General features: G+C 69.8%; 69 protein-coding genes and 1 pseudogene (1 of these 70 running past the window's edge). 52 read left to right on the forward strand and 18 right to left on the reverse strand.

Annotated elements, in window-relative coordinates; genetic code table 11:
• The 32 genes and pseudogenes from tuf to L1280_RS00160 form a co-directional block, all read left to right on the forward strand.
• Positions 1 to 243: pseudogene (tuf, locus tag L1280_RS00005) on the forward strand (elongation factor Tu); the annotation flags it as partial.
• Between the two features lie 5 nt (positions 244 to 248).
• Positions 249 to 572 carry a 30S ribosomal protein S10 gene (gene rpsJ, locus L1280_RS00010; RefSeq protein ID WP_027460653.1) on the forward strand — a complete coding sequence of 108 codons (324 nt, stop codon included), beginning with the start codon at positions 249 to 251 and terminating at the stop codon, positions 570 to 572.
• On the forward strand, positions 569 to 1,189 hold the full coding sequence (gene rplC / locus L1280_RS00015; protein WP_253579942.1) for a 50S ribosomal protein L3: 621 nt from the start codon (positions 569 to 571) through the stop codon (positions 1,187 to 1,189). Before rpsJ ends, rplC begins: the two co-directional genes overlap by 4 nt.
• 3 nt (positions 1,190 to 1,192) lie before the next feature.
• A complete protein-coding gene (gene rplD, locus L1280_RS00020; RefSeq protein WP_253579944.1) occupies positions 1,193 to 1,816 on the forward strand; it encodes a 50S ribosomal protein L4 in 624 nt (207 codons plus the stop codon).
• Positions 1,813 to 2,100, forward strand: a complete 288-nt coding sequence (locus L1280_RS00025) for a 50S ribosomal protein L23 (protein ID WP_253579945.1) — start codon at positions 1,813 to 1,815, stop codon at positions 2,098 to 2,100. Before rplD ends, L1280_RS00025 begins: the two co-directional genes overlap by 4 nt.
• 13 nt (positions 2,101 to 2,113) lie before the next feature.
• Positions 2,114 to 2,947: a 50S ribosomal protein L2 gene (gene rplB, locus L1280_RS00030; protein WP_253579947.1), complete on the forward strand. Its 834-nt coding sequence runs from the start codon at positions 2,114 to 2,116 to the stop codon at positions 2,945 to 2,947.
• A gap of 11 nt (positions 2,948 to 2,958) precedes the next feature.
• Positions 2,959 to 3,246, forward strand: coding sequence for a 30S ribosomal protein S19 (rpsS, locus tag L1280_RS00035; RefSeq protein WP_027460648.1), 288 nt, complete (start codon positions 2,959 to 2,961; stop codon positions 3,244 to 3,246).
• Entirely contained in the window at positions 3,243 to 3,671 is a 429-nt protein-coding gene (rplV, locus tag L1280_RS00040; RefSeq protein ID WP_253579949.1) for a 50S ribosomal protein L22, read from the forward strand. The genes rpsS and rplV overlap by 4 nt, the downstream gene beginning before the upstream one ends.
• Entirely contained in the window at positions 3,671 to 4,417 is a 747-nt protein-coding gene (gene rpsC, locus L1280_RS00045) for a 30S ribosomal protein S3 (protein WP_253579951.1), read from the forward strand. The genes rplV and rpsC overlap by 1 nt, the downstream gene beginning before the upstream one ends.
• Positions 4,417 to 4,842 (forward strand): 50S ribosomal protein L16, encoded by a 426-nt coding sequence (gene rplP / locus L1280_RS00050; RefSeq protein WP_104991199.1) that lies wholly within the window; start codon positions 4,417 to 4,419, stop codon positions 4,840 to 4,842. Before rpsC ends, rplP begins: the two co-directional genes overlap by 1 nt.
• Positions 4,829 to 5,062 carry a 50S ribosomal protein L29 gene (gene rpmC / locus L1280_RS00055; RefSeq protein ID WP_253579952.1) on the forward strand — a complete coding sequence of 78 codons (234 nt, stop codon included), beginning with the start codon at positions 4,829 to 4,831 and terminating at the stop codon, positions 5,060 to 5,062. The genes rplP and rpmC overlap by 14 nt, the downstream gene beginning before the upstream one ends.
• The gene (rpsQ, locus tag L1280_RS00060) at positions 5,059 to 5,343 is read left to right on the forward strand and encodes a 30S ribosomal protein S17 (RefSeq protein ID WP_104991197.1); all 285 of its coding nucleotides are present in this window, start codon (positions 5,059 to 5,061) and stop codon (positions 5,341 to 5,343) included. Before rpmC ends, rpsQ begins: the two co-directional genes overlap by 4 nt.
• On the forward strand, positions 5,340 to 5,744 hold the full coding sequence (gene rplN / locus L1280_RS00065; protein WP_104991196.1) for a 50S ribosomal protein L14: 405 nt from the start codon (positions 5,340 to 5,342) through the stop codon (positions 5,742 to 5,744). Before rpsQ ends, rplN begins: the two co-directional genes overlap by 4 nt.
• Positions 5,744 to 6,091 carry a 50S ribosomal protein L24 gene (rplX, locus tag L1280_RS00070; protein WP_104991195.1) on the forward strand — a complete coding sequence of 116 codons (348 nt, stop codon included), beginning with the start codon at positions 5,744 to 5,746 and terminating at the stop codon, positions 6,089 to 6,091. Before rplN ends, rplX begins: the two co-directional genes overlap by 1 nt.
• A gap of 64 nt (positions 6,092 to 6,155) precedes the next feature.
• Entirely contained in the window at positions 6,156 to 6,695 is a 540-nt protein-coding gene (rplE, locus tag L1280_RS00075; RefSeq protein ID WP_253579954.1) for a 50S ribosomal protein L5, read from the forward strand.
• Between the two features lie 8 nt (positions 6,696 to 6,703).
• The gene (locus L1280_RS00080; protein ID WP_027460639.1) at positions 6,704 to 6,889 is read left to right on the forward strand and encodes a type Z 30S ribosomal protein S14; all 186 of its coding nucleotides are present in this window, start codon (positions 6,704 to 6,706) and stop codon (positions 6,887 to 6,889) included.
• 210 nt (positions 6,890 to 7,099) lie between these two features.
• Entirely contained in the window at positions 7,100 to 7,501 is a 402-nt protein-coding gene (gene rpsH / locus L1280_RS00085) for a 30S ribosomal protein S8 (RefSeq protein WP_253579956.1), read from the forward strand.
• Positions 7,502 to 7,588: 87 nt separating this feature from the next.
• The gene (rplF, locus tag L1280_RS00090; protein ID WP_253579958.1) at positions 7,589 to 8,146 is read left to right on the forward strand and encodes a 50S ribosomal protein L6; all 558 of its coding nucleotides are present in this window, start codon (positions 7,589 to 7,591) and stop codon (positions 8,144 to 8,146) included.
• The gene (rplR, locus tag L1280_RS00095) at positions 8,146 to 8,484 is read left to right on the forward strand and encodes a 50S ribosomal protein L18 (RefSeq protein ID WP_104991191.1); all 339 of its coding nucleotides are present in this window, start codon (positions 8,146 to 8,148) and stop codon (positions 8,482 to 8,484) included. Before rplF ends, rplR begins: the two co-directional genes overlap by 1 nt.
• Positions 8,474 to 9,049, forward strand: a complete 576-nt coding sequence (gene rpsE, locus L1280_RS00100) for a 30S ribosomal protein S5 (protein WP_253579959.1) — start codon at positions 8,474 to 8,476, stop codon at positions 9,047 to 9,049. Before rplR ends, rpsE begins: the two co-directional genes overlap by 11 nt.
• Positions 9,046 to 9,228, forward strand: coding sequence for a 50S ribosomal protein L30 (gene rpmD, locus L1280_RS00105; protein WP_253579962.1), 183 nt, complete (start codon positions 9,046 to 9,048; stop codon positions 9,226 to 9,228). Before rpsE ends, rpmD begins: the two co-directional genes overlap by 4 nt.
• Positions 9,225 to 9,689 carry a 50S ribosomal protein L15 gene (rplO, locus tag L1280_RS00110; RefSeq protein ID WP_253579964.1) on the forward strand — a complete coding sequence of 155 codons (465 nt, stop codon included), beginning with the start codon at positions 9,225 to 9,227 and terminating at the stop codon, positions 9,687 to 9,689. The genes rpmD and rplO overlap by 4 nt, the downstream gene beginning before the upstream one ends.
• A gap of 1 nt (position 9,690) precedes the next feature.
• The gene (secY, locus tag L1280_RS00115) at positions 9,691 to 11,013 is read left to right on the forward strand and encodes a preprotein translocase subunit SecY (protein WP_253579967.1); all 1,323 of its coding nucleotides are present in this window, start codon (positions 9,691 to 9,693) and stop codon (positions 11,011 to 11,013) included.
• A gap of 129 nt (positions 11,014 to 11,142) precedes the next feature.
• Positions 11,143 to 11,736, forward strand: coding sequence for an adenylate kinase (locus tag L1280_RS00120; protein ID WP_253579969.1), 594 nt, complete (start codon positions 11,143 to 11,145; stop codon positions 11,734 to 11,736).
• A 124-nt stretch (positions 11,737 to 11,860) separates the two neighbouring features.
• The gene (gene infA, locus L1280_RS00125) at positions 11,861 to 12,103 is read left to right on the forward strand and encodes a translation initiation factor IF-1 (protein WP_019588656.1); all 243 of its coding nucleotides are present in this window, start codon (positions 11,861 to 11,863) and stop codon (positions 12,101 to 12,103) included.
• 135 nt (positions 12,104 to 12,238) lie between these two features.
• Positions 12,239 to 12,352: a 50S ribosomal protein L36 gene (gene rpmJ / locus L1280_RS00130; protein ID WP_012693977.1), complete on the forward strand. Its 114-nt coding sequence runs from the start codon at positions 12,239 to 12,241 to the stop codon at positions 12,350 to 12,352.
• A 2-nt stretch (positions 12,353 to 12,354) separates the two neighbouring features.
• A complete protein-coding gene (gene rpsM / locus L1280_RS00135; RefSeq protein ID WP_253579971.1) occupies positions 12,355 to 12,735 on the forward strand; it encodes a 30S ribosomal protein S13 in 381 nt (126 codons plus the stop codon).
• A 3-nt stretch (positions 12,736 to 12,738) separates the two neighbouring features.
• Positions 12,739 to 13,134: a 30S ribosomal protein S11 gene (rpsK, locus tag L1280_RS00140; RefSeq protein WP_027460629.1), complete on the forward strand. Its 396-nt coding sequence runs from the start codon at positions 12,739 to 12,741 to the stop codon at positions 13,132 to 13,134.
• 151 nt (positions 13,135 to 13,285) lie between these two features.
• Complete coding sequence (gene rpsD, locus L1280_RS00145; protein WP_253579973.1) at positions 13,286 to 13,906, forward strand: 30S ribosomal protein S4; 621 nt, start codon at positions 13,286 to 13,288, stop codon at positions 13,904 to 13,906.
• A gap of 13 nt (positions 13,907 to 13,919) precedes the next feature.
• Positions 13,920 to 14,912: a DNA-directed RNA polymerase subunit alpha gene (locus L1280_RS00150; RefSeq protein ID WP_253579976.1), complete on the forward strand. Its 993-nt coding sequence runs from the start codon at positions 13,920 to 13,922 to the stop codon at positions 14,910 to 14,912.
• A gap of 54 nt (positions 14,913 to 14,966) precedes the next feature.
• On the forward strand, positions 14,967 to 15,317 hold the full coding sequence (gene rplQ, locus L1280_RS00155; protein WP_253579977.1) for a 50S ribosomal protein L17: 351 nt from the start codon (positions 14,967 to 14,969) through the stop codon (positions 15,315 to 15,317).
• A 73-nt stretch (positions 15,318 to 15,390) separates the two neighbouring features.
• Positions 15,391 to 15,954: an alpha/beta hydrolase gene (locus L1280_RS00160; RefSeq protein ID WP_253579978.1), complete on the forward strand. Its 564-nt coding sequence runs from the start codon at positions 15,391 to 15,393 to the stop codon at positions 15,952 to 15,954.
• Positions 15,955 to 16,005: 51 nt separating this feature from the next.
• Here L1280_RS00160 and trxA read toward each other — a convergent pair whose 3' ends face one another.
• Positions 16,006 to 16,338 (reverse strand): thioredoxin, encoded by a 333-nt coding sequence (gene trxA, locus L1280_RS00165; protein ID WP_253579979.1) that lies wholly within the window; start codon positions 16,336 to 16,338, stop codon positions 16,006 to 16,008.
• 114 nt (positions 16,339 to 16,452) lie between these two features.
• Between trxA and L1280_RS00170 the strand changes: the two genes are divergently transcribed.
• From L1280_RS00170 to L1280_RS00185, 4 genes are read left to right on the forward strand one after another with little or no spacing between them, the layout of a single operon-like run.
• The gene (locus tag L1280_RS00170; protein ID WP_253579980.1) at positions 16,453 to 16,797 is read left to right on the forward strand and encodes a DUF309 domain-containing protein; all 345 of its coding nucleotides are present in this window, start codon (positions 16,453 to 16,455) and stop codon (positions 16,795 to 16,797) included.
• Positions 16,798 to 16,836: 39 nt separating this feature from the next.
• Positions 16,837 to 17,424 (forward strand): NYN domain-containing protein, encoded by a 588-nt coding sequence (locus L1280_RS00175; RefSeq protein WP_253579981.1) that lies wholly within the window; start codon positions 16,837 to 16,839, stop codon positions 17,422 to 17,424.
• The gene (gene plsX / locus L1280_RS00180; RefSeq protein WP_253579982.1) at positions 17,414 to 18,442 is read left to right on the forward strand and encodes a phosphate acyltransferase PlsX; all 1,029 of its coding nucleotides are present in this window, start codon (positions 17,414 to 17,416) and stop codon (positions 18,440 to 18,442) included. Before L1280_RS00175 ends, plsX begins: the two co-directional genes overlap by 11 nt.
• Positions 18,443 to 18,497: 55 nt before the next feature.
• Positions 18,498 to 19,679: a mechanosensitive ion channel family protein gene (locus tag L1280_RS00185; RefSeq protein ID WP_253581045.1), complete on the forward strand. Its 1,182-nt coding sequence runs from the start codon at positions 18,498 to 18,500 to the stop codon at positions 19,677 to 19,679.
• A gap of 59 nt (positions 19,680 to 19,738) precedes the next feature.
• Here L1280_RS00185 and ftsH read toward each other — a convergent pair whose 3' ends face one another.
• Complete coding sequence (gene ftsH / locus L1280_RS00190; protein WP_253579983.1) at positions 19,739 to 21,649, reverse strand: ATP-dependent zinc metalloprotease FtsH; 1,911 nt, start codon at positions 21,647 to 21,649, stop codon at positions 19,739 to 19,741.
• 102 nt (positions 21,650 to 21,751) lie between these two features.
• Here ftsH and L1280_RS00195 point away from each other — a divergent pair, with 102 nt between their 5' ends.
• From L1280_RS00195 to L1280_RS00210, 4 genes are read left to right on the forward strand one after another with little or no spacing between them, the layout of a single operon-like run.
• Positions 21,752 to 22,243: a DUF4384 domain-containing protein gene (locus L1280_RS00195; RefSeq protein WP_253579984.1), complete on the forward strand. Its 492-nt coding sequence runs from the start codon at positions 21,752 to 21,754 to the stop codon at positions 22,241 to 22,243.
• Between the two features lie 60 nt (positions 22,244 to 22,303).
• Positions 22,304 to 22,663: a nucleotide pyrophosphohydrolase gene (locus L1280_RS00200; RefSeq protein WP_253579985.1), complete on the forward strand. Its 360-nt coding sequence runs from the start codon at positions 22,304 to 22,306 to the stop codon at positions 22,661 to 22,663.
• The gene (locus L1280_RS00205) at positions 22,660 to 23,172 is read left to right on the forward strand and encodes a YfiT family bacillithiol transferase (protein WP_253579986.1); all 513 of its coding nucleotides are present in this window, start codon (positions 22,660 to 22,662) and stop codon (positions 23,170 to 23,172) included. The genes L1280_RS00200 and L1280_RS00205 overlap by 4 nt, the downstream gene beginning before the upstream one ends.
• Positions 23,172 to 23,666 (forward strand): Nudix hydrolase, encoded by a 495-nt coding sequence (locus tag L1280_RS00210; protein ID WP_253579987.1) that lies wholly within the window; start codon positions 23,172 to 23,174, stop codon positions 23,664 to 23,666. Before L1280_RS00205 ends, L1280_RS00210 begins: the two co-directional genes overlap by 1 nt.
• Before the next feature lie 42 nt (positions 23,667 to 23,708).
• Here the strand turns inward: L1280_RS00210 and era are convergent, their stop codons facing one another.
• Positions 23,709 to 24,653, reverse strand: coding sequence for a GTPase Era (era, locus tag L1280_RS00215; RefSeq protein WP_253579988.1), 945 nt, complete (start codon positions 24,651 to 24,653; stop codon positions 23,709 to 23,711).
• 130 nt (positions 24,654 to 24,783) lie between these two features.
• Between era and L1280_RS00220 the strand changes: the two genes are divergently transcribed.
• The 3 genes from L1280_RS00220 to L1280_RS00230 all read left to right on the forward strand — a co-directional run bounded on the left by L1280_RS00220 (position 24,784) and on the right by L1280_RS00230 (position 26,999).
• A complete protein-coding gene (locus L1280_RS00220; RefSeq protein ID WP_253579989.1) occupies positions 24,784 to 25,368 on the forward strand; it encodes a YIP1 family protein in 585 nt (194 codons plus the stop codon).
• A gap of 33 nt (positions 25,369 to 25,401) precedes the next feature.
• Positions 25,402 to 25,731, forward strand: a complete 330-nt coding sequence (locus L1280_RS00225) for a hypothetical protein (protein WP_253579990.1) — start codon at positions 25,402 to 25,404, stop codon at positions 25,729 to 25,731.
• Positions 25,732 to 26,000: 269 nt separating this feature from the next.
• The gene (locus tag L1280_RS00230) at positions 26,001 to 26,999 is read left to right on the forward strand and encodes a TerC family protein (RefSeq protein ID WP_253579991.1); all 999 of its coding nucleotides are present in this window, start codon (positions 26,001 to 26,003) and stop codon (positions 26,997 to 26,999) included.
• Between the two features lie 7 nt (positions 27,000 to 27,006).
• On the opposite strand, the gene mnhG is transcribed toward L1280_RS00230, so the two are convergent.
• The 7 genes from mnhG to mbhE are packed head-to-tail and all read right to left on the reverse strand — an operon-like array spanning position 27,007 to position 33,082.
• A complete protein-coding gene (gene mnhG, locus L1280_RS00235) occupies positions 27,007 to 27,423 on the reverse strand; it encodes a monovalent cation/H(+) antiporter subunit G (RefSeq protein ID WP_104991168.1) in 417 nt (138 codons plus the stop codon).
• A gap of 39 nt (positions 27,424 to 27,462) precedes the next feature.
• On the reverse strand, positions 27,463 to 27,723 hold the full coding sequence (locus tag L1280_RS00240) for a monovalent cation/H+ antiporter complex subunit F (RefSeq protein ID WP_027459842.1): 261 nt from the start codon (positions 27,721 to 27,723) through the stop codon (positions 27,463 to 27,465).
• Positions 27,720 to 28,253: a Na+/H+ antiporter subunit E gene (locus L1280_RS00245; RefSeq protein WP_253579992.1), complete on the reverse strand. Its 534-nt coding sequence runs from the start codon at positions 28,251 to 28,253 to the stop codon at positions 27,720 to 27,722. Before L1280_RS00245 ends, L1280_RS00240 begins: the two co-directional genes overlap by 4 nt.
• Complete coding sequence (locus tag L1280_RS00250; protein WP_253579993.1) at positions 28,250 to 29,791, reverse strand: proton-conducting transporter membrane subunit; 1,542 nt, start codon at positions 29,789 to 29,791, stop codon at positions 28,250 to 28,252. The genes L1280_RS00245 and L1280_RS00250 overlap by 4 nt, the downstream gene beginning before the upstream one ends.
• A complete protein-coding gene (locus tag L1280_RS00255; protein WP_253579994.1) occupies positions 29,788 to 30,231 on the reverse strand; it encodes a sodium:proton antiporter in 444 nt (147 codons plus the stop codon). Before L1280_RS00255 ends, L1280_RS00250 begins: the two co-directional genes overlap by 4 nt.
• A gap of 53 nt (positions 30,232 to 30,284) precedes the next feature.
• The gene (locus tag L1280_RS00260; protein WP_253579995.1) at positions 30,285 to 30,773 is read right to left on the reverse strand and encodes a Na(+)/H(+) antiporter subunit B; all 489 of its coding nucleotides are present in this window, start codon (positions 30,771 to 30,773) and stop codon (positions 30,285 to 30,287) included.
• Positions 30,770 to 33,082: a hydrogen gas-evolving membrane-bound hydrogenase subunit E gene (mbhE, locus tag L1280_RS00265; RefSeq protein ID WP_253579996.1), complete on the reverse strand. Its 2,313-nt coding sequence runs from the start codon at positions 33,080 to 33,082 to the stop codon at positions 30,770 to 30,772. The genes L1280_RS00260 and mbhE overlap by 4 nt, the downstream gene beginning before the upstream one ends.
• A gap of 442 nt (positions 33,083 to 33,524) precedes the next feature.
• On the opposite strand from mbhE, the gene L1280_RS00270 reads away from it, so the two are divergent.
• Positions 33,525 to 34,598, forward strand: a complete 1,074-nt coding sequence (locus tag L1280_RS00270) for a 3-deoxy-7-phosphoheptulonate synthase (protein ID WP_253579997.1) — start codon at positions 33,525 to 33,527, stop codon at positions 34,596 to 34,598.
• Here L1280_RS00270 and L1280_RS00275 read toward each other — a convergent pair.
• Both L1280_RS00275 and L1280_RS00280 read right to left on the reverse strand, forming a co-directional pair.
• Positions 34,595 to 35,698, reverse strand: a complete 1,104-nt coding sequence (locus L1280_RS00275) for a permease prefix domain 1-containing protein (protein WP_253579998.1) — start codon at positions 35,696 to 35,698, stop codon at positions 34,595 to 34,597. The genes L1280_RS00270 and L1280_RS00275 overlap by 4 nt on opposite strands.
• Complete coding sequence (locus L1280_RS00280; protein WP_253579999.1) at positions 35,695 to 36,030, reverse strand: PadR family transcriptional regulator; 336 nt, start codon at positions 36,028 to 36,030, stop codon at positions 35,695 to 35,697. Before L1280_RS00280 ends, L1280_RS00275 begins: the two co-directional genes overlap by 4 nt.
• 130 nt (positions 36,031 to 36,160) lie before the next feature.
• On the opposite strand from L1280_RS00280, the gene L1280_RS00285 reads away from it, so the two are divergent.
• The 4 genes from L1280_RS00285 to L1280_RS00300 are packed head-to-tail and all read left to right on the forward strand — an operon-like array spanning position 36,161 to position 38,325.
• Entirely contained in the window at positions 36,161 to 36,655 is a 495-nt protein-coding gene (locus L1280_RS00285; protein WP_253580000.1) for a gluconokinase, read from the forward strand.
• On the forward strand, positions 36,648 to 36,824 hold the full coding sequence (locus tag L1280_RS15770) for a DUF2256 domain-containing protein (RefSeq protein ID WP_253580001.1): 177 nt from the start codon (positions 36,648 to 36,650) through the stop codon (positions 36,822 to 36,824). Before L1280_RS00285 ends, L1280_RS15770 begins: the two co-directional genes overlap by 8 nt.
• Positions 36,821 to 37,747 (forward strand): UV DNA damage repair endonuclease UvsE, encoded by a 927-nt coding sequence (gene uvsE / locus L1280_RS00295; protein ID WP_371922853.1) that lies wholly within the window; start codon positions 36,821 to 36,823, stop codon positions 37,745 to 37,747. The genes L1280_RS15770 and uvsE overlap by 4 nt, the downstream gene beginning before the upstream one ends.
• Before the next feature lie 35 nt (positions 37,748 to 37,782).
• Positions 37,783 to 38,325 (forward strand): exonuclease domain-containing protein, encoded by a 543-nt coding sequence (locus L1280_RS00300; RefSeq protein ID WP_253580002.1) that lies wholly within the window; start codon positions 37,783 to 37,785, stop codon positions 38,323 to 38,325.
• Positions 38,326 to 38,332: 7 nt separating this feature from the next.
• On the opposite strand, the gene L1280_RS00305 is transcribed toward L1280_RS00300, so the two are convergent.
• The 3 genes from L1280_RS00305 to L1280_RS00315 all read right to left on the reverse strand — a co-directional run bounded on the left by L1280_RS00305 (position 38,333) and on the right by L1280_RS00315 (position 45,212).
• On the reverse strand, positions 38,333 to 40,132 hold the full coding sequence (locus L1280_RS00305; protein WP_253580003.1) for a phosphodiester glycosidase family protein: 1,800 nt from the start codon (positions 40,130 to 40,132) through the stop codon (positions 38,333 to 38,335).
• An 87-nt stretch (positions 40,133 to 40,219) separates the two neighbouring features.
• A complete protein-coding gene (locus L1280_RS00310) occupies positions 40,220 to 41,962 on the reverse strand; it encodes a fasciclin domain-containing protein (protein WP_253580004.1) in 1,743 nt (580 codons plus the stop codon).
• 163 nt (positions 41,963 to 42,125) lie between these two features.
• Positions 42,126 to 45,212 carry a DNA translocase FtsK gene (locus L1280_RS00315; protein WP_253580005.1) on the reverse strand — a complete coding sequence of 1,029 codons (3,087 nt, stop codon included), beginning with the start codon at positions 45,210 to 45,212 and terminating at the stop codon, positions 42,126 to 42,128.
• Positions 45,213 to 45,332: 120 nt separating this feature from the next.
• On the opposite strand from L1280_RS00315, the gene L1280_RS00320 reads away from it, so the two are divergent.
• Together L1280_RS00320 and L1280_RS00325 are read left to right on the forward strand one after the other, a co-directional pair.
• Positions 45,333 to 45,758, forward strand: coding sequence for a Mov34/MPN/PAD-1 family protein (locus L1280_RS00320; protein ID WP_253580006.1), 426 nt, complete (start codon positions 45,333 to 45,335; stop codon positions 45,756 to 45,758).
• The gene (locus L1280_RS00325; RefSeq protein ID WP_253580007.1) at positions 45,751 to 46,230 is read left to right on the forward strand and encodes an AAA family ATPase; all 480 of its coding nucleotides are present in this window, start codon (positions 45,751 to 45,753) and stop codon (positions 46,228 to 46,230) included. The genes L1280_RS00320 and L1280_RS00325 overlap by 8 nt, the downstream gene beginning before the upstream one ends.
• Positions 46,231 to 46,441: 211 nt before the next feature.
• Here L1280_RS00325 and L1280_RS00330 read toward each other — a convergent pair whose 3' ends face one another.
• Both L1280_RS00330 and pulA read right to left on the reverse strand, forming a co-directional pair.
• Positions 46,442 to 47,380, reverse strand: coding sequence for a nucleoside hydrolase (locus L1280_RS00330; RefSeq protein ID WP_253580008.1), 939 nt, complete (start codon positions 47,378 to 47,380; stop codon positions 46,442 to 46,444).
• A gap of 69 nt (positions 47,381 to 47,449) precedes the next feature.
• On the reverse strand, positions 47,450 to 50,803 hold the full coding sequence (gene pulA / locus L1280_RS00335; RefSeq protein ID WP_253580009.1) for a pullulanase-type alpha-1,6-glucosidase: 3,354 nt from the start codon (positions 50,801 to 50,803) through the stop codon (positions 47,450 to 47,452).
• Between the two features lie 81 nt (positions 50,804 to 50,884).
• On the opposite strand from pulA, the gene L1280_RS00340 reads away from it, so the two are divergent.
• The gene (locus L1280_RS00340) at positions 50,885 to 51,115 is read left to right on the forward strand and encodes a hypothetical protein (RefSeq protein ID WP_253580010.1); all 231 of its coding nucleotides are present in this window, start codon (positions 50,885 to 50,887) and stop codon (positions 51,113 to 51,115) included.
• A 58-nt stretch (positions 51,116 to 51,173) separates the two neighbouring features.
• On the opposite strand, the gene L1280_RS00345 is transcribed toward L1280_RS00340, so the two are convergent.
• Positions 51,174 to 51,506 carry an FKBP-type peptidyl-prolyl cis-trans isomerase gene (locus L1280_RS00345; protein ID WP_253580011.1) on the reverse strand — a complete coding sequence of 111 codons (333 nt, stop codon included), beginning with the start codon at positions 51,504 to 51,506 and terminating at the stop codon, positions 51,174 to 51,176.
• 88 nt (positions 51,507 to 51,594) lie between these two features.
• On the opposite strand from L1280_RS00345, the gene lepB reads away from it, so the two are divergent.
• Positions 51,595 to 51,758 carry the 5' portion of a signal peptidase I gene (gene lepB / locus L1280_RS00350; protein ID WP_253580012.1) on the forward strand. 466 nt of this gene lie beyond the right edge of the window, so only the first 164 of its 630 coding nucleotides appear in the window; its start codon is at positions 51,595 to 51,597; its stop codon lies off the right edge, out of view.

Below are 51,758 nucleotides of genomic sequence, written 5' to 3' on the forward strand. Positions count from 1 at the left end.
GACGAGGGCGGGCGTCACAGCGCGTTCTTCGGGGGCTACCGCCCGCAGTTCTACTTCCGCACGACGGACGTGACGGGCGTGGTGGAACTGGCCGAAGGCGTGGAGATGGTGATGCCTGGGGACAACGTGACCTTCACGGTGGACCTGATCAAGCCCATCGCCATGGAAGAAGGCCTGCGCTTCGCCATCCGCGAGGGTGGACGCACCGTCGGCGCCGGCGTCGTCACCAAGGTCCTGGAGTAAAGACAATGGTTGCCCCGAAGATCCGTATCAAACTGCGTGGCTTTGACCACAAGGCGCTGGACCAGTCCGCCTCCAAGATCGTGGACACGGTCCGGCGCACCGGGGCGGACGTGAGTGGCCCCGTGCCGCTCCCCACCCGCATCCGCCGCTTCACCGTGCTGCGCGGGCCGTTCAAGCACAAGGACAGCCGCGAGCACTTCGAGATCCGCACCCACAACCGTCTGGTGGACATCATGAATCCCACCAAGAAGACGATCGACAGCCTGATGACCCTCGACCTGCCCACCGGCGTGGACATCGAGATCAAGACCGTCGGGGGCCGCGCATGAAGGGCATCCTCGGCACCAAGATCGGCATGACCCAGATCTGGAAGGGCGACCGCGCCATTCCCGTGACGGTCGTGCTGGCCGGTCCGTGCCCCGTCGTGCAGCGCAAGACCGCGCAGACCGACGGCTACGAGGCCGTGCAGATCGGCTTCTCGCCCAAGAGCGAGAAGCGCGTGAACAAGCCCGCGCTGGGCCACTTCCGCAAGGCGGGCGTGTCCCCCGTGCGCTTCCTGCGTGAGTTCCGCGGCTTCACCCCCGAGGGGGACACCGTGAACGTCGACATTTTCGCCGAGGGCGAGAAGATCGACGCGACCGGCACCTCTAAGGGGAAAGGCACCCAGGGCGTCATGAAGCGCTGGAACTTCGCGGGTGGTCCCGCCAGCCACGGTTCCAAGAAGTGGCACCGCCGCCCCGGCTCGATCGGCCAACGCAAGACGCCGGGCCGCGTGTACAAGGGCAAGCGCATGGCCGGGCACATGGGCATGGAGCGCGTCACCGTGCAGAACCTCGAAGTGGTCGAGGTGCGGGCCGATGAGAACCTCATCCTGGTCAAGGGTGCGGTTCCCGGCGCGAACGGTGGCCTCGTGGTGCTGCGCCAGGCCGCCAAGGGAGGCAAGTAAGACATGGCGCAGATCAACGTCATCGGGAGCCGGGGTGGCCGCAGCATCGACCTCGAGTTGCCCGAAGTGAACCCGCACGTGCTGCATGAGGTCGTGACTTGGCAGCTCGCCGGTCGCCGCCGCGGCACCGCGAGCACCAAGACGCGGGCCGAGGTCAGCAAGACGGGCAAGAAGATGTACTCCCAGAAGGGAACCGGCAACGCGCGTCACGGCGACCGCTCCGTGCCCACCTTCGTGGGCGGCGGCGTGGCCTTTGGCCCCAAGCCCCGCAACTACGCCTACACCCTGCCCCGCAAGGTGCGGCAGCTCGGCCTGGCGATGGCGCTGGCCGACCGCCAGAACACCGGCAAGCTGGTGGCGGTGGACGGCTTCGACCTCGACGGCAAGACCAAGAGCTTTGTCGCCTGGGCCGCGCAGAACGGTCTGGACGGCTCCGAGCGCGTGCTGATCGTGACCGACGACGAGATGACCCGCCGCGCCGCGCGCAACGTCGCGTGGGCCACCGTGCTGCCCGTCGCGGGCCTGAACGTCTACGACATCCTGCGCCACGAGCGCCTCGTGATCGACGCGGTCGCGCTGGAGCCCGCTCAGGATGAGGGCACCGGGGAAGAGGGGGCCGCGCAGTGAGCTACTACGACATCATCAAGCAGCCCGTGATCTCCGAAAAGGCGTACGCGGGCATGGAGCGCGGCGTGTACTCGTTCTGGGTGGATCCCAAGGCCACCAAGACCGAGATCAAGGCCGCCGTGCAGCAGGCATTCGGCGTGACTGTGGTCGGCATCAGCACCATGAACGTCGCGGGCAAGCGCAAGCGCGTGGGCCGCTTTATCGGGCAGCGGGCCGACCGCAAGAAGGCGATCGTGCGGCTCGCGGACGGTCAGAAGATCGAGGCCCTCGAGGCCCTGGCCTAAGGAGTATTGAGACATGGCCGTCAAGAAGTACCGTCCGTATACCCCCAGCCGCCGTCAGATGACGACCGCGGACTTCTCGGGGCTGACCAAGAAGCGTCCCGAAAAGGCCCTCACCGAGGCGCTGCCTAAGACCGGCGGACGCAACAACCGGGGCCGCATCACCAGCCGCTTTATCGGCGGCGGGCACAAGCGCCTCTACCGCATCATCGACTTCAAGCGCCGTGACAAGGCGGGCGTGTCTGCCCGCGTCGCCGCCATCGAGTACGATCCCAACCGCAGTGCCCGCATCGCCCTGCTGCACTACGTGGACGGCGAGAAGCGCTACGTGCTGGCGCCCGAGGGCCTGACCGTCGGCGCCACCGTGAACGCGGGTCCTGAGGCCGATCCCAAGCTCGGCAACGCGCTGCCCCTGCGCTTCGTGCCGGTGGGCGCCGTGGTGCACGCTGTCGAACTGGTGCCCGGAAAGGGTGCTCAGCTTGCCCGCTCGGCCGGAACCTCGATCCAAGTGCAGGGCAAGGAAAACGACTACGTCCTGCTGCGCTTGCCCAGCGGTGAGATCCGCCGCGTGCACTCCGAGTGCTACGCGACCATCGGCACCGTCGGCAACGCCGAGCACAAGAACATCGTCCTGGGCAAGGCGGGCCGCAGCCGCTGGCTGGGCCAGAAGCCCCACCAGCGCGGCAGCGCCATGAACCCGGTCGACCACCCCCACGGCGGTGGTGAAGGCCGCACCGGTGCGGGCCGTCAGCCGGTCAGCCCCTGGGGTCAGCCTGCCAAGGGCCTGAAGACCCGCAAGAAGCGCAAGATCTCGGACCGCTTCATCGTCACCCGCCGCGGCGGGAAGTAAGGAGGGGAGACATGCCCCGTAGCCTCAAAAAAGGGCCGTTCGTGGACGACCACCTCCTGAAGAAGGTGGACGCCCAGAACGAGCGCAAGGACAAGCGCGTCATCAAGACCTGGTCGCGCCGCAGCACCATCGTTCCCGAGATGATCGGTCACACCATCGCGGTGCATAACGGCAAGCAGCATGTGCCGGTGTTCGTGAATGAGCAGATGATCGGCCACAAGCTCGGCGAGTTCTCGCCCACCCGCACCTACCGCGGGCACGGCGCCGACAAGAACGCCAAGGGGAGCAAGAAGAAATGACCGCTCCTGACACCACCCCCACCCAGGGCTTCCGCAACAAGAAGCAGCGCAAGCAGCAGGTCAAGCTGCGCCGTCCCGGCTACGCCGTAGCGAAGTACGTGCGCATGAGCCCCCGCAAGGTGCGCCTCGTCGTGGACGTGATTCGCGGCAAGAGCGTGGCCGAGGCCGAGGACCTGCTGCGCTTTATTCCCAAGAGCGCGTCGGAACCCGTCGCCAAGGTGCTCAAGAGCGCCAAGAGCAACGCGGTCCACAACGACGACATGCTCGAAGACCGCCTCGTCGTGACGGCGGCCTACGTGGACGCCGGGCCGACCCTCAAGCGGCTGATTCCCCGCGCCCGTGGCAGCGCCAACATCATCAAGAAGCGCACCAGCCACATCACCATCATCGTGGGCGAGCGCGAGACGCGCCGGGGGAACAAGTAATGGGCAACAAGATCAACCCGAACGGCTTCCGCCTGGGCATCACCCGTGGCTGGAACAGCCGCTGGTACGCGGGCAAGAAGCAGTACGCTGGTCTCCTCAAGGAAGACGAGCGCATCCGCAAGATGGTGGGCAAGAAGCTCGCCGCCGCCGGGATCGCCCGCATTGAGATCGAGCGTGCGGGCCAACAGGTCAACGTGATCATCTCGGCTGCCAAGCCCGGCATCGTGATCGGCAAGGGTGGGGAGAGCATCAAGCAGCTCCGGGGCGACATCGAGCGCCTCGTGAGCGCCGGGACCGTTGCTGTGAACGTCGCCGAGATCCCCAACCCCAACATCAGCGCCCCGCTGGTCGCCCTGCGCATCGCGGAACAGATCGAGCGCCGCTTCGCCTTCCGCCGCGCGATGAAGCAGGCCGCGCAGCGCGTGATGGAGTCGGGTGCGCGTGGCGTGCGCATCGTGCTGTCGGGTCGCCTCGGCGGCGCCGAGCAGGCCCGCACCGAGAGCGTCCGCGAGGGCCGCGTGCCGCTGCACACCCTGCGTGCCGATATCGACTATGGCACCGCCCGCGCCGAGACCACCTACGGCTCGCTGGGCATCAAGGTGATGGTGTTCAACGGCGAAGTCATCGGTGGCAAGACCGAGACGCTGGCCCGCCCCCAGCGCCGCAACGACGAGCGCCGTCCCGATGGCGGCGACCGTCCCAACCGCCGTCGCCCCACCGCGCGGCGCCGTCCCGGAGGTGAGTGATGCTTCTTCCGAAGCGCACCAAGTACCGCAAGCAGTTCCGTGGCCGCATGACCGGCGACACCAAGGGCGGCGACTACGTCGCGTTCGGTGACTACGGCCTGATCGCCCTGGAACCCGCCTGGATCCGCTCCAACCAGATCGAGGCGTGCCGCATCGTGATGAGCCGCCACTTCCGCCGCGGCGGCAAGATCTACATCCGCATCTTCCCCGACAAGCCCGTCACCAAGAAGCCCGCCGAAACCCGAATGGGGAAGGGCAAGGGTGCGGTGGAGTACTGGGTCAGCGTGGTCAAGCCCGGCCGCGTGATGTTCGAGGTGTCTGGCGTGACCGAAGAGCAGGCCAAGGAAGCCTTCCGCCTGGCCGGTCACAAGCTGCCCATCCAGACCAAGATGGTCAAGCGCGAGGTCTACGATGAAGCCCAGTGAGATGCGTACCCTCTCGGACGCCGATTTCGCCCGCGAGATCGACGCCCGCAAGAAGGAACTGATGGAGCTGCGTTTCCAGGCGGCGATGGGCCAACTGGCCCAGCCGCACCGCGTGCGCCAGCTCCGGCGCGAAGTGGCGCAGCTCAACACCGTGCGCGGTGAGCAGAGCCGCGCCGAGCGCGTGGCCCAGGCCCAGAGCGCCGCAGGAGACAGCCAATGAAAAAGACCTTTACGGGCGTCGTGGTGAGCGACAAGGCCGACAAGACGGTGAGCGTCAAGGTCGAGCGCCGCTTCATGCACCCGCTGTACGGCAAGATCGTGACGCGCTCCAAGAAGTACGCCGCGCACGACGAGACCAACGAGTACCGGATCGGGGACCGCGTCGAGATTCTCGCCGTGCGCCCCATCAGCAAGACCAAGACCTGGAAGGTCACCCGCCTGATCGAGCGCCCGCGCGGCATCGAGACCACGGCGGTCGAGACGGAAGGCGGTAACGCATGATCATGCCCCAGTCCCGCCTCGACGTGGCGGACAACAGCGGCGCGCGCGAACTGATGTGCATTCGCGTGCTGAACAGCGGCATCGGCGGCAAGGGCCTGACCACGGGCGGCGGCGGCAACAAGCGCTACGCCCACGTCGGCGACATCATCGTGGCGTCGGTCAAGGACGCGGCCCCGCGCGGCACCGTCAAGTCCGGTGACGTGGTGAAGGCTGTGGTCGTGCGCACCAGCCACGCGATCAAGCGTGCCGACGGCAGCACCATCCGCTTTGACAAGAACGCGGCCGTCATCATCAACAACCAGGGCGAGCCCCGCGGTACCCGCGTCTTCGGGCCGGTTGCCCGCGAACTGCGCGACCGCCGCTTCATGAAGATCGTGTCCCTGGCCCCGGAGGTGCTGTGATGCCCCGCCCCAGCGCCGGAAGCCACCACAGCGACAAGCTGCACGTGAAGAAGGGCGACACCGTCGTCGTGCTCAGCGGCAAGCACCGCGGCGCGACCGGCAAGGTGCTGCTCGCCCTGCCCCGCGAGGCCAAGGTCGTCGTCGAGGGCGTCAACCTCGTGACCAAGCACGTCAAGCCCTCGGCCACCAACCCCACGGGCGGCATCGAGCAGCGTGAAGGTGCCCTGCATGCCAGCAAGGTCGCGCTGGTTGACCCCGAGACCGGCAAGGCCACCCGCATCCGCAAGCAGATCGTGGACGGCAAGAAGGTCCGGGTCGCGGTCGCGAGCGGCAAGGTCATCGACTGACACTCAGGGCCACGCCCAGGCGCGTGAACCCGGGCGACCCAGCCCGCCCGAAGAGAGGCAAGACATGCAGACCCTGAAGACCAAGTACAACGAGCAGGTGCGCCCCGCGTTGATGGGCCAGTTCGGCTACTCCAGCGTGATGGCCGTGCCGCGCATCGAGAAGATCGTGATCAACGAGGGCCTGGGGTCCTCCAAGGAAGACTCCAAGGCCATCGACAAGGCGGCCCGCGAGCTCGCCCTGATCACGCTGCAAAAGCCCATCGTCACCAAGGCGAAGAAGAGCATCTCCAACTTCAAGCTTCGCCAGGGCATGCCGGTCGGGATCAAGGTCACGCTGCGCGGCGAGCGCATGTACGTGTTTCTGGAAAAGCTGATCAACATCGGCCTGCCCCGCATCCGCGACTTCCGTGGAATCAACCCCAACGCCTTTGACGGCCGTGGCAACTACAACCTCGGCATCAAGGAGCAACTGATCTTCCCGGAGATCACCTATGATATGGTCGACAAGGTGCGCGGCATGGACATCACGATCGTGACCACCGCGAAGACCGACGAGGAAGCTCGGGCGCTCCTGCAGGCCATGGGCCTCCCCTTCCGGAAATAAGGATTGACATGGCGAACACCTCTAAAGTCGTGAAGGCGCAGCGTGGCAGCAAGTTTGCCGTGCAGAACTACAACCGGTGCAGCCGCTGTGGCCGCGCCCGTGGCTACTACCGGTTCTTCGGAATGTGCCGCATCTGCATCCGCGAACTGGCGCACCGTGGGGAACTCCCCGGCGTCAAAAAGGCGAGCTGGTAACACCGCCCGCCGCCCACCCCCTTGCCGGATACGAACTGGCCCCCCTTGGGCAGTGATCGTCCGGTTCAGGGCTCAGGACCCAACAGAAGAAGCGCCTGCCTGCTCAGGACCACATTCTTTGGGAAGACTCCGGAAGCTGCGCCCGCCCGGCGGGTCAGCTTCCCCCCAGCCGGGGCTCCTGCATTCAGGCCCAGCCCCCGGAGGAGAACCATGCTGAGTGATCCCATCGCCGACATGCTCACGCGCATCCGCAACGCGACGCGCACCCACAAGGAGAGCGTCGACATCCCGGCTTCCAAGTTCAAGGAAGAGCTTGCCCGACTGCTGATGCGCGAAGGCTACGTGGCCAACGTGGAGCGCGTGCGCCCCGAAGGCCAGAAGTTCGACGTGCTGCGCCTGACCCTGAAGTACGGCGCCAAGCGCGAGCAGGTCATCAAGCACATCGAGCGCGTCAGCCGTCCCGGTCGCCGCGCCTACGTGAGCGCCGAGAACCTGCCCCGCGTGCAGCGCGGTCTGGGCCTCGCCGTCGTCTCGACGAGCAAGGGCCTGCTGCCCGACCGCGAAGCGCGTCAGCAGGGCGTGGGCGGCGAAGTCGTCTGCGTTCTCTGGTAAGCCCGCAGCCCTGACCTCGGGCACGCGCTCCCACGGTCAATTGCCCGGTGCGCCTGCTCAGAACTTAAGGACTCAAGGAGGACAGCCATGTCCCGTATTGGTAAACAACCCATCGCCGTGCCCAGCGGCGTGACCGTGAGCGCCGAGGGCGGCCTGTTCCGGGCCAAAGGCCCCAAGGGCGAACTCACCGTGCCCTACAACCCCGCCCTGACCATCGCGACCGAGGGCGACCAACTTCTCGTGACGCGCCCCAGCGACCGCCAGGAGCACCGCGCCCTGCACGGCCTGACCCGCACGCTGGTCGCCAACGCCGTCAAGGGCGTGTCGGACGGCTTCACCATCAACCTTGAACTGCGTGGCGTCGGTTACCGCGCCAAGCTGACGGGCAAGAACCTCGAGATGACCATCGGCTACAGCCACCCGGTCGTGATCGAGCCGCCCGCGGGCGTGACCTTCACGGTGCCCGAGCCCACCCGCATCGACGTGAGCGGGATCGACAAGCAGCTCGTGGGGCAGGTCGCGGCCAACGTGCGCAAGGTGCGCAAGCCTGACGCCTACCACGGCAAGGGTGTGCGCTTCGTGGGCGAGCAGATCGCCCTCAAGGCGGGCAAGGCCGGTGCCACCGGCGGGAAAGGGAAGAAGTAATGGCGAACCAGACAGCCATTCGGCGCAAGCTGCGCACCCGCCGCAAGGTGCGTGTCGCGGCGGCGGAGCGTCCGCGCCTCAGCGTGTTCCGCTCCAGCAAGCACATCTACGCCCAGATTATCGACGACACCACCGGCACCACGCTGGCGGCGGCGAGCAGCAGCGCCGTCAAGACCGGGACCAAGACCGACACCGCTGCGGCAGTGGGCCGGGCGCTGGCCGAGGCCGCCGTGGCCAAGGGTGTCAAGCAGGTCGTGTTCGACCGCGCCGGGTACAAGTACCACGGCCGGGTCAAAGCGCTCGCAGACGCGGCGCGGGAGGGTGGCCTTGACTTTTAATCGTCGCAATGACCGCGAGCGGGAGACCAGCGAGTTCGAAGAGAAGATGCTCTTCGTCAACCGCACCTCCAAGACCTACCAGGGGGGGCGCCGCTTCCGCTTCGCCGCGCTCGTAATCTTGGGTGACCGCAACGGCCGTGTCGGCATGGGCATCGGCAAGGCCAAGGAAGTGCCCGTCGCTATCGAGAAGGCCAAGGCGATCGCCCGTAAGAACATGATCTCCGTGCCGGTGGAAAACGGGACCATTCCCCACGACATCGTCGGCGAGAACTCCACCAGCCGCGTGCTGCTCAAGCCTGCAGGCCCCGGTACCGGCGTGATCGCGGGCACCGTGCCCCGTTCGATTGCGGAACTGGCGGGCATCACCAACATGCTCTCCAAGGAACTCGGCAGCCGCAACAAGGTCAACGTGGCCTACGCGGTGTTCGACGGCCTGAAGAACCTGCGCACCGCCAAGCAGGTGCGTGCGGCCCGTGGCCTGGACACTCAGCCCCGCGTGGCGGGTGCCGCTGCGGTTTCGGCGACTACCGAGGCCGGTGCGGCCCAGGCGGGAGGTGCCCTGTGACCTCCTCGACCGTCAAGGTGACCCTGCGCCGCAGCGTGATCGGCCGTCCCGAGAGCCAGGTGCAGACCGTGAAGGCACTGGGGCTGCGCAAGATCGGCGACACCCGTGAACTGGTGGACACCCCCGCCGTGCGCGGCATGATCAAGACCGTTCAACATCTGGTGGAGGTGGAAGCGTGAAGCTCCACGAACTGACCCCGGCGCCCGGTAGCCGCAAGAACCGCAAGCGCGTGGGCCGTGGCCCCGGCGGCACCGACAAGACCGCCGGTCGCGGGCACAAGGGCCAGAAGGCCCGCAGCGGCGCGGGCAAGGGCTCCTTCTTCGAGGGTGGCCGCAGCACGCTGATCTCCCGTCTGCCCAAGCGCGGCTTCAACAACGTTGGCACGACCTACGAGGTCGTCAACCTCGGCCAGCTCGCCGGGCTGGAAGGCGAGACCTTCGACCGCGCCGCGCTGGAAGGGGCCGGACTGGTGCGCCGCAAGAACCGCCCGGTCAAGCTGCTGGGCCGCGGTGAACTGACCCGCGCCGTGACCGTGCATGTGGACGCGGCGAGCGAGTCGGCGGTCCGGGCCGTGGAAGCGGCCGGGGGCCGGGTCGTGATCGTCAGCGCGAGCAGCGAGAACGCCGAGCAGGCGGGCTAACATGCTGCGCGCCTTCCGCGACGCGTTCCGGATTCCGGACCTGCGGCGGAAGATTGTCTTCACCCTGCTGCTGCTCGCCGTCTACCGCCTCGGAAGCACCATTCCGACGCCGGGCGTGAATGCCGCAGCCCTCGCGGAGGCCACCTCGGGTGGCCTTTTCGGGTTGATCAGCCTGATCTCGGGCGGCAATCTTTCGCAGTTCTCGATCTTCGCGCTGGGGGTGTTGCCGTACATCACGGCCAGCATCGTGATCCAGCTTCTGACCACCACCGTCCCCGCGCTGGAGAAACTCAGCAAGGAGGGCGAGGAGGGCCGCAAGAAGATCAACCAGTACACCCGCTACGCGGCGGTCGCGCTGGGGACCTTTCAGGCCCTGTTCTTCTCGCTGTACATCACCAGCAACCCGCAGTTCATCGCGGTGGGCTGGGACCCTGGCCTCTTTACCGTCTTGGTGATGGTGCTGACCCAGGTGGCGGGCATTGCCTTTACCCTCTGGATCGGCGAGCGCATCACCGAGGTGGGCGTCGGCAACGGCATCAGCCTGATCATCACGGCGGGGATCATCGCCAACTACCCGCGCGAGATCGCCGCGACGGGCGAACTCTTCCGCAACGATCAGGTGTCGCTGCTCCAGACTCTGGCCTTCGTGGCGGTGATTCTGGTGACCATTGCGGGCATCGTGTACGTCTATCAGGGCGAGCGACGGGTGCCCGTCACCTACGCCCGCGCCCGTGGAGGAGCGCCCGGCGGGGCCGCCCGCAACCTGGGGGGACAGGCCACCTGGCTGCCGATCAAGGTCAACCAGGCAGGCGTGATCCCGGTGATTTTCGCCTCGGCCATGCTGATCATTCCCAACCTGATCGGCAGCGCCACGGCCGAGCGGGCGCCCGAGGTCAACGCGTTTATCCAGACGTACCTGACCTTCGGAAGTCCCTGGTACATCGCGCTGGAAGCGGCGCTGATCTTCGGGTTCACGTACCTGTACAACAGCGTGCAGTTCGACCCCAAGCGCATCAGCGAGCAATTGCGCGAGGCGGGCGGCTTCATTCCCGGCGTGCGGCCGGGCACGGCGACCGCCGAGTACCTGGGCGGCATCAGCAGCCGCCTGAGCCTGTGGGGCGCGATCTTCCTGGTCGTGCTGACGGTCTTTCCCCAGATCGTGCAGCGGGCGACGGGCATCACCACCTTCCAGTTCAGCGGCACCGGCCTGCTGATCATCGTGGGGGTGGCGCTCGAGACCCTCAAGCAGCTCGAAGCGCAGCTCACGGTGCGCCGCTACGACGGCTTTATCAGCAAGGGCCGCATCCGTGGCCGACTGAACTGAAGTTGCTTCTGCCTCGACCGCTCACCTCCGGGTGGGCGGTTTTCTTTGGCCCCGGCCGCCCGTCACGTCGGGGGAGACAGGCCCGCGCCCTCGCCCGGCCTCTATGCTGTACTTCCTGAAGGAGGAACGATGACACAATCCGGAAACAAGGTCGTGATTTTTCTCGGCCCCCCCGGTGCAGGCAAGGGCACCCAGGCCGAGCGCCTGGCACAGGAAGAAGGCCTGACCAAGATCAGCACCGGAGACATCCTGCGCGATCACGTCTCGCGCGGCACGGAGCTGGGGCAGCGGGTCAAGCCCATTCTCGACGCGGGGGCGCTTGTCCCCGACGACATCCTGATCGCGCTGATCCGTGACCGCCTCGCGGGGATGGACGCGGTGCGGGTCATCTTCGACGGGTTTCCGCGCACCGGGGCGCAGGCGGAGGCGCTCGACCTGCTGCTGGAGGAACTCGGGGCTCCAGTGACCGCCGTCCCGCTGTTGGAGGTCCCCGACGGGCTCCTGATCGAACGCATCGTGGAGCGGGGGCGGCAGGCCGCCGCGCGGGGCGAACCCGTGCGCAGCGACGACACCGAGGAGGTGGCCCGGAGGCGGCAGGAGGTCTACCGCGAACAGACCCAGCCGCTGATCGACTACTACGGGGCACGCGGGCATCTGCGCCCGGTCGATGGCGTGGGCACGATGGACGAGGTGTACGGGCGCATCGTGCAGGCGCTGGGGTAGGCCCGCACTGCCAGAGCGCGGACAGGGGGAGGGGAGCGCGGCGCCGCTTGCCCCTGCCCCCCCGGGCGTGCTAACTTCCCCTTTGGCTTGTACCAAGCCTGGAGGTTGCGTGGCAAGACGAAAGATGCCGGAACAGCGGGAAAAGCGCAAGAAGGAAGAGTCCGATACCGTGCGGGCCGAGGGCGTGGTGGAAGAGGCGCTGCCCAACACCACCTTCCGGGTAAAGCTCGATACCGGGCATGACATTCTGGCCTACATCAGCGGCAAGATGCGGATCCACTACATCCGGATTCTGCCCGGTGACCGCGTGGTCCTGGAAATCAGTCCCTACGACACGTCGCGGGGACGGATCGTCTACCGCAAGTAAGGGCCTCTGGGCGCCGGTACCCACCAGATTCCCCGAATGTGGTCCGAGGGCCAGGGGGGTCGAGCGCTGCTGAGCGCGTCGCCGCAGGTTGAACAGGCCGTGGGCGACGACGTGAGGCGGCTGCGAGGAGGACGCATGAAAGTTCGCAGCAGTGTCAAGAAGATGTGCGACAACTGCAAGGTGATCCGCCGCCACGGGCGCGTGCTGGTCATCTGCTCCAATGTCAAGCACAAGCAGAGGCAGGGCTAAGCATGGCGCGTATTGCCGGTGTGGACCTTCCGCGTGAAAAGCGCGTCGAGATCGCCCTGACCTACATCTACGGAATCGGCCTGACCCGCTCCAAGGAAGTGCTGGCGCAGACCGGGATCAGCCCCGACACCCGCGTCAAGAACCTCAGTGAGGCGGACCAGAGCACCCTGCGTGACGCCATCGAGCGCACCTACAAGGTGGAAGGCGACCTCCGTTCGGAAGTCGGCCAGAACATCAAGCGCCTGATGGACATCGGCGCGTACCGTGGCCTGCGCCACCGCCGCGGCCTGCCCGTGCGCGGCCAGCGCACGAAGACGAACGCCCGCACCCGCAAGGGACCGCGCAAGACCGTCGCGGGCAAGAAGAAGGCGACGAGGAAGTAAGCCATGGCGAAGACCACCAAGGGCAAGACCCCCCGCCGCGCCCGGCGCAACATCAGCGCGGGCCGCGCGTACGTGCACGCGAGCTACAACAACACCATCGTGACCATCACCGACCTCGACGGCAACTCCGTCGCGTGGTCGAGTGGCGGCACCATCGGCTACAAGGGCAGCAAGAAGGGCACCCCCTACGCGGCCCAGCTCGCCGCTGCTGACGCCGTGAAAAAGGCCCAGCAGACCTTCGGCATGAACGTCGTGGACGTGATCGTGCGCGGCACCGGCTCGGGCCGCGAGCAGGCGATCCGCGCCATTCAGGCCTCCGGCATCGAAGTGAAGTCCATCATGGACGACAGCCCCGTGCCCCACAACGGCTGCCGCCCCAAGAAGAAGTTCCGCGCCTAATCGCGCCGCGCGTGCCCACCTGTCCCGCTTCCGCCTGACTCCGGCCCGTTTCCGGGGGAAGAGAGCCGCACCACCGGCGAGGAAGCGGGCGCCAGAGGGCCGCAGACCCGGTGGGCAGGTTTGAAACCTGCCACCGCAAGGAGATCAAGACATGGGTCGTTTCCGTGGTTCCATCACCAAGCTCAGCCGCCGCGAGGGCATCAACCTCGCGGAGACCGAGAAAGTCCAGAAGTACCTCGACCGGCGCCCCTACGCGCCCGGTCAGCACGGGCAGCGCCGGGGCCGTGGCCGCCCCAGCGACTACAGCGTGCGCCTGCGTGAAAAGCAGAAGCTCGCCCGGCTGTACGGCGTCAACGAGAAGCAGTTCCGCAACCTCTTCGAGGAAGCCGCGAACGTGCCCGGCGTGACCGGCACGGTGTTCCTGCAACTGCTCGAGCGCCGCCTCGACAACGTCGTGTTCCGCATGGGCTTTGCCAGCACCCGCCGCCAGGCCCGGCAGTTTGTCGGCCACGGGCACGTGCTCGTCAACGGCAAGCGGGTGGATATTCCCAGCTACCGGGTCAAGATCGGCGACGAGATCACCGTCTCCGAGAAGAGCCGCTCCATGGGCTTTATTCAGGAAAACATGGAGGCGCAAAAGCGCCGCCGCGTCTCGCCCTGGATCGAACTGAACCCCGAGACCTTCAGCGGCACCTTCGTGCGCCTGCCCGCCCGCGAAGACCTCGCCCTGCCCATCAACGAGAACTTCATCATCGAGTACTACTCGCGCTAATCGGGAGGCCCCAGTGGATCAAAAGCGCCCTCAACTCAAAGCCCGCGTCGACGGCGATTACGGCGAGTTCGTGCTCGAACCGCTCGCGCGCGGCTACGGCGTCACCATCGGGAATCCCATCCGGCGCATCCTGATGTCCTCGATCCCCGGCACCGCCGTGACGAGCGTGTACATCGAGGATGTCCTCCACGAGTTTTCGACCATCCCCGGCGTCAAGGAAGACGTCATCCGCATCATCCTGAACCTCAAGGAACTCGTCGTGAAGTTCCACGCCCCCGGCCCCAAGACCCTGACCCTGCGGGCGCAGGGCGAGGGCGTGGTGCGGGCGAGCGCCTTCGAGGTGCCCAGTGACGCCGAGATCGTCAACCCCGACCTCCCCATCGCCACGCTCGCCGAAGACGGCAAATTGGTGATGGAGGTGCGCGTCGAGGAGGGCGAGGGCTACGTTCCTGCCGACAAGCACTCCACCAAGGACCGCATCAACTCGATCCCGGTGGACGCCGTGTTCTCGCCGGTGCGCCGGGTGGCCTACCACGTGGAGAACACCCGCGTGGGCCAGCAGACCGACCTCGACCGCCTGATTCTGCGGGTCTGGACCGACGGCAGCGTCGGCCCCCAGGAGACGCTGGACAAGGCCGTCGAGATCCTGCGCGACGAGCTGACCGTGTTCGGCAACGTGGAAACGCTGCCCGCCGTTCCGGAGCTGACCCCGGCGTACACGCCAGCGGCCCCGGTCGCGGCAGCGGCCCCCGAGGCTCCCCGGATGCCCGACCTCGACCCCGGTTCGTACCCGGCGGGCGACCTCGACACGCCCCGCGTGACCCTCGAAGGCCTGGGGCTGACCACCCGCGTGCTGCACTCCCTCAAGGAGGAAGGCATCGACAGCGTGGACGCCCTGTGCGCCCTGTCCGACCGTGACCTGAAGAAGGTCCCCGGCATCGGCGAGCGCAGCCTCGACGAGATCAAGCAGCAGCTCGCGCAGTTCGGGCTGGCCCTCAGAGACTGATTTCCAGTGCGCGGGGCCTTTTCCTCCCGCGCCTGACCCCCAAGGAGACTTCCCATGCGTCACGGTAAATCCGGTCGCAAGCTCAACCGCAACAGCAGCGCCCGCACCGCCCTGGCCCGCGCCCAGGCGACGGCGCTGCTGCGCGAGGGCCGCATCCAGACGACCCTCACCAAGGCCAAGGAGCTGCGCCCCTACGTCGAGAAGCTGATCACCACCGCCAAGGGTGGGGACCTGCACGCCCGCCGCCTCGTCGCCCGCGACATCCACGACAAGGACGTCGTTCGCAAGGTGATGGATGAGGTGGCCCCCAAGTATGCTGACCGTCCCGGTGGCTACACCCGCATCCTGCGCGTGGGCACCCGCCGCGGCGACGGCGTCACGATGGCCCTGATCGAACTCGTCTGAACCCAGACGTGTTCAGAGCCCCGCTTCGGCGGGGTTTTTCTTTGCTGACCGCTGGAGGCTGATAGGCTCGGTCATGACCCCGACCCTCGTGATCGTGCCCGGCCTGGGCGGCAGCGGGCCGGGGCACTGGCAGACCCTCTGGGAGCAGAAGTTCGGGGCGGCGCGGGTGCGGCAGCCAGACCCGGAGCAGGCCAGCCCTCCGAATCTGGCTGCCCGGCTCGACCGAGTGGTTCAGGAGACACCCGGCGAACTGGTCCTCATTGCCCACAGCCTCGGCGTGCTGGCTGTGGCCCACTGGGCAGCTTGCTCCACAGTGCCTGAGCGGGTGCGCGGAGCCCTGCTGGTTGCGCCCCCTGACCCTGCAAGTCCAGAGGTTCACGACGCCGTGCGCCGCTTCGCGCCACTTCCACCCGGCCCGCTCCCCTTTCCGGCGCTGGTCGTGGCGAGCGAGAACGACCCCTATGCGGCTTTCGAGTGGGCGGAGGCCCTGGCGGAGACCTGGGGCGCCGAGTTCATCACAGCGGGGGAAGCCGGACATCTCAACGCGGCGAGCGGGCATGGGGAGTGGGAGGACGGCGAGGTGCTGCTCTCCGAGTGCCTACACGCCTGGACCCCGCCGCCGATCACCCGCTTCTGACCATGTGAAGGGCCGCCCCGGAAAGAGGCGGCCCATGCGGCGGTGAAGAGGTCAGTTCGTGACGTTGGCCGCCGCGTACTTGTCGAGCAGGGCCTCGAAGGCCCGCTTGGGCTGCGCACCGACCATGCCCTCGACGGGTTGGCCGTCCTTGAAGAGGATCATGGTGGGGATGCTCATCACCCGGTACTGGCCGGAGACGCTGGGGTTGTCGTCCACGTTGAGCTTGGCGACCTTGACCCGGCCCTCATACTGCCCGGCGAGTTCCTCGATGACGGGGGCGATGATGCGGCAGGGACCGCACCAGGGTGCCCAGAAGTCCACCAGGGTCAGGCCCTCGGCCGTCTCGCTCTGGAAGGTGCTGTCCGTGAGTTCCACAGGCTTCATGAACCGAGTATACCCCCCGGGGGCATGGGCGGATATGCGGCAGATGCACGCAGCCTAACCGTGGGTTCATCGGCGGGGGGAACGGCGCGGGGCCGGGTACGTTAGCCTGCGCCCATGACCGGAGGGGGGAAAGACCACCTGCGCGAGGGCGCCCGCCTGTTTGACGCGGGCGAGTGGTGGGAGGCGCACGAGGCCTGGGAAACGCCGTGGCGGACAGCGGCGGGCACGGAGCGGGATTTCTTGCAAGCGCTGATCCTGCTCGCCGCCGCCCTGCACAAGCGCTGGCACCACGGCAGCCTCACCCACCGCAATTTCTACAAAGCGGAGGTGTACCTCGCGCGGCTGCCGGGCAGCTACGGCGGGGTGGACCTGCGGCGGCTGCGCTCGGAGGTGTGGGCAGCGCTGCACGACCCGGCCCGGCGGCCACAGCTCGGGTTGGGGCAGGGTCCCGTATGCTGAGCGGTGACGGGGCCGCGACGTGCCCCGGCAGGAGCCCCTATGACCGAACGCATTGCCCTCTTTATTGACGGGGCCAACGTCTACGCGGCGGCCCGCCGCCTGGGTTGGAACTTCGACCACCGCAAGATTCTGGAGCACTTCCGCGCGGGCGGCACCCTCCACAACGCCTTCTATTACACCGCCGTGCCCGCCCACCCCGACGACAAGCAAAAGCGCTTCGTGGACGCCCTGACCTACATGGGCTATACGGTCCGCACCCGCCCGCTGCGCGAGGTCACCGACGAGCACGGCGAGACGCAGCGCCGGGCCAGCCTCGACATCTTCCTGGTGACCGACCTGCTGACGACCGCCGACCGTTTTGATACGGCCATCCTGCTGACCGGGGACGGCGACTTCGAGCGTCCGGTGGAGGTGCTGCGGGCGCGGGGTAAGCGGGTGGTGGTGGCGAGCATTCCCGAGATGACGAGCTACGAGTTGCGAAATGCCGCCGACGAGTACGTGGACCTCTCGGCCCTGCGCCCCGAGGTGGAGCGCCCCGGCTACCGTCTGCCCAGCGAGGGCCGCGCCGAAGCCGGAAGCCGCCCCTTTTACGTCACGGCGGCGCTGACGGAGCCCGATGAGCGCTGAGCCGGGCACGCCGAAGACCACCCTGCCCATCGCCCTGGACGCGGTGGGTGGGGACCACGGGGCCGCGCCGAACGTGGCAGGGGCAGTGCAGGCTGCCCGCGCGGGCGTGCCGGTGCTGCTCGTCGGGCCGCGCGTGGCGCTGCATGCCGAACTCGGCAAGCACCCCGGCAGCGCCAGCCTGCCGCTGGACGTGGTAGACGCCCCCGACGTGATCGGGATGGACGAGCACGCCTCGGACGTGCGCAGCCGCACGGGGGCAAGCATCAACGTCTGCACCCGGCTGGTGAAGGAGGGCCGGGCCGCCGCCGCCGTCAGCATGGGCCACAGCGGCGCGACGATGGCCTCGGCGCTGCTGACCCTGGGACGCGTGAAGGGCGTGGACCGCCCGGCCATCCTGGCGCACCTCCCCAGCAAGAAGGGCTTCGTGACCCTGCTCGACGTGGGCGCGAACGCGGACGTGAAGGCGGCATACCTCGCGCAGTGGGCGCGGCTGGCGACCGTGTACCTGCGGGTGGTGGAGGACCGCGAGAACCCCACGGTGGGCCTGCTCTCCATCGGGGAGGAAGCCCACAAGGGCAGCCAGCTCGTGCTGGAGGCGCACGGCCTGCTGCGCGAGCTGCACGGTCAGGGCATCACCTTCCACGGCAATGTGGAGGGCCGCGACCTCTTTCAGGGGACCACCGACATCGTGGTGACCGACGGCTTTACCGGGAACGTGGTCCTCAAGCTCGCCGAGGGCGAGGCCAAGGTGCTCTTCGGGTGGGTGCGCGACGCGCTGGGGGCCAGCCTGAAGTCCAAGGTGGGGGGGCTCCTCGTGCGCCCGGCGCTGCGGGGCCTGGCCGAGCGGATGGACCCCAGCACCTACGGGGCGAGCATATTGATCGGGGTGCGAGGGCTGGCCTTTATCGGCCATGGCAGCGCCGACGCCCGCGCGGTCAAGAACGCCCTGCTGCGGGCCGCCCGCGCCCATGAGGCCGACCTGATCGCCCGGCTGGAGGCGGCGCTGGCCCCAGCCTGAGCCTGCGTTGCCCCGGCTCACGTCCTCATGCGAGGCTGAGGCGATGCCCGCCGACCTGCTGAACGAACTCGCCTTTCAATTTCGGAAGCCCCAGGTCTGGCTCGGTCTGGGGCTGACCCTGGTGGTGGCCTACGCGCTCTACCGCTTCGGGCGCACCGTACTGCGGGCGCTGGAGGGCCACGCGCCCCCCCGGCTGGTGTCGGGGTTGGGCTGGCTGTGGACCGCCGTGGTGGTGCTGGGCTGGCTGGCGGTCGCCACGCGGGTGGCCTACCTCCCCAGCGTGCCCGTGCTGTTCGACCTCGGCGGGGACATCGTAGACGGCTTGCGGCACAGCGCCGGGCAAGTCTTGGTGATCGTGGCGCTGTCCCTGATCGGCTGGACCCTGATCGGCACCCTGACCTCGCGCATCGTGGCCGAGGAGGAGTTCAGCCGCCGCACTGTGCGGGTGCAGACGCTGCGGGGGGTGGTGGACAGCACCCTGAAGGTCGCGCTGGTGATTCTCGCCCTGATCGCCGGACTACAGGCGCTGGGGGTCAACGCGACCAGCCTGCTGGCCGGGGTGTCGGTGCTGGGTCTCGCGGTGGGCTTCGGCGCCCAGAGCCTGATCAAGGACGTGTTCACCGGCTTCTTCATCCTGCTCGAAGACCAGTACGGGGTGGGCGACGTGATCACCGTCAACACCGGGCAGCTCAGCGGCAACGTGGAGCGCCTCAACCTGCGCGTGACGGCCCTGCGGGGACTCGACGGCACCGTGCACATCATTCCCAACGGGCAGATTCAGACGGTCAGCGTGAGCAGCAAGGACTGGTCGCGGGTGGTCGCCACGGTGGACGTGACCTACGGCGCGGACATCGACGAGGCGCTGCGGGTGCTGGAGCGCGTGAGCCGCGAACTGTACGCGGACCCGGCGTGGGCAGCCTCCTTTCTGGAGGAACCCGAGATTCAGGGCGTGACCCGCCTCGCCCCCGACGGCGTCACCCTGCGGGCGCTGTACAAGGTGCAGCCCAAGGGCCAGTATGCCCTGGGCCGCGAGTTCAACCGCCGCATCAAGATCGCCATGGACGAGGCGGGCATCGAGATTCCGGCTCCGCAGCGCAGCCTGAGCTTCGGCTCGACCCCGCTGGAGATCAAGGTGTCGGGCAATGCCCCGGCCCCCGACCCCCGCCGTGACCAGAACCGCACCCAGCCCCCGGTCCCGCCCTCCCAGATGCGCGACCCGGAGGACGAGGAGATCTGATCGCTGGGCACCAAGAAGCCGCCGACCCAGGCAGGTCGGCGGCTTGCTCCAGCGGCCCTTCAGGCGGGCAGCGGCGCGGGCGGGAGGGGCGCCGGGGGCGGCAGGGGCAACTCGTCCAGGGTGCCGCCCGCGAGCAGGGTGGAGAACTCCTCCCCGCTGAGCGTCTCGCGGCGCATCAGCACCTCGACAACCTCGTGGACGCGGACCAGGTGCGTCTGCACGAGGGCGACGGCGCGGGCGTAGGCCGCCTCGATGATGCCCCGGACCTCCTCGTCCACCGTGTGCGCGGTCGCCTCGCTCATGGGCACAAGCTGCGGGCCGCCCCCCAGGAAGCTTCCCTCGCCCTCGGCCAGCGCCACCTTGCCGATGCGCGGCGACATGCCCCACTCGGTGACCATTCGCCGGGCGAGGCCGGTCGCCTGCTGGAAGTCGTTCTGGGCACCTGTCGTGATCTCTCCGAACACGACCTCCTCGGCGGCGCGGCCCGCGAGCGCCACGGCGACCATGTCTTCCAGCGCGGGGCGGGTGACGTGCAGGCGGTCGTCGGCGTCGGGCATCATGTAGCCCGCCGCCCGGCCACGCGGCACCACGGTGAGCTTGGCGACCCGCTGGGCGTGGGGCAGCAGTTGAGCGGCGAGGGCGTGACCGACCTCGTGGTAGGCCGTCACCCGCCGGTCCGCTTCCCGCACCACCAGCGAGCGGCGCTCCGGTCCCATCAGCACCCGGTCCCGCGCTTCTTCCACATCCCGCATCACGATCTTCGACCGCCCCGCCCGCGCCGCCCCCAGCGCCGCCTCGTTCAGCAGGTTCTCCAGATCCGCCCCCACCATCCCCGCCGTCCGGCGGGCAATCACCCCCAGATCGACGCTGGGATCCAGGGGCTTCTTGCGGGCATGAATGCGCAGGATCATCTCCCGCCCCCGCACGTCGGGGGCGTCCACGACCACCTGACGGTCGAAGCGTCCTGGACGCAGCAGCGCGGCGTCCAGGACATCGGGGCGGTTGGTGGCGGCCAGGATGATGACTTCCTGCCCGGAGGCGAAGCCGTCCATTTCCACCAGCAACTGATTCAACGTCTGTTCGCGTTCGTCGTTGCCGCCCTGGAGGTTGACGCCGCGCTTTCGGCCCACGGCGTCGATCTCGTCGATAAAGACGATGCAGGGGGCGGACTTGCGGGCCTGCTCGAAGAGGTCACGGACGCGGGCGGCGCCGACGCCGACGAACATCTCGACGAAGTCGGAGCCGGAGATGGAGAAGTAGGGGACGCGGGCTTCGCCCGCGACCGCTTTGGCCAGGAGGGTCTTGCCGGAACCGGGGGGGCCGACCAGCAACACCCCGTGGGGAATGCGGGCACCGAGCTGGTGGTAACGCTCGGGGTGGCGCAGGAAGTCGACGACTTCCTGCAAGTCCTGCTTGGCCTCGTCACAGCCCGCGACATCGGCAAAGGTCAGTTTGATCTGGCCCTCGCTGATCACCGCCGCTTTCGACTTCCCGAAGTTCCCCGCCGCGTTTCCTCCGCCCGCCCCGCCGCGCAGCGAGCGCCACAGCACCAGCAGGATCAGCCCGGTCAGGATCAGCGGGAGCACCGACCCCACCCATGCGAAGGGCGAACCGCCCGTCACGACCCGCAGGGGCACGTCGGCCTGCCGCAGCCGGGTCAGGGTGGAGGCCTGGGTCGCCGCGTCGGTGGGGACCACCAGGGAGACGGGCCGCGTCTGATCTTCCAGATACACCGAGGCGTCCCCGGTGCCCGCCAGCGTCAGCAGCCGGATTCGCCCGGCCTCAGCGTCCTCGAACAGGCGGTTGAGCGTGTAGCGGGCCGGGGGGAGGGCCGGGCCGGGCCGCGTCTCCTGGGAGCCGGGGGCCGGGGCCGCCGCGCGGCTGGCCTGGGCGTGGGTCGCCAGGGACGCGAGCAGCAGCAGTGGCAGCAGCAGCCGGGGCACGGCGGGGTGCAGGCGGGAGCGGCGCATACCTCATGCTACGGCCCACCACGTTCCCACATGCTGGGCTTTCTGACCTTCCGGGCGCTCAGTTCTCAGGAGCGCGTCAGCTTGGGCAACTACGCTGCTTCCATGCACAAACTCGCCTTGTTCGGCGCCCTGGCCCTGGGCCTCAGCTCCTGCACCGTGACCGTCGGCAGCACCCTCGGCCTCGCGGGAAGCCGCAGCAACCTGATCGCGGACCTGCGCCCCGACCGGGGGGAGGGGGCCACCTACCTCGTGGGCGAGGCCGTGCGCTTCCAGCTCACCACCCGCACGCCGGGCTACGTCACGCTGGTCGCCCTGCAACCCGGCGGGGTCGCCAGCACGCTGGTGCAGGGCGTCTCCGTGCAGGCGGGCACCACCGTCTTTCCCCGCCCGCAGGACGGCGTGACCTACAACGTGGCCCCGCCGCGCGGCCTCCAGCGTGTCCGGGCGATCTTCACCCGCGTGCGGCCCACGACCGAACTCGTCTTCAGTGGGGTCTACAACGACGGCCAGTGGAATGCGGTCACGACCCAGTACGTGCAGCCCTACGCCTCCGCCGACCGCGACGTGCAGGAAACCTACCTCTACATTCGCTGAGCTGCCCCTTCATCGCCCCAGCCGCCTCCACGCGGCTGGTTTTTGTTTACCCTGCCGGACATGAGCCAGACCCCCACGAGCCTCCCCCGCCCAAGCCTGACCTTCGAGGACGCCCGGCGCCGCGTGGACGCCTATATCTCGCAGTTCGAGGAGGGGTACTTCCCGCCCCTGCTGATGCTGGCCCGCCTCACCGAGGAAACCGGCGAGATCGCCCGCGTGATCGCCCACGGCAATGGCAAAAGGCCCAAGCCCGGCGAGGAGGCGGGCGACCTGGAGATGGAACTTGCCGACCTCCTCTTCGTGATGGTCTGTATGGCAAACGAGCGGGGCCTGAGTCTGGAGCGCGGGTTTGAGCGGATGATGGCGAAGGTCGAGACGCGCGACGCCGACCGCTGGACGAGAAAGGAGGCGGGCGAGTGACCGACCCGCGTTTTCCCCTCGGGCCGATGCCGCAGCCCCTCACCCTGACGCCGGAGGAGCGGGCGGAGGCGGTGGGGGCCATCCGTGACTTTCCCGACCAGCTTCGCGCCGCCGTCGCCAATCAGCCGGACGCCGTGCTGGACACGCCCTACCGGGACGGTGGCTGGACGGTGCGGCAGGTCGTCCACCACCTCGCCGACAGCCATATGAACGCGGTGGTACGCCTCAAGCTTGCGCTAACCGAGGACCGCCCGACGATCAGGCCCTACGAGGAGGGCGAGTGGGCGAAATTGCCCGACATGCGGCTCCCCGTTGCCCCCAGCCTCGCACTGCTGGGTGGGCTGCACGTTCGCTGGGCCGCCCTCCTCGAAAGCCTGAGCCCGGAGGAATGGCCGCGCGAGTGGACCCACCCCGCGCTGGGGCAGGCCTATACCGTGGACACGCTGGCCGCGATGTACGCCTGGCACGGTCTGCACCACCTGGCCCACATCCGCCGGGTGGTGGGCTGATGCAGCACGACGAGCGCACACACGTTCCCGTCTCGCTGCACGCGGGAGGCGTGGTCATCCTGAATGAGCGCGGCGACATCCTGCTGGTGTGCGAACTCGGCGTGCCGGGGCAGATGGAGAAGGCCGGGCTGTGGCACATCCCCTCGGGCAGCGTGGAGGACGGCGAGAACCCGCAGGACACCGCCGTGCGCGAGGCCTACGAGGAAACCGGGCTGCGCGTGCGGCTGGTGAAGTACCTCAACACCTACCTGGGCCAGTTCCCCGACGGCGCATTCATCCTGCGCCACATCTGGCTGGCCGAGCCGCTGCCGGGGCAGACCGTCGCCCCCACCTTCACCGACGAGGTGGCCGAGGCCCGTTACGTGAGCCGGGAGGAGTTCGCCGCGCTGTATGAGGCCGGGCAGGTTCGGATGTACCAGACCAAACTCTTTTACGAGGCTGCCCTGCGCGAACGGGGGCGCCTGGGCATCCAAAGCGGAGGGGCGAACGCCTGAGCGCCCGCCCCCCGTTTTGCTGATCGCTGACGCCTGACCGCTTTACTCGTACCCCAGTTCCCGCAGCGCCTCCTCATCCTCGCGCCAGCCGGGAATCACGATGACCTCCAGCCCCAGGAACACCTTGCGGTTCAGGAACACTTCGAGCTGCTTGCGGGCGGCCTGCCCGATCTCGCGCAGTTGCTTGCCCCCGGCGCCGATCACCATGCCCTTGTGGGCGTTCTTCTCGACGACGATCTCGCCCTCGATGCGCTGGAGGCCGTCCTCGCGCTCGGTCCAGCGGTTGACGCGGGTGGCGACGGCGTAGGGCAGCTCGTCGCGCAGCTTTTTCATCGCTTCCTCGCGGATGATCTCGGCGGCCCACTGCTCACGGCTCTGGTCCGACGCACTGCCGCGCGGGAAGAAGAAGGGGTTTTCCGGCAGCGCGTCCAGAATCTGCTCGCGCAGCGTGCCCACCGCCTCAGGGCTGTTCTGGGCGCTGAGCATGGTTTCGGTCGTCTCGCCCGTGCGCTCTTCGAGCAGGGCGCGGTAGAGCTTCATCGCCTCGTCGGGATACTTGGCGGCGTCGGTCTTGTTGCCGATCAGAAAGAGAGGCTTGGGCAGGTCGCGCACCTGCCGGGCCACGAGCTGATCTTCGTCGGTGGGGGGGTGGCGCAGGTCCACGACCCACAGGATCACGTCCACGTCGCTGAGCGCACTGTGGACCTCCTGGTTCATGTACTTGCCCAGGGCGTCCTTGGGCTTGTGGAGGCCCGGCGTGTCCACAAAGACGATCTGGTGCGTGTCGGTGGAGTGGATGCCGCGCACGCCCCGGCGGGTGGTCTGAGGCCGGGGGCTGGTGGGGGCCACCTTGGTGTTGAGAAAGGCGTTGAGCAGCGTGCTCTTGCCGACGTTGGGCTTGCCGACGATGGCGACGAACCCGCTGTGTGTCCCTGGATTAGGGGTCTGGGTGTCGCCGGAGTCGGGGAAGGAGGGGAGGTCCGTCATGGGCCGATTGTCTCACGGGGACGCGGGGGCACGGCGGGAGGGGGTTGCCATTCGCCGGATGCCTTGAGCGCCGCTTTAGCTCGGCCGGGCGCTTCACTGCCCCGCGCCCCCCGCGCCGTACCCTGGGAGCATGACTCCTCCGACCCGTCTCCAGGCCAGTTACGCGGACCTGTTCGCCCAGAGCGCGGCGGTGCTGTCGCGGCCCAGTCCCGAGACCTTCGAACTGTTCGAGCGCCGGGGCGACACCCGGCAAGCGTTCCTGTACGTGGGGCTGGCGGCGGTCGTCTCGGCGGTCGTGGCGGCGATCTTCGCGCCCTTTCACGAGGACGTGACGGTGCTGGGGCAACTGCTCACGCGGCTGATCCTGATTCCGCTGCAATTTGCGGTCTTCACCGGGCTGGTCTACGGGCTGGGGCGGCTGCTGTTCCGGGGCACCGGGAGCTACGCCGAGGTCGCCTACACCTTTTCGCTGTTCTACGTGCCGCTGAGCCTCCTGGGCACCCTGCTGGGCATCATCCCCATCGTGAACTGGATCGTCAGCCTGGGGGTCACGCTGGCGCTGATCTTTTTCGGTTTCCTGGCGGTGCAGTCCAGCATGAACCTGCGCGGCGCCGTGCAGGCGGGCGTGACGTTGCTGCTGGCCGCCCTGGTCAACGGCCTGCTGGTCGACCGCCTGATCGCCCCGGCGCTGCTGGCGCCCTTTCCCGGCAACTGATCCGGGCCGCCTGACCCCTCTAAACTGCCCGCCATGACCCAGACTCCCGGTTCCCCCGACGTGACCCTCTCCGCCGACGACCGCGCCCGGCTCGACCAGGTCTTTATGCAGGTGGTGCTCGACGTGCAGGGACAGGTACAGCAGACCCAACCCCAGCGGGAGGGCACCCTGGCCGCCATGTTCCACAAGGAGCAGATGGGGGACGCCCTGCAAGGCTGCGCGATGCTGATCGCGGGCTGGAACGAGAACCGGGTGGACGGGGCCGGGGTGGACCGCGCCGCGCGTGCCCTGCGCGGCCTGGAGTTGGGAGAGCTGGCCGAGCGGGTCGAGCGCCTGCGGGGGATTGCCGACACCGGGGTCTGATCCCCTCTGTTCCCACCGCCACACTCTGCCGCGTTGACGCTCTGTCACACTGCGGGCACTCCAGGGGAGTACGCCGCCCGCGCCGAGTCCGGCCGGGTGCGCGGGGACCGACAGTTCGGGAGGCAATGCCGCCCCGGTCCCCCGCAGCGAGGGCCAGACCTGGGCAGGACCCCCATCCGGGGACGCCTGCTCCGGTGCTGGCCCCTCCCCGTTGTGGAGCCCTGGCTGCCGGGCGGCGCCGGGTGGCCGGTCCGAAAGGGATTCCCGGAATGGACCTGTGGATGACGTTGTGGATGGGCAAGCCCGTGTGGATGTGGGCAGTCTTTTTCGGGCTGGTGCTGGGCCTGCTGGTCTTCGACCTCGGGGTGCTCGCGCGGCGACGGGGAGAGCGGGGCGAGGACCTGGGGGTGGGCGCCAGCCTGCGCCTGAGTGCTTTTTACATCGCCGTGGCGCTCCTCTATGGCGCGTGGGTGTGGTGGGCGCTGGGCGCCGAGAGCGGCATGGCGTACCTGACGGGCTTCGCGGTGGAGAAGGCGCTGGCCCTCGACAACGTGTTCGTGATCAGCGTGATTTTCGCGGCGCTGGCGATTCCCCGCGCCCTGCAGCACCGGGTGCTGTTCTGGGGCATCCTGGGCGTGATCGTGCTGCGCGGCATCATGATCGCGCTGGGCGCGGCGCTGGTCTCGCAGTTCGACTGGGTGATGTGGGTGTTCGGCGCCTTCCTGCTGCTGACCGGCGTCAAGCTGCTGCGCGGGGGCGGCGGGCACGGCGAGGCCCCTGACCTCCAGCGGCACGTCGTGGTGAGGGCGCTGCGGCGGGTGCTGCCCCTCAGCCCGAAGCTGGACGGCCAGAAGTTTCTGACCCGGCTGCCCGACGCCGCCGGGCGGCTGCGGCTGCACGCCACGCCGCTGCTGCTGGCCCTCCTGCTGGTCGAGTTCGCCGATCTGGTGTTCGCGGTGGATTCCATCCCGGCGATCTTCGCCATCACGCAAGACCCCTTTATCGTGTACACCAGCAACATCTTCGCCATCCTGGGGCTGCGGGCGCTGTATTTCGCGCTGGGTGCCCTGGTCGAGCGCTTCTGGGCCCTCAAGCCCGCGCTCGCGCTGGTGCTCGTCTTTATCGGCGGCAAGATTTTCTGGGGGCAGGCGCTCGGCAAGGTGGACCCGGCGATCAGCCTCACGGTGACCCTGGCGATTCTGGGCGGCGGCGTGCTCGTCAGCCTGTGGCGCCCGCGCGGTGGAACGGGGGACGCGGCCAAGGCGTAACCCCCGCCTACCCCTCGTCCGCGAGGCCCTCCTCGGCCAGCACCCGCAGGGCCTCGCGGTCGGCCTGCGCGACCTCGTCGGCGCGGCCCAGGGCGCCCCACTCGTCGATCCCCTCGCCCCGCCCGTCCCCCAGGATGGGCGGCAGGCCCCGCAGGTAGGCCGCCTGCGCGATCAGGTACGCCGAGAGGGGCGTGGTCAGGAACTGAAACAGCAGCACCGCCGCCAGCCGGGTAAAGGCCGCCGCGTCGTTGAGCGCAAAGGCCACCCCCAGGAAGATGCCCGCCGACCCCAGCGTGACGAGCTTGCTGCTCGCGTGCAGCCGCGAGTAGAGGTCCGGAAAGCGCACCACCCCGATCGCCGCCGTGAGCACGAAAAAGGCCCCGAACAGAATCGGGAGGTCGCGGGCGGGCCGGAAGTCATCCACGGGGACGCCTCCCAGCGGGGAGGAGGTCGGCGGGCCTCCTCACTTCATCACCCGGCCCAGCAGCAGGTAGCGGGTCAGGGCCACGGTGGAGAGAAACCCCAGCAGGCTCAGGACCAGCGCGGCGTCGAGCATCACGAGGTAACCGGTCCGCACCGCGATCAGGGCAAACAGCACGACCAGATTCACGCTCAGGAAGTCGAAGGCCATGATGCGGTCGCCCCACGAGGGGCCGCGCAGCACGCGGTAGGTCACGAGCAGCACCGAGAGGGTCACGATGCCCAGGGCCAGGTTGATGATCATGCGGGGCCTCCGGTGGGGGAGAGGGGAAAAGGAGTGTCCAGCGGCAGCAGGTAACGCTCCACCCGCACGATGGACGCGCGGGCCGCCTCGGCGTCGGCGGTGCCGATGGCGTGGGCGTAGAGGGTGCGGCGGTCGCGGCTCAGGCCCATCGTGACAGTGCCCGGCATCAGGGTGATCGCGGCGGAGAGGACGGTCAGCAGCCCCTCGCTCCGCAGCCGCAGCGGGACCTCCACGATCAGGGCGTTGAGGGGGGGGTGGGGCCGCAGTGCGAGGAGCGCGACCTGCACGTTCGCCACCGCCAGCTCGCGCAGGAAAAAGCCGACGAAGGCCAGCCAGCCGATCCCACGCCGCAGGGTGGCCCGCAGGTCAGGTGGCCTCTGGGGGGCCGCGCGTGCCCCCACCGCCCGTGGAAACAGCCGCACGATCAGTACCCCCAGCGCCAGCCCGACCGCGAGGTTCCGCACGCCCGGCCCGCCCAGCAGCAGCGCCCAGACCACCGCCAGCAGGCAGGCCAGGGTGAGACGGCTCACGGTTCCTCCGGCACGGTGGGCGGGGGCGGAATCACGACCGGTTCGTCGCCCAGCACGCCCCGGATGTACTGACCGGGCTCGCTCAGCTCGGCGGCGGTCGCGTCGGCCCAGCCCAGCAGCGGCCCGGCAAAGAGGGTCAGCCCCGCGACGAGCGCGGTCGCGGCGTAGGCGGCGGCCCGCAGCGCGAGGGGCACCCGGTACACCGGGAACATCACGAGGTGCTTGCCCCAGAAAAACCCGCGCCACACGCCCAGCATCGCGTACAGCAGGATCAGGCTGGCGAGCAGGGCGCTGAACACGGCGGCCAGCGCCAGCGGCGACCCCTGGGCCAATCCGGCCCGCACCAGCGCGTACTTGGCGACAAACCCCCCCGAGGGCGGCAGCCCCGCCACCGTCAGCGCACACAGCAGGAAGCACGCGGCCAGCAGCGGCAGAAAGTCCAGCATTCCCCGCACCGCGACCAGCCGCGACCCGGACGCCCGCTCCGCGACCGCCGCGATGGCGAACAGCGCCGCCGTCACGAGCACGCTCACCGCGAGGTACGCCACGCTCGCCCGCAGCGCCTCCGGGGTGCCGATCCCCAGCCCGAAGGCCAGGTAGCCCACCGAGCTGATCACCGTGAAGGAGAAGATGCGCCGCCACTCGCGCTGGCTCACCGCGCCGAAGGCCCCGAAGAGCATCGTCACGGCGCCCAGCCCCAGCAGCAGCGTGTTGGGCAGGGCGGGGTCCTGATTGAAAACCGTCGTGAACACCCGGATCAGGGCGTAGACCCCCACCTTGGTGAGCACCGCCGCGAAAAAGGCCCCGACGGCGGGCGGCAGCGCCGGGTAGGTGCCCGGCAGCCAGAAGCCCAGCGGAAAGAGCGCTCCCTTGGCCGCGAACACGATCAGCAGCAGCACGCCCACCGCCGTCACCGTGGTGTTCGGCCCCAGTTCCGCCGAGCGCTGCGCGAGGTGCGCGAAGTTCAGCGTGCCCAGCACCCCGTAGGCCAGCCCGCAGGTCACCACCAGCAGCGCCGAGGCCACCAGATTCATCACGATGTAACGGAAGCCCTCGCGCAGTTGCTCGCGGGTGGACCCCAGCACCGCGAGCGCGTAGGAGGCGACCAGCATCACCTCGAACGCCACGAACAGGTTGAAGAGGTCCCCCGTCAGGAAGGAGAGCTGCACCCCCGCGAACAGGAAGAACAGCAGCCCGAAGAGGTGGTGCTTCTCGCGCACCGGGTCGGGGTCGGCGGCCGCCTGCCACACCGCCAGCACTCCGCTGACCGCCGCGAGCAGGCTCATCCACGCCGCTAGGCGGTCGGCGGTCATCACGATGCCGAAGGGCGCGGACCAGCCCCCCAGGCTGCTCACCAGCACCGCCCCGCCCGAGGTGGCCGCGACGAGCCACGCCGCGAACAGCAGCACCGCGAGCGCCCCGGCGAGCGCCAGCCCTGCCCGCACCGGGCGGCGCCAGGGGTACAGCAGCAGCACGCCGATTCCCAGCGGCGTCAGGATGGGCGCCAGCGGCAGCCACGCGAGGTCGGCCGGGGTCACGGGCGCCCTCCGGCGACGACGGGGGTGACCTCTTCGTCCTCCACGTCGGGGCGGTCGGGGCTCTGGTGCTCGGGGTCGGCAAAGGAGCCGTCGTGGGCGTCCGGGTCACGGGCGAGGCTGTCCCCAAAGGCCTCCACGTCGTCGTGTCCGGCGACCTGATAGGCCCGCAGCGCCACCGTGAGCAGCAGCGCGGTGGTGGCGAAGCCGATCACGATCGCGGTCAGGATCAGCGCCTGCGGCAGGGGGTCCATGTAGGGGCCGGGCAGCGTCAGCAGCGGCGGCGACACGTCGCGCAGCCCCGCCACGGTCAGGATGGCGAGGTTGGCCGCGTAGCCGATAAAGGTCAGCCCCAGCACCACCCGCACGATCACCCGCGAGAGCACCAGAAAGACGCCTGCCGCCACCAGCAGGCCGATAATCACGGCAAACAGGGTTTCCATTCAGCGGGCCTCCGGAAGGGGAAGGGGGCAGGGGCGGGGAAGGGCGGCCCGGCTCATTCGTCCCCCTCCACCGTCTCCTGCGGGGCCACCTCGGTCAGCGCGTAGGCGATGGCGAGGCTGGCCCCCACGACGACCAGAAAGACGCCGAGGTCAAAGAGCAGCGCCGTCGCCCACTCGAACTCGCCCGTGACGGCCGTGGTGATGTAGCCGTAGTCGCTCTTGAGGTAGGGCCTCCCCAGCAGGTAGGGCACCAGCCCGGTCACGAAGGAGAGCGCCAGCCCCCAGGGAATCAGCCGCGCCGGGTCGGTCCGCAGCGCGGAAAAGCCGTAGGCGATGCGGTGCAGCACCAGCGCGCACGCGGTCATCAGCCCGGCGATAAAGCCGCCCCCCGGCGCGTTGTGCCCGCGCCACAGCAGCAGAAAGGCGAACAGCAGCACCAGCGCGAACACTGCCCGGCTGGTCGAGCGCAGGATGGGGTCGCCCGACAGCGGCGCGGGGGCCGGAGCCTCCCGGCCGGGGGGGGAAGAGGGGGGCCGGGTCATGGGCGCCTCCGGGCGGGCAGGTCCGCCGTGTCATCCGGAGCGCGGCGGGGGCGGCCGGGTTTGCCCAGCCGCACGAGGCTCAGCACCGCGAGCGCGACCATCCCCACCACCGTGATCTCGCCCAGGGTGTCGAAGCCCCGGAAATCCACCAGCAGCACGTTGACCACGTTCTTGCCGCCGCCGCCCTTGTAGCTGTATTCGAGGTAATAAGGTGAGATGGGCGGGGCCAGAAAGCGCACGCTGGAGAGCACCAGCAGCGTGATGCCCACCCCCGCGAGTCCGGCCACCGCCACGTCGAAGACGTACCGCCAGCGCGTGCGTGGCAGGTCGCGCACCCCCGGCAGGTACCGGAAGGCCAGCAGAAAGAGGATCACCGTCACCGCCTCCACCAGCAGTTGCGTCAGGGCGAGGTCGGGTGCCCGGAAGGCCAGGAAGGCCGCCGCGCTGCCGAACCCCGTCAGGCCCGTCACAATCACGGCCGTCAGGCGCCCGCGCGAGAGCAGCACCCCCACCGCTCCGGCGACGAGCAGCGCGGCGATGGGGAGCACCCCCAGCGGCAGCTCCCCGAAGGGGTAGAAGACCTGCGGCGCCCGCCACACCGCGTACCCGCCCATCAGCGCGGCGGCGGCCAGCATGATGCGGAGCTGGTCCGGGAGGGGCAGCCCCTGCGTCCGCGCGATCAGCCACGAGGAAAAGACGTTCACCGTCTGGGTCAGGCCGTAGTACGCCGTGTTCGCGTTCACGCGGGGGGTCAGGCGCTGGGCCAGCGTCTGAACCGCGCCCGATTGCCAGATCAGCGCGGCCCCCAGCGCCCAGGTCAGCCCCGTCGCCAGCAGCGCGGGCGTGACTCCGTGCCACAGCTTCAGATGCCCCTCGTAGGCCCCGAAGTTCAGTGCCGACTGCGCGGTGCGGGTCAAGGCCTCGGCCGTGCCGGGCAGCACCCCGAAGGCCAGCGCGGTCAGCGCGAGGCCTGCGGCGGGCAGGGTCAGGCCGGGTGGGGCCTCGTGCGGCTCGGCCCCGGCGGGCGCACGCGGCGCCCCCAGAAAGACCCGCAACAGCCGGAAGGAGTACGCGAAGGTCAGCGCACTGCCCGCCACCGCCACTGCGAGAAAGAGCGGTCCCTGGTGCAGCATCGCTTCAAAGAACAGCTCCTTGGAGATGAAGCCCCCCAGGGGCGGCAGCCCCGCCATGCTCATGGCCGCCAGCAGCGCCACCCCGAAGGTGACTGGCAGCGCCCGGCGCAGGCCCCCCAGCAGCGGCAGCTCACGGGTTCCCGTCTCGTGGTCGATGATGCCCACCACGAAAAAGAGGGCCGCCTTGAACGCCGCGTGGTTGAGCAGGTGCGCGGTCGCGGCGAATCGCCCCTCGGCGTCGGCCAGCCCGTAAAGGCTCATCAGCAGGCCGAGCTGCGACACGGTGGAGTACGCCAGCAGCGCCTTGAGGTCGGTTTGCCGCAGGGCCAGCCACGACCCCCACACCAGCGTCGCCAGGCCGACGGGCATGATGATGGCCGACCACAGGGCCGCCCCACCGAACAGCAGCCCGAACTTGGCGACGAGGACCACGCCCGCCTTCACCATCGTCGCGGAATGCAGAAAGGCCGACACCGGGGTGGGGGCCTCCATCGCGGTGGGGAGCCACAGGTGGAAGGGCAGTTGGGCGCTCTTGGTCAAGGCCGCCAGCAGCGTGAGCAGCAGCGCCGGGGTGAAATACGCCGACTCGCGCAGCGCCCCCACGTCCAGCCCCGAGAGCGACGTGCTGCCGCCTCCCAGCGCGATCAGGGCGACGGCGGCCAGCAGCGCGAGGCCGCCGAGGGCACTGACCAGAAAGGCCTTGACCGCCCCGTCCCGCGCCGCCGAGCGGGTGTGCCACAGCCCGATCAGGAGGAAGCTCGTCACGCTGGTCATCTCCCAGAAGCCGAACAGCGCCACGAGGTTGTCGGTCAGCACCAGCCCCAGCATCGAGCCGCCGAAGAGCAGCAGGTAGCTGTGAAAGCGCCCGAACCGCTCGCGCTCCGAGAGGTAGGCCACCGAGTACAGGCTCGCCAGCGTGCCGATCACCCCGATCAGCACGGCGAACAGCAGCGAGAACCCGTCCCCCCGGAAGGCGAGGTCGAGGTCCAGCGTGGGCACCCAGCGGGTCACCTCCAGCGCGGGGGTCGCCCCCGGCATCCGCAGCAGCTCGGGAATCAAAAGCAGGGCAGGCAAAAAGGCCGCCGCCGCGACGTACCCGGTGCGGCGGCCCAGCCTCGGCCCCAGCCAGGCGGCGAGTGCGGCCATCAGGAAGGGGAAGAACACGGCGACGGTCATGGACCGCCCGCCTGGGGGGAAAGAGGCCGTGTGGACATGGGCACCTCCGGGGACAGGCGCCGCCGCCCCACCTGGGGAACCGGGGGCGGGCGGTCGCCACTCAGCGACGAGAGATGAAGCCGTCCCCCTCCGGCTCCGCTGGTCCTCGGACCCGCGTGCCCCGGCCCGTAGCCGCCGGGCGCCGCGTCCGACCGGAGGCCAGTTTAGCGGACGGGGAAGGCCAAGCCGGGCGCAGGCAGTTGGACTTGCTCTCTGCCTCAATCCCCTAGACCGCGTGTCCGTCCTCTCCATCCTCCGGCATAAACTGATCCCATGTCGTCCCGCGCCGCGCTGTCCTATTGGCCCCGGTTCTGCCGGGTCTGACGCCGCGCTGCTTATCAGCCACCAGTCCCCGGAGGAATGCACCTCCGGGCCTTTTCGTTTGAGCCATAAAAGGACCCTCATGCCCCAGCCCGAACCCCAGGCCCACCCCTCCCGCACCGAGAACCTCAACGTCACGGCCTTTACGCCGCTGGTCACGCCGCGCGACCTCAAGGACGAACTGCCCCTCACGCCCGCCGCCGAAGCGACCGTCCTCGCCGGGCGGCAGGCGGCGCAGGACATCCTGGCGGGGCGCGACGAACGCCTGCTCGCCGTGGTGGGGCCGTGTTCGGTCCACGATTTCGGGGAGGCGGTGGCCTACGCGGGGCGCCTCGCCGGGCTGCGGGCGCGGGTGAGGAACCGGCTGGAAGTCCAGATGCGCGTTTACGTGGACAAGCCCCGCACGACGGTAGGCTGGCGTGGCTTTCTGATCGACCCCGACATGACGGGTGCGAACGACATGAACGCCGGGCTGCGCCGCACCCGCGAGCTGATGCTGCGCGTGTCCGAACTCGGCCTACCCGTCGCCACCGAGCTGCTCGATCCCTTCGCCCCGCAGTACCTCTTCGACGCGGTGGCGTGGGCCTGCCTGGGCGCCCGCACCGCCGAGTCGCAGACCCACCGGGTGATGGCGAGCGCGGTCAGTGCCCCGATGGGCTTCAAGAACGGCACGGGCGGCGGCCTCAAGCTCGCCGTGGACGCCATTCTCGCCGCTCGGCATCCCCACGCCTTTTTCACCATCGACGACGATGGCCGCGCCTGCGTGGTCCACACGCGGGGCAACCCGCATGGGCACGTGATCCTGCGCGGGGGGCGGGCCGGGCCGAACCACGCCGCCCCCTTCGTCGCGGAGGCCGCCGCGCTGATGGAAGGCGCGGGCCTGACGCCCGCCGTCATGGTGGACTGCTCGCACGCCAACAGCGGCTCGGACCATACCCGGCAGGCGGGGGTGTGGCGGGACGTACTGGGGCAGCGCCTCGCCGGGCAGACGGCCCTCCGGGGCCTGATGCTGGAATCCAACCTGCGCCCCGGCAAGCAGGCCATTCCCGCCGACCTGTCCCGGCTCCAGCCCGGCGTGAGCGTCACCGACGCCTGCGTGGGCTGGGACGAGACCGAGGCGCTCTTGTTGGAGGCGCACGCGGCGCTGGGGGGTTAGGGAGTGTCGCGGTACTTCGGGCGCGGCACCTGGCCCATCAGCCCCTTCCACTCCCGCGTCGGGAAGGTGGTGTAGTAGCCCTGGCCCCGGTCCTGGTCGTAGATGCTTGCCTTCTCCAGCGCCTTTTCGCTGGGCAGCACGGCCAGCAGGACGTCGTGCTGGTGCTTGGGCACGCTCCAAGTCACGAAAGATTTCGCGCGGCTGTAGGAGGCGGTGTTCACCCCGTAGAACCCGGCCAGGGTCCACTCGCCTGTGGGCAAGTTCCGGGGTGCGCTGGAGGCATTGGTGAACGTATTGCCCACCACCCACCCCAGCTTCTGGAAGCCCGCTGAGGTCCACAGGTCGGGGTCGGACGCGTCCGGCAGCCGCAGTCCGGCGCAGTAGAAGTTCCAAGAGTTGTGGTTCACCTGCCGGTTCAGGCCTACCGACGAGCCGCCATCCATCGTCACGCCTTTCTCCGGCTTCCAGTCCAGGTCCACGAACAGCCCCACGTCGCGCCCGCTCTCGCACAGGTTTCCGTTCCAAGCCTCACCCGTCAGCAGCAGCCGGGCCTGCCGCGTGCGGTTGGGCGAAGCCTCGAAGCGGCCCCCATCGTCGCGGGGCCGCAACTGATAGCGCCAGACCTTCGCCAGCCCCTCCTCCTTTTGCGGGACAAGCGCGAGGTAGAGGTACCGGGCCTTCGTCGGCACCCGCAGGTCGGCGGCGAACACCCGGTCACGCGGGGCCTCGGCCTCGTACAGCCGGGCAAGATCGGTCGTGGTCAGCTCATTGTCCCACCGCCACGTCGCCTGCCCCCACCCCGGCAGCGGTACGTTCTGCCACACCCACCCGCCTCCGCCCCCCAGCACCAGTACGGCCAGGACTGCCCAGGCGACCCGGTTGGTAAAGACGTGCCCCAGCAGTTGCCGGTTGGTGACGCCCACGTCGCCCATGCCCTTCACGGCGAGGTGTTCGGCCTCCTCGCGGCTGAAGCCCTCGGCCTCCAGCCGGGCGGCGCGGTCCATCAGGTGGGTGCGGAGTTCGGCGGCGGCCTCCAGGCGCTCCTGCCGGGGCAGGCCCAGGGTGGCGCGGTGGACGTAGCGGCTGAACACCCGGCTCATGCCCGCACCCCCCGGCGCAGCAGCAGGGCATTCACGGCCACCTGAAGCCGTTCCCACTCGGCCCGCCGCCGCGCGAGTTCCTGGCCCCCGGCGTCGGTCAGGCGGTAGACCTTGCGTGGGCTGCCACCCCCCGGCGTGGGCTGCCACTCGCCCTCAATCAGCCCGGCCCTGCTCAGCCGCAGCAGCGCGGGGTAGAGGCTCCCCTCCGAGAGTTCGAAGAGGCCCCCGCTGCGGGTGCCGATATGGTCGGCGAGTTCCAGCCCATAGCGCGGCTGCTCATGCAGGGCCGCCAGGATGACCAGATCGACGGTGCCGGACTTCAGGGGCGTCATGGGAGACCTCCAGGGCTAAGGCTTGTATCGCAAGGCTTGTATCACCTAGCTTGCAGCGTCACGGCCCCGGCGTCAACCCATTTCCTTCATGCCCACGGTTGCCGGGCGGGCCAACCCTCAGACTGTCTCCATGCGGTTGGTCGTGATGGGCGCAGCGGGCAGTGGCAAGACGACGGTGGGGCGCGAGCTGAGTGCCCGAACGGGGTGGCCGTTTCTCGACGGCGACGACTTCCACACGCCGGAAGCCCGCCGCCGGATGGCGCGGGGCGAGGCCCTGACGGACGCGGACCGCTGGCCGTGGCTGGAGCGGTTGCGGGCGGAACTGGGAACGCGGCCCGCCGCGGTCCTGGCCTGCTCGGCGCTGCGGCGGGTCTACCGGGACCGGCTGCGGGGACCGGGAGTCCGCTTCCTGTTCCTGCGGGTGCCGGAGCTCCTGTTGCGGGAGCGGCTGGCCGCCCGCACCGGGCACTACGCGGGGCCGGACCTGCTGCCCTCGCAACTCGCCACGCTGGAACCGCCGGGCCGGGACGAGCCGGACGTGCTGACCCTCAGCGTGACGGCCGCCGACACCCCCACCGCTCTCGCCGCCCGCGCCCTGACCGCGCTGGGGGCCGCCCGTGCCTGACCGGGCCAGAACCTTTGGCGGGGGCCGCAAGCCCTCCGAGCGGCCGAGCAAGGTCTGCGCGGTGTGCGGCCTGCCCTTTGCCTGGCGCAAGAAGTGGGAGCGCGAATGGGAGCAGGTCAAGTACTGCTCCGACCGCTGCCGGGCGGCGGCGAAACGGGGGGCCTCGTGACCGCCCCCGCCTACGGTCTGGTGTGCATGACGGTCGGCCCGGAGGTGCGTTTCCGGACCATTACGCTGACCAATTACCAGAAACTCTCGCCCGCCGAGCGAGAGGCCAAGCTGCTCGACCTCTACAGTGACAACATCGTGCGGGTGCGCCGGGCCGCCGACTTCTGCGCGGCGCGGGGCATCCGGCTCTACCGCCTGAGTTCCAGCCTCTTCCCGATGTTCGACCTGGAGGGGGACGACACCGGGCGGGCGGTGCTCGACCACCTCGCCCCGCAGATGCGGGAGGCGGGCTACGCCTTCGAGGACGCCGGGATTCGCGTGCTGATGCACCCCGAGCAGTTCATCGTGCTGAATTCCGACCGACCGGAGGTCCGGGCCTCCAGCGCCCGCGCCCTCGCCGCGCACGCGGACACGCTCGACCGCTTCGGCTTTCCGCGCTCGACCTGGAATCTGCTGCTGCTGCACGGCGGCAAGGGGGGGCGGGCGGCCGAACTCGCCGCGATCATCCCCGACCTGCCCGAGGGCGCCCGGTTGCGCCTGGGGCTGGAAAACGACGAACGCGCCTACGGCCCGCAGGACCTGCTGCCGATCTGCGAGGGGACGGGCGTGCCACTGATCTTCGACGCGCACCACCACGTCGTCCGCGAGAAGCTGCCGGACCAGGAGGACCCCAGCGTGCGCGAGTGGGTGCTGAGAGCCCGCGCGACGTGGCGGCCCCCCGAGTGGCAGGTCGTCCACCTCTCCAACGGCATTGACAGCCCGCAGGACCGCCGCCACAGCCACCTGATCACCGATTTCCCGAGTGCCTACCGCGACGTGCCCTGGATCGAGGTGGAGGCCAAAGGCAAGGAGGAGGCGCTCGCGGCGCTGATGGGTGCCCAGGCGGTGGGGGTGCAGGCGGACGTGGTGGCGGTCGAGGAGTAGCCTTGGCCCTCCCCTTCCGCGCTACCTTGGGGGGCGTGAACGTCGTCGTCTTCGATCTGGAAACCACCGGGCTCTCGCCCGAGCGCGACGCCATCGTGGAGATCGGGGCCATGCGGGTGCGGGACGGGCGCGTGCTGGATGACGAGCGCTTCGAGACGCTGGTGCGCCCGGTGAGTGGAGAGGGTCATCTGCTGAAAATCCCCTGGCGGGCGCAGCAGGTCCACGGCATCAGCGACGCGATGGTGCGCGGGGCGCCGGAGTTGCGCGACGTGCTGCCCGAGTTCCTCGACTTCGTGGGCGACTCGGCGGTGGTCGCGCACAACATCGGCTTCGACGGGGGCTTCCTGCGGGCGGCCACCGGGCGGCACGGCCTGCGCTGGGCGCCCCCGGCCGAGCACTGCACCATGCAGCTCTCGCGCTGCGCCTTTCCCGGCGAGCGCTCGCACCGCCTCGACCTCCTCGCCGAGCGGCTGGGGCTGGAGTTCGCCCCCGGCGGGCGGCACCGTTCCCTCGGGGACGTGCGCGTGACCGCCGAGGCGTATGTGCGCCTGCTGGAGCGGCTGCGGGTGGGGGTCTAGCCGGACCCTATTTCCGTGCCCCGGTCACCTTCGGCACGAAGACGATCGCGTTGGGCACCGGCCGACTCCAGACGGTGTTGAGGTAGCCGCCCAGCCCCGCATACCCGCCCGTCAGGTAGGCCGTCGCGCTCGACCCGCTGTCCAGCCGCACCGCGTCGCGCACGCCCGCTCCCGCCAGGGCCGCCGCGAACGCTTCCGGCGTGCCGTGCTCCAGGTAGGCGACGGTGGGCTGGCCCTCCAGCACCCCGAAGGCGACCTGCCGGGTGGCCCGCCAGATGCTCGCGCCCGTGTCGAAAGCCTCGCGCTTCGGGTCGAGGACCACCCGGCCCTCCCGCACCAGCAGCGGCCCGGCGGCGAGCGCGTCCTGCGCCCGCTCCCAGGGGGCATCGGTCGCCTGCCAGTTCACCGACACCGTGAGCCGGGCGCCCGGCGTGCGCGGCAGCGCGGGGAAGCGGGCGGGGTCGAAGGTCAGCGCCAGCACCCCGCGCGGCGGCGCGGCGGGACCGGAGACGACCCGGCTGACCCGGCCCCCCCCGGTCCAGAGGGTCGTCAGCCCCTCGGCCCCCACCCGCGTCACGCCGTCCCCCACGAAGGCCGTCAGCAGGGTGGGCCGCACTTTCGCGCCCACCCCGTTCACGGTGAGGGTGCCGAAGTCGCCGCCCACCACGTAGCGCGGCCGGGGATAGCCGAAGAGGGGCGTGCCCTGCGGGGTAAAACCCACCGCCGCCCGCTTTTCCAGGCTGCCCGCCGTCAGCAGGCCCCCCACCGCCACGAGGTCCACCGGCAGGCTGCTCGCGGGGTCGAAATAGCCGCCGTTCACGCCCGCCACGCCCCCCGCCGCCTTCACGAGCGCGGCCACGTCTCGCGCCGCGCCCACCGGAGCCGTCACCACGCGGGGCTGGAAGCGGGCCGGGTCGAAGCTCAGCAGGTGCAGCCCGCCGCGGGCGCGGTAGGTCACGCCCTCCGGCAGCGCCTCCGGGTTGATGGGGGGCGGCACGCGGGCGTCGAGATGGGTGGTCGTGTCGATCACGACCCGGTAGGGACTCTCCAGGGTGAAGATCTCGCTGGTGCCCCCGCCGGTGCGCAGGTGAACCCGTACGCCGTCCCCGGCAGGCTCTACCCGCAGCAGGTCGCCGCTGCGCAGGGCGGTTTCCGACGCGCTGCCCGTCACGCGCGGCAGCACCACGCTCAGGCCGCCGGACTCGCGCACCACGCTGTGGGGAGCCGCGGCGCTGAGTTCCAGCACGACCCGCTGCACCTCCACCGTGCGGTACACCGAGCGCCCCACCCGCACCGTGTCGAGGTTCGCCAGCGGGGGCAGGGAGGACGGGCTGGGGGCAGGATCGGCGGCAGGCAAGTCCGGGGAGGGCGGCAGCGTCTCCTCCGGCACGGTGGCGGGGGCAGCGAATCCGAGGAGGCTGGGCGTGTCCGCTGTAATCGGCACGCCCAACAGCCGCAGGGCGGCGAGGGGGACGTACAGGCTGGGACCAATGGCCTGCGGCGCGGCCAGCCCCGTCCCGCCCGGCAACGTGAAGCCCACCGCCCGCCAGCCGGTCCCCAGCGCGTGGCGCAACTCACGCTCGCCGTAGCGCAGGCGCACGTCCTGCGGGTCGTTGCGGACCGCCACGCCCAGCCGGGGCAGCGTCCAGACCGCCAGGGCCTCGCCCCCCCCCGGCAGGGTCCGCGTCTCCACCGCCGCCGCCTGCACCGCGCCGCCCACCGCCACCGGGCGGGCGGCGGCCCACGTCCCGGCCAGCCCCAGCAGGGCCAGGGCCACTGCTCCTCTCCTCCTGCGCCGCCTCGTCACGGGCGCGAGTGTACCGTGCCTGCCCCGCCCCCTGTCCATGCAAAACCGCCCGCACGGGGCGGGCGGCTGGGGGGAAGGCGGGTGGGCTTACTGCCCGGCGGGAATCAGCACGGTGTTGATGATGTACACGGTGCCGTTGGAGGTGGCGATGCCCTCGCCCTGGATGGTCGCGCCTCCGATCCGGGCACCCGTGGTGCCGCTGGGGCGGGTCAGCGGGACCTGCACATTGGCGGCGGTCGTGAGGTTGGGGCTCTCGGCCAGCGCCGTCGCGGTCACGCGGCCGGGGACCACGTGGTACAGCAGGATCTGCCGCAGGCGGGCGGGGTCCGCACGCAGCGCCGTCAGGGTGGCGGCGGGCACGGCGTTAAAGGCGTCGTTCGTGGGCGCGAAGAGGGTGAACTCACCGCCGCCCAGCGTCTCGGTCAGGCCCGCCGCGCGAATCAGCTCCGCGAGGATGCTGAAGCGGGGGTCGGTGGTGACAAAGGCCGCGAGGCTGCCCGCCGCCGGGGTGACGGTCGCGGTGGTCGTCGCAGTCGCGGTGCCCGTCGCCGCCGTGCCGGTGGTGGTCGTGGTCGTCGTGGTGGTTGCGGCGGTGGTCGCCTCGGCCGTGGCGGGCGCTTCTTCCACGACCTCGGCCGCCGGGATGGTCAGGCCGGGGGGCAGCAGCACCTGGTTGATCACGAAGATGGTGCCGTTGCTCGCGGTGGCGAAGGTCTCGGCGATCGGGGACGCGTTGACTGTCCGCGAGGTGCCGCTCTGGCTCAGGGACAGCACGCCGCCCTGCACCGAGGTCAGGCTGGTGCTGCTGGCAAGCTGCTCGGCCGTCAGGCGGCCCTGCACCACGTGGTAGGAGAGCACCTGCCGCAGCACGTCGGGGTTGGCGGCGAGGTTGGCGAGGGTCGCGTCGTCGAGGGCCGCAAAGGCCTCGTTGGTGGGCGCGAAGATGGTGTATTCGCCCGTCGTCAGCGTCTCGGTCAGCCCCGCGTCGCTGAGCAGGTCGAGCAGCGTGCTGAAGCGCTCGTCGGCCACGATCACGTCGTACAGCGTGTTGGTGGCGACGGTGGTCTCCGTCTCGGTGCTCGTCTCCGCCGCCGCGTTCGTCGACTCGGTCGTGGCCTCGGTGGTGGCCGTTTCCGTGGTCGTCGTCTCGGTGGTGGTCGTCGTGGTCGTGGTGGTGGAAGTCGTCGAACCCGTCAGCGGTACGGCGGGAATGCTCCGCAGGTCGAAGGCGGCGGGCGCCGTGACCGCCGGAGCCGTCGTCACGGGCGCGGCGGGGGCGGGCGTGCTCACGACCGGGGCAGCGGGAGCGGGGGTCGCCGCGGCGGGGGCAGCGGGCGGTACCAGCACAGTATCGATCACGTGAATCACGCCGTTGCAGGCGGCCACATCGGCGCGGGTCACGGCGGCGTTGTTGATCATCACGCGGTTATTCATCACGCGGACATTCACCGTGGTCCCCTGCGCGGTGCGGGCGCTCGTCAGGCTGCGGACCTGCGCCGCGCTGACCTTGCCGGGCACGACGTGGTACAGCAGCACGCTGCGCAGCATTTCCTCGTCGTTGAGGATCATGGCGAGCTGATCGCTGGGCAGCTTGGCAAAGGCCGCGTTGGTGGGCGCGAAGACCGTGAACTGGCCGCTCGCGAGCGTCTCGGTCAGCCCGGCTGCCTCGACCGCCGTCAGCAAGGTGCTGAACTGCGGGTCGGTGGAGACGATCTGCGCGATGCTGCGGCAGGTCGCGGGGTTCTGGGCGGCGGGAGCGCCCGCCCCACCCGCGAGCGCGGGGGTGGCGAGCATCAGGCTGAGCGTGAGCAGGTTGGTCTGCTTCTTCATGACATCACCTCGGGAATAGGGTTTGGAAAGGCTGGTCCGCTCCCCAATGTTCTACACCCCGCGCTGAAACGCAACTTCGGTAACCTTTCCCCCACAACTCATAAAAGAAAAAACGACCGAGCTTGGCCGCTTTCTCATGTAATTCCCAGATTGGTTGGGGCGGTTAGCGCCCGAAATACTCCGGCAGATCTGCCTCCGTGATCAGCACGTCGCGCGGCTTGCTGCCTTGGTGCTTGGAGACGATGCCCATCGCCTCGAGCATGTCCATCAGCTTGCCCGCGCGGGCGTGGCCCACCGACAATCGGCGCTGAAGCCGCGAGACACTGCCCTGGCCCTCCTCGATGCAGATCAATGCCGCTTGCCGCAGCAGGGGGTCGGAAAAGTCCATGTTGGCCTTGTCCGGGCCTGGGCCGCTCGCCTCCGGAGCCCCCTCAAAGTCCGAGCCGTAAGCTTCCACGAAGGCGTCGTCGAAGACCTGCCGCCGCAGCTCGTCCGCGACGCGGGCCGACTCGACCTCCGAGATGTACGGCCCTTGCAGGCGCACGGGCTTGATCAGGCCGGGCTGGTAGAACAGCATGTCGCCCATCCCGGTGAGGCGTTCGGCGCCCACCGAGTCGAGAATCGTGCGCGAGTCGTGGCTGCTGCTCACCGCGAAGGCGATGCGGGCAGGGACGTTCACCTTGATCAGGCTGGTCAGGATGTCCACGGAAGGGCGCTGGGTGGCGAGCACGAGGTGCATGCCCGTCGCGCGGGCCATCTGCGCGAGGCGCATGATCGCCGACTCGACCTCCTTGGGCGAGGTGATCATCAGGTCGGCCAGCTCGTCGATGATGATCACGAGGTGCGGCAACTCCGGCTCGCCGACCTGCCGCATCTTGGCGTTGTACTGCTCGAGGTTCTTCGCCCCGACTTGGCTCATCATCTTGTAGCGCCGCTCCATGTGGGCCACCGCGCCCAGCAGCACGCCCGCCGCGTCCATCGGGTTGGTCACCACCGGCCGCACGAGGTGGGGAATCCCGTCGTAGGGCGTCAGCTCCACCATCTTGGGGTCCACCATCAGGAAGCGCAGCTCGGTGGGCAGGTAGCGGTACAGCAGCGACGTGATCAGCGTGTTGACGCACACCGACTTGCCCGAGCCCGTCGACCCCGCGATCAGCAGGTGCGGCATCTTGGCGAGGTCGCCGACCATCAGCTCGCCGTCAATGCTCTTGCCCAGGATGATGGGCAGCTTGGCCCGCGTGCTCCGGAAGGTGGGCGCCGCCGCCGCCTGGTGGAAGGTGACGGGTTCGCGCTCGAGGTTGGGCACCTCCAACCCGATCACGCTCTTGCCGGGCACCGGGGCCTCCACGCGCACGCCGCCCACCGCCAGCGCCCGGGCGAGGTCGTTGGAGAGCGAGGCGATGCGGCTGATCTTCTCGCCGGGTGCGGGTTCGATCTCGTAGCGGGTGACGGTCGGCCCCCGCGCGAAGTCCACCACACGGGCCTGGAGGCCGAAATGCCGCAGCGTCTGGTCGATCACGGCGGCCCGCTGCTGCGCGGCGACCTGAAGGGCGGCCGGGTTGACCGTCCCCACCGGAATGGGGTCAAGCAGGTCGTAGCCCGGCAGCGCGATGTCGGTCGCGCCCTGGGCCGGGCGGCGGCGCTCGGGCTCGGCGCTCTCCCAGGGGGCAGTAGCTTTCGCCTCAGGCTGAGGCTGCGGGGCCGGGCGGGGAGGCGCGGCCCGCACCCCATCGGTTCCGGTGCCCAGCAGCACATCGGGCTCGGGCGGCACGGCGGACAGGACCGTCGTGCTGGGGGAGGGGAGGGGAGGGGAGGGGTCTTCCGACCCGTCCGTCTCCTCAGGGAGCAGGCGGGTGAAATCGAAGTCCAGCGTGGGGGCGACCGCTCCGGCCGCGTCCTCGGTGTCCGGGCGGGGAGGAGCGGTCTGGCCGAGCGGCACCGCCCCCACGGCCATCGCCGCCGCGCGTTCCAGGGCGTCCTGCTGCGCCCGCTCCAGCCGTGCCCGCCACCCCGTCTGATCGGCCAGGGTGCCGTCCGGATCGCTGGCAAGCGCTTCGGCGAGGGCGGCGGCGAGTTCGGTGGGTGCCCGGTCGAAGGCCGCCGTGAGGTCCGGCCAGCCGGGGTAATGCCGCTCGCGGGCTCGCCAGGTGGTGAAGTCCTCGGCGAGGTCGCGCCAGGCCCCCACCCGCTCGCGGTGCGCGGCCTGCTCACGGGCCAGCACCCCCGCGTCGGGCTTGGCGAGGGCCTTCTCAGCCGCCTGCCGCTCGCGCTCCAGCTTTCCGGCGCGGGCGGCGAGGCGTTGCAGGTCGGTCACGAGGCCACGACGCAGCCGCTCCAGCGCCCCGCTCGCCAGGGTGCCGGGCAGCTCCACGCACAGTTCGTGGCGCCCGGCCCGGACCTCGTTCGCGGCGGCCTCGGCCTGGGCGCCCGCGTCGGGGGCCTCGGCGGCCACCTCGGTCCGCAGGTCGCGGGCGGCGTTGCCCACGAAGGTCGTGGTGACCTCGCGCCAGGCCTTCAGGTCGCCCTCCAGCCCCTTGAGGCCCGCCTCGTCCTGGCGGCGCAGGTCGCGGGTGGCGGTCCGGATTTCCTCCTGCTGGTCCCGCAGGGCCTGGGCGCTGGGGTACAGGCGGCGCAGCGCCTCCAGCTCGCGGGTCTGCGCGGCCAGCGCCTGCCGCACCCCGCCCCGCGCCCGCGCCGCCTCGCGCCCGTCCTGCCGCGCCTCTATGGCCCCCTGCACCGTGGTCGTCGCGCCCCCCAGCAGCACGCTGATTCCCCGGAAAAAGCCCTTGAGGAGTATGAAGGGCGGCAGCCGCAGCATGATCTCGATGCCCAGGGTGAGCACCACCAGCGGCAGCAGGGCGGCGGCGTAGCTCAGCGCCCCCGTGAGCGGGGCCATCACCCGCGCGGCTCCCTCCCCGGCGGCCCCCGGCACGAAGACCTCGTGCAGCGCCAGGAGGGCCGCCACCACCACCGCGCCGCCCAGCACCCGCCGGGTCAGGCCGGAAAGGTCGCGGCCCAGGAAGACCAGCACCCCGTAACACACCGGCACCAGCGGCAGCAGGACAGCGCCCCAGCCCAGCCAGCCGGTCAGGGCCTCGTTCGCCTGCGCCATGATGCCGCCGCCCGTGAAGAACTGCGGCAGCAGCAGCGTCACCGCCAGAAAGATGCCCAGTGCGAACAGCACCAGGCCCAGCGCCTCCCCGTCGAACCGACTGGGGGGAGGAGCCGTTTTTGCACGAGCCTTCGCCATACCGCGCAGTGTAGCCCACCCCATGCCCGCGCCGCCCGCGCCCAGCGCTACTTTTTGCCCCGACCACCTGTGATGCGGGCGTGACGGGATGTGGTCCCGCCGTGGGGAGCCGGGCGCGGCATGGATAATGCCGGGGTGACCCTGATCCTGCCCCCCGCCCTCGCGGACGCGCTGTGGGCGCACGCCCGCCGCGAGGCCCCGCGCGAGTGTGTGGGGGCTCTTGGCGGGCACGCGCACGGTGAGGCCACGCATGCCGCCGCCCTCTACCCCCTCCCCAACATCGCGCCCGACCCCGAGCGGACCTACCTCGCGGACCCCGGCCACCTCCTCAGGGCGCTGCGGGCGATGCAGCTCGGTGGGCAGACGCTCGTTGCCCTGTATCACAGCCACCCGCGCGGCCCGGCGTGGCCCAGCGATGCGGATACCCGGCTGGCCGCCTACCCGGTCCCCTACGTGATCGCGGACCTGCCCGCCCGGCTTCTCACCGCCTACCGCCTGCCGGGGGGCGAGCGGGTGGCGCTGCGGGTGGGGGATTCGGATGGCTGAGGCGCGTATCCACGCCCTGCACGGCTTTATCGGCAGCGGCAAGACGACCTTCGCCCGGCGGCTGGAGCGGGAGTTGCCGGGCATGCGCTTTACCAGCGACGAGTGGATGGTCGCCCTGTACGGTCAGGACCCGCCCGCCGACCTCTTCCCGATCTACCACTCGCGGGTGATAGCCCTGATGGAGACGCAGTGGATTCGGGCGTTGGACCTCGGCGTACCCGTCATCCTCGATCACGGCTTCTGGACGCGGGCGAGTCGGGACGCGCTGCGGGCGAAGGCCGCCAGGTTAGGAGTACCTCTGACCTTCCATGTGCTGACCCTGCCGGATGAGGAGGCGCGGCGGCGGGTGCGGGCGCGGAATGAGGTAGACGGGACGATGTATATCGCGGACGAGACCTATGCGCTGTTTCGGGAGCGGTTTGAGGCGATGGGGGCGGATGAGGTGGGCGTCATGGTGGGCAAGAGGTCTTGATTGCCGTTTTCCCCTCCCCCCCAGCCCCCCTCCCCGGAGGGAAGCTCTAGCGCCGTTGCCGTTACTCCTGCCTCTTGAACACCTGATTGCAATAGAAAGCTCGGCAGCTCAGCCAGTTTTTTCTCCCTCCCTCCTTGTGGGGGAGGGCTGGGGAGGGGGGTGGCAAGCAACGCTTGCCCTTCCTGACTCTGGCAGCCCCCGCCACACCCCCCTACCCCATCCTTCCGATCCGCTCCAGCAGCAGCTCAAAAAAGGCCCCGTCGTCCACCTCCACCGCCACCTCCACATTGGCGGGCTTTTCCGTCACCCCGTAGCGGTCGCAGACGGTGCGCCCGAAGTTCAGCCCCTCGTGCGTTTCTACCTGCACGTTCATGGGCTGCATCCGGCACAGCTCCGGGCGGATGGCGGCGGCCACCGCCAGCGGGTCGTGGAGCGCCCCACCGCTCAGGCCGTAGCGTTCGCGGTACACGTCCGCGTAGAAGGTGAGGAAGGCCGCGCTGACGGCCCCCGCGCGGTTCCCCAGCGCCCGCAGCCGCTCTACCCGCTCGGGCGTGGCAATCGCCTGCATGGTCGCGTTGAGGCCGAACATCCGCACGCGGGCGCCCGAAGTCAGCACGATCTGGGCCGCGTGGGGGTCGGCAAAGGCGTTGAATTCGGCCGCCGGGGTGCGGTTTCCCTCGCCCGTGCTGCCGCCCATCCAGATGACTTCGCGCAGCAGCCCCGGCAGATCGGGCGCCAGCCGGAAGGCGAGGGCTACGTTGGTCAGCGGTCCCGTGGCGACCAGCGTGACCTCGCTGGGCCGTTCCCGCACCGTCTGCACGATGAAGTTGACCGCGTGCTCGGCCTCCGGCCCCCGTGACGGCTCCGGCAGGTCGGCGGCGGGCAGGCCGCTCTCCCCGTGGAACTCGGGAGCGGCGGCGAGGGAGCGCAGCAGCGGGCGGTCGGCCCCTGCGTACACGGGCACGTCGGCCCCCGCCAGCGCCAGCGTCACCCCGGCGTTGCGGGTGGTCCGGTCCAGCCCCACGTTGCCGTGCACGGTCGTGAGGGCGAGGATGTCCAGTTCCTCCGGGCTGGCAAAGGCGAGCAGCCAGGCGATGGCGTCGTCGAGGCCGGGGTCGCCGTCCAGAATCACGGGCAGGGGAGTGGGCATGGGGCGAGTCTAGGGCCAAAGAGCAGCGGCCCGCCTCCAACCGGAGACAGGCCGCTGCGGGGCTGGGGACTACTTCCCGACGAACACCGCCGTCGTCAGCGCGGGGACATTTAGCGTGCCGTTCTGCGCCTTCGCACCGCGCACGACCGGATCGGTGGACTTCGCCAGGACCGGGTGCAGATCGAGCCGCAGGTTCCGCAGGCTGGCGTGGGCGAAGTTCACGGCCTGCCCGCTCCCGTTGAACACCACCACGATGTCCCGGTACGGCTGACCCTGGCCGGGCTGCCCGCTGAGCCTCATCACGATCACGCCGGGCGTCTGGTTTGGCCCGGTGTTCAGGAAGGTCAGGGCCTGGGACACCTGCGCCCCCGTCTCCAGCCGGAAGAGCTTGGAGCTGGCGCGAATCTGGAGCGTTTCGCGGAAGTGATCGGTGGCGCGGATGGCGTCGGCGGGCGTGACCTTCAGGCTCGCGTCGCCCAGCAGCGTGCGGTACAGCGGCCAGTTGCCCTCATTCTTCTCGGCGGGCGGCAGGCCCCGGCCGAAGCCGTTGTCGCGGCCCGTCCAGTCCACCGCATTGAACCAGTCGCCGCTGTTGTACGAGTCGCCATCGAAGCTCTTGGAGCGCAGCCGTTCCTCGCCCGCGTGGAAGAAGGGGATGCCCTGCCCCAGCCCGACCACGCTCACGGCGAGGTTGTTCATGCGGACGCGCTGCGCGGTCGTGGCCGTGCGCGGCGCCTTGAGCAGCACCGCGTCCCAGAGGGTCTGGTTGTCGTGCGCCGAGGCGTAGTTGATCGTCTCACGGGGGCTGGCCGCGTACCCGGCAGGCGCCCCGTTGTAGGAGAGGTCCTTGCCCGCCACCGCCACGCCCGCCGCGTTCGTGAGGCGGTAGTCGCGCAGGTTCCCGGTCAGGCCGATCCGCACGAGGTCGGCCAGCGCGAGCGCCCGCGCCCGGTCGGTGTTCTGCGGCAGACCGTTGGGCAGCGTCGCCAGCCCAGTGGCGAAGCCCTGGTCCTGAAGCCCGCCGAACGGGTTCCCGCCCCGCACCGCGTCCCGGATACGGTCATTGAAGGTGCCGATGCCCTGCCCGTAGAGGTTGAGCTGGGTGGCGTTCACGCCGCGCTTGTTCTTCTCGACCTCCCCGAAGTCCCAGCCCTCGCCGTAGACGTAAATCTTCTTGCCGTCCACGCCGTCTTTCTGCACGGTCAGGCTGTCGAGCGCCCGGCGCACGTTCTGCATGTTGAGCAGCATGTGGTGGCCCATCAGGTCGAAGCGGAAGCCGTCGACCTTGTACTGCCGCGCCCAGGTCAGCAGCGAGTCGATCATCAGCTTTTCCATCATCCGGTGCTCGGAGGCGGTGTTCGAGCAGCAGGTACTCGTCTCCACCGCGCCGTCCAGATTGAGGCGGTGGTAGTACCCCGGCACAATCCTGTCCAGCACGCTGCGCTCGGCCTGACCCGCCGCGTTCGTGTGGTTGTACACCACGTCCTGCACGACGCGCAGCCCGGCCCCGTTCAGCGCCGCGACCATTGAGCGGTATTCCAGGGTCCGCTGCGCCGGGTTCACCGCGTAGCTGCCTTCCGGCACCGTGTAGTGGTAGGGGTCGTAACCCCAGTTGAAGCCGTCGGCGTCGCGGGTGGCGTTCACACGCTTCTGCTGCTCGTCGCTGCCCGGCGGCAACTTGGCGAGGTCGGCGGGGTTGGGCGCCTTCCACTCTGCCCTGTTCTCGTTGATGGTGGCGATGTCGAATGTGGGTAGGAGGTGAACCGCCTTCAGGCCCGCGTCTGCCAGCGACCCCAGGTGCTTCATGCCCGCGCTGCTGCCCTGGGTAAAGGCGAGGTATGTCCCACGCTGCGCGGCCGGGACCGTCTGGTCCAGCACGCTGAAATCCCGCACATGCAGTTCATACAGGCTGAGGTCGGAGACGCTCGCCAGCTCGGGCTTTTTCAGGGTGTCCCAACCCTTGGGCTTCATGGCCGCGTCGTTCAGGTCCGCGATGATCCCGCGCGTGGAGTTCAGGCTCAGCGCCACCGCGTAGGGATCGGTGACGAGGTTGGTCTCGACCTTCCCAGTACTGGGCGCGAAGACGCGCACCTCGTAGCGGTAGCCCAGGCCCTTCCAGCCCGGCTCGCCCGTCGCACTCCAGACGCCCTTCGCGTCGCGGGTGAGGGCGACGGTGCGCTCGCCGCTGCCGTCCGCGTTGGAAAGGCGCAGCTTCACGTCCTGCGCGGTGGGTGCCCACAGGCGCAGGGTGGGGCGCCCCCCCGCCCAGGTCACGCCGAGGGGACCGTCATAGGCGTACAGGGCGTCCAGCGCACGGGCGGGCTGCACTCCGGTCGCGCCCAGCAGGGTGCCGTCGGGCAGGGCGCTGCTCACGGCGAGCTGGCCGCGCAGGGCGGTGCCGATTTGGGCACGGTCCTCCTCGCGGACCCGCAGCAGGGCATATCCCGCCAGGTGGGGCACCTGCGCCCGTAGCGCGGCGGTCATCCCGCCCTCCACCGGCAGCAGCGTCAGCGTGTCGCCGCCCTCCACGCCCGCCGGGGTCAGCTTCAGGGCGGCGGTGGGCGAGGTGTGCAGGGTCAGGAAGGCGCCGGGCTGCACCAGCTCGGGCCGCACCGCCACGAGGTCCGCGCCCACCATGATGGCCTGCTGCTTGGTCAGGTCGCCCACCGTGCGGACGCTGGTGTCGGGGCGGGTGGTGTAGACCTCGGCCTTGCCGCTCACCACCCACGCCTGATTTCCTGCCGTCTGCGCCAGGCTCTGGTCGGGGCCGGGGTCCTTTTCGTCGCCCTTGTGCACGATGAAGTTCAGTTTCTGCCAGCCGTCTTTCACAGGTACGTCCCAGTACACGCCGAAGGAGTTCGTCCCCGTCTGCGGCAGAGGCTTGGTCCACTCGGTCGGCGTCTTCGCACCCTCCCAGACGTGGAGGCCCCAGCCCGCGTAGTTGCCGTCGGGTCGGTAGTAGTTGATGCGGGCGGTTCCGGCGGGGACGGGGGCTTCCGGCGAGACGTACGCCAGCTCCGCCTGGCCGCTCTGGATCAGCACCTCGCGCCCCTTGGTGGGGTCCGCGAACTGGTCGGGACCGGGGTCCTTGGTGTCGCCCTTGTGGACGATCAAGCCGACCTTCTGGGCGCCCGGCTTGAGGGGCAGGTCCCAGTACACGCCGCCCGCGTCCTGCCCGGTGGGGGGGAGGGGCTTGCTCCACTCGACCTGGGCAGTCGTGTCCTCCCAAGCGTGGAGGCCCCAGCCCTCGTACTGGCCGTCGGGCCGCACGTAGCGCACGCGCAGCACGTTGGCGGGGATGGGCTGCGTTGCGGCAGGCTTGGCCGCCTGGGCGAGGAGGGGCCGGGGGGCGGAGGCAGGCGTCTGCGCCAGCGCCGGGGCGGCAGCGAGCGCCGCAGTCAACAGGACAAGCAATCTGGACATGGGTAGCGCGATTCTAGCCCCGTGAACCCCGCTTCACGCCCGGCACACGCGCCCGCCCGCGCCCCGGCCTAGCGTGCCCCCATGACCGGACGCCGCAGCGACGAACAGAACGATGCCCCCCAGGAGCAGCGCAGCACCGACTCGGAAAGCGCCACCAAGTTCCCCACGCCGCAGTCGGGCGTGGTGCAGGACAGCCCCGGCACCACCGACCTCGGCTACGAGGGCACGGGTGGGCTTGACGAGCAGGGCAACATGAAGATTCCCGAGGGCGACCCCATTCCCCGGATGGGCGACACGTTGGACGAGGAATAAGCGTCAGAACAGCGCCCCGCGCATTGTCGGCGGGGCGCCCTCGTGTGAAGCGGGATGCTTACCGCACGTCCACGAGTTCGACATCGAAAATCAGCGTCGCATTGGGCGGAATCACGCCGGGAACGCCCGCCGCCCCGTAGGCGAGGTGGCCGGGAATGGTCAGCCGTGCCTTGTCGCCCACCCGGAGCTGCGCGATGCCCTGGTCCCAGCCGGGGATGACGTAGCCCACGCCCAGCGGGAACTCGATAGGCTCGCCCCGGTCGCGGCTGGAGTCGAACTTCTGGCCGTTCTCCAGCGTGCCCGTGTAGTGGACCCGGACCATCTTGCCCGCCTGCGCCGGGGTGCCCTGTCCCTCGTGGTACTTCTCGACGATGAGTTCCTGAGCGGTCATGCGCTCCAGCCTAGCCCCCGCCCCGGTTCCGCGCCCAGATTCTGAAGCGCGGGTGAAGGCGGCGGCGCCCTTCGGCAAATGCTCTAGCATGCCCCGCGTGACGCCGCCTGCCCCTTCCCTGCGAGCCTCCGGCGGCTGGCGCGAGGTCTGGCGGGTCTGGATTCTGGGGGCGCTGCTCCCGGTGTGGCTGGCGACCACCTTCGGGGCGACCCTGGCGCGGGTGGACGGCGACTCGATGGAGCCGACCCTCCA

This window comes from Deinococcus sp. HSC-46F16, from assembly GCF_024171495.1.
GTDB lineage: Bacteria > Deinococcota > Deinococci > Deinococcales > Deinococcaceae > Deinococcus.

Excerpts from the sequence above, each read along its gene's own strand:
- L1280_RS00270 (WP_253579997.1), top strand. The coding sequence starts at position 33,525 with ATGCCCCAGCCCGAACCCCAGGCCCACCCCTCCCGCACCGAGAACCTC.
- rpsD (WP_253579973.1), top strand. The coding sequence starts at position 13,286 with ATGGGTCGTTTCCGTGGTTCCATCACCAAGCTCAGCCGCCGCGAGGGC.
- rpsC (WP_253579951.1), top strand. The coding sequence starts at position 3,671 with ATGGGCAACAAGATCAACCCGAACGGCTTCCGCCTGGGCATCACCCGT.
- rplB (WP_253579947.1), top strand. The coding sequence starts at position 2,114 with ATGGCCGTCAAGAAGTACCGTCCGTATACCCCCAGCCGCCGTCAGATG.
- rplC (WP_253579942.1), top strand. The coding sequence starts at position 569 with ATGAAGGGCATCCTCGGCACCAAGATCGGCATGACCCAGATCTGGAAG.
- L1280_RS00240 (WP_027459842.1), bottom strand. The coding sequence starts at position 27,723 with ATGATCATCAACCTGGCCCTGGGCATCGTGACCCTCTCGGTGCTGCTC.
- rpsH (WP_253579956.1), top strand. The coding sequence starts at position 7,100 with ATGCTGAGTGATCCCATCGCCGACATGCTCACGCGCATCCGCAACGCG.
- infA (WP_019588656.1), top strand. The coding sequence starts at position 11,861 with ATGCCGGAACAGCGGGAAAAGCGCAAGAAGGAAGAGTCCGATACCGTG.
- rplR (WP_104991191.1), top strand. The coding sequence starts at position 8,146 with ATGGCGAACCAGACAGCCATTCGGCGCAAGCTGCGCACCCGCCGCAAG.
- L1280_RS00080 (WP_027460639.1), top strand. The coding sequence starts at position 6,704 with ATGGCGAACACCTCTAAAGTCGTGAAGGCGCAGCGTGGCAGCAAGTTT.
- L1280_RS00345 (WP_253580011.1), bottom strand. The coding sequence starts at position 51,506 with ATGACCGCTCAGGAACTCATCGTCGAGAAGTACCACGAGGGACAGGGC.
- L1280_RS00160 (WP_253579978.1), top strand. The coding sequence starts at position 15,391 with ATGACCCCGACCCTCGTGATCGTGCCCGGCCTGGGCGGCAGCGGGCCG.
- L1280_RS00330 (WP_253580008.1), bottom strand. The coding sequence starts at position 47,380 with ATGCCCACTCCCCTGCCCGTGATTCTGGACGGCGACCCCGGCCTCGAC.
- L1280_RS00120 (WP_253579969.1), top strand. The coding sequence starts at position 11,143 with ATGACACAATCCGGAAACAAGGTCGTGATTTTTCTCGGCCCCCCCGGT.
- L1280_RS00280 (WP_253579999.1), bottom strand. The coding sequence starts at position 36,030 with ATGACGCCCCTGAAGTCCGGCACCGTCGATCTGGTCATCCTGGCGGCC.
- L1280_RS00310 (WP_253580004.1), bottom strand. The coding sequence starts at position 41,962 with ATGAAGAAGCAGACCAACCTGCTCACGCTCAGCCTGATGCTCGCCACC.
- L1280_RS00325 (WP_253580007.1), top strand. The coding sequence starts at position 45,751 with ATGGCTGAGGCGCGTATCCACGCCCTGCACGGCTTTATCGGCAGCGGC.
- rplQ (WP_253579977.1), top strand. The coding sequence starts at position 14,967 with ATGCGTCACGGTAAATCCGGTCGCAAGCTCAACCGCAACAGCAGCGCC.
- rplX (WP_104991195.1), top strand. The coding sequence starts at position 5,744 with ATGCCCCGCCCCAGCGCCGGAAGCCACCACAGCGACAAGCTGCACGTG.
- rplD (WP_253579944.1), top strand. The coding sequence starts at position 1,193 with ATGGCGCAGATCAACGTCATCGGGAGCCGGGGTGGCCGCAGCATCGAC.
- L1280_RS00200 (WP_253579985.1), top strand. The coding sequence starts at position 22,304 with ATGAGCCAGACCCCCACGAGCCTCCCCCGCCCAAGCCTGACCTTCGAG.
- rplV (WP_253579949.1), top strand. The coding sequence starts at position 3,243 with ATGACCGCTCCTGACACCACCCCCACCCAGGGCTTCCGCAACAAGAAG.
- rpsK (WP_027460629.1), top strand. The coding sequence starts at position 12,739 with ATGGCGAAGACCACCAAGGGCAAGACCCCCCGCCGCGCCCGGCGCAAC.
- L1280_RS00260 (WP_253579995.1), bottom strand. The coding sequence starts at position 30,773 with ATGACCCGGCCCCCCTCTTCCCCCCCCGGCCGGGAGGCTCCGGCCCCC.
- rpsJ (WP_027460653.1), top strand. The coding sequence starts at position 249 with ATGGTTGCCCCGAAGATCCGTATCAAACTGCGTGGCTTTGACCACAAG.
- rpsM (WP_253579971.1), top strand. The coding sequence starts at position 12,355 with ATGGCGCGTATTGCCGGTGTGGACCTTCCGCGTGAAAAGCGCGTCGAG.
- L1280_RS00340 (WP_253580010.1), top strand. The coding sequence starts at position 50,885 with ATGACCGGACGCCGCAGCGACGAACAGAACGATGCCCCCCAGGAGCAG.
- rplE (WP_253579954.1), top strand. The coding sequence starts at position 6,156 with ATGCAGACCCTGAAGACCAAGTACAACGAGCAGGTGCGCCCCGCGTTG.
- era (WP_253579988.1), bottom strand. The coding sequence starts at position 24,653 with ATGACGGACCTCCCCTCCTTCCCCGACTCCGGCGACACCCAGACCCCT.
- L1280_RS00275 (WP_253579998.1), bottom strand. The coding sequence starts at position 35,698 with ATGAGCCGGGTGTTCAGCCGCTACGTCCACCGCGCCACCCTGGGCCTG.
- L1280_RS00255 (WP_253579994.1), bottom strand. The coding sequence starts at position 30,231 with ATGGAAACCCTGTTTGCCGTGATTATCGGCCTGCTGGTGGCGGCAGGC.
- plsX (WP_253579982.1), top strand. The coding sequence starts at position 17,414 with ATGAGCGCTGAGCCGGGCACGCCGAAGACCACCCTGCCCATCGCCCTG.
- secY (WP_253579967.1), top strand. The coding sequence starts at position 9,691 with ATGCTGCGCGCCTTCCGCGACGCGTTCCGGATTCCGGACCTGCGGCGG.
- L1280_RS00285 (WP_253580000.1), top strand. The coding sequence starts at position 36,161 with ATGCGGTTGGTCGTGATGGGCGCAGCGGGCAGTGGCAAGACGACGGTG.
- mbhE (WP_253579996.1), bottom strand. The coding sequence starts at position 33,082 with ATGACCGTCGCCGTGTTCTTCCCCTTCCTGATGGCCGCACTCGCCGCC.
- rpmC (WP_253579952.1), top strand. The coding sequence starts at position 4,829 with ATGAAGCCCAGTGAGATGCGTACCCTCTCGGACGCCGATTTCGCCCGC.
- L1280_RS00225 (WP_253579990.1), top strand. The coding sequence starts at position 25,402 with ATGACCCAGACTCCCGGTTCCCCCGACGTGACCCTCTCCGCCGACGAC.
- pulA (WP_253580009.1), bottom strand. The coding sequence starts at position 50,803 with ATGTCCAGATTGCTTGTCCTGTTGACTGCGGCGCTCGCTGCCGCCCCG.
- L1280_RS00220 (WP_253579989.1), top strand. The coding sequence starts at position 24,784 with ATGACTCCTCCGACCCGTCTCCAGGCCAGTTACGCGGACCTGTTCGCC.
- rplP (WP_104991199.1), top strand. The coding sequence starts at position 4,417 with ATGCTTCTTCCGAAGCGCACCAAGTACCGCAAGCAGTTCCGTGGCCGC.
- L1280_RS00210 (WP_253579987.1), top strand. The coding sequence starts at position 23,172 with ATGCAGCACGACGAGCGCACACACGTTCCCGTCTCGCTGCACGCGGGA.
- rpsQ (WP_104991197.1), top strand. The coding sequence starts at position 5,059 with ATGAAAAAGACCTTTACGGGCGTCGTGGTGAGCGACAAGGCCGACAAG.
- rpmJ (WP_012693977.1), top strand. The coding sequence starts at position 12,239 with ATGAAAGTTCGCAGCAGTGTCAAGAAGATGTGCGACAACTGCAAGGTG.
- L1280_RS00315 (WP_253580005.1), bottom strand. The coding sequence starts at position 45,212 with ATGGCGAAGGCTCGTGCAAAAACGGCTCCTCCCCCCAGTCGGTTCGAC.
- rpsS (WP_027460648.1), top strand. The coding sequence starts at position 2,959 with ATGCCCCGTAGCCTCAAAAAAGGGCCGTTCGTGGACGACCACCTCCTG.
- rplF (WP_253579958.1), top strand. The coding sequence starts at position 7,589 with ATGTCCCGTATTGGTAAACAACCCATCGCCGTGCCCAGCGGCGTGACC.
- trxA (WP_253579979.1), bottom strand. The coding sequence starts at position 16,338 with ATGAAGCCTGTGGAACTCACGGACAGCACCTTCCAGAGCGAGACGGCC.
- L1280_RS00175 (WP_253579981.1), top strand. The coding sequence starts at position 16,837 with ATGACCGAACGCATTGCCCTCTTTATTGACGGGGCCAACGTCTACGCG.
- rplN (WP_104991196.1), top strand. The coding sequence starts at position 5,340 with ATGATCATGCCCCAGTCCCGCCTCGACGTGGCGGACAACAGCGGCGCG.
- L1280_RS00230 (WP_253579991.1), top strand. The coding sequence starts at position 26,001 with ATGGACCTGTGGATGACGTTGTGGATGGGCAAGCCCGTGTGGATGTGG.
- L1280_RS00170 (WP_253579980.1), top strand. The coding sequence starts at position 16,453 with ATGACCGGAGGGGGGAAAGACCACCTGCGCGAGGGCGCCCGCCTGTTT.
- L1280_RS00195 (WP_253579984.1), top strand. The coding sequence starts at position 21,752 with ATGCACAAACTCGCCTTGTTCGGCGCCCTGGCCCTGGGCCTCAGCTCC.
- ftsH (WP_253579983.1), bottom strand. The coding sequence starts at position 21,649 with ATGCGCCGCTCCCGCCTGCACCCCGCCGTGCCCCGGCTGCTGCTGCCA.
- L1280_RS00320 (WP_253580006.1), top strand. The coding sequence starts at position 45,333 with ATGGATAATGCCGGGGTGACCCTGATCCTGCCCCCCGCCCTCGCGGAC.